Raw genomic sequence first — 57,671 nt, 5'->3', positions numbered from 1 at the left:
ATCATCTGAAAGACAAGGGCATTGATGTTGTCGAAACCGATTTGGGAGATAGGATTCTGCAGCTTAAAAAGACAGACAACAAGCCGGTCCATCCAACAGGCCCTGCTTCTCATTTGAACATATCCAACATCACAGACATTGTTAATGAATCCTTGGACGTGAATCTCAATCCCGAAGCAAGGGAAATCATGGAAACAGTCAGAAGTGATGTGCTAAAACGCCTTGAAAATGCTAATGTAGGTATAAGTGGAGCCAATGCTATATCATCTGAAGAGGGGTCCCTTGTAATGGTGCACAACGAGGGTAATATTTCGATAGTTTCACTAAAAGATTTGCATATAATTGTAGCTGGAATTGATAAAATAGTGCCTACCTTGGAAGACGCAATCTCCGTTGTGAAGCTGGAGACAATCTTTGCTACCGGAAGTTATGTCACATCATATATGAATGTTATTTCAGGTCCGTCAAAGACAGCGGACATAGAGAAGAAACTCCTGAAAAACATGTACGGAGCCGAAAAGGTTGTGGTGATTTTGCTTGATAACGGAAGAAGCGAAGCGACACCTGAATGCCTGTACTGCATTGGATGCGGAAACTGTGTGGTTCACTGTCCTGTATACAATGCCGTTGGAAACGAATTCGGATTTAACAATTATCTGGGCGGTCGCGGAGTTGCAATGTCAAAATTCATTGAAGATGATGAAACCTGCTATAATTCAGGCCTCTATATGTGTACCCTATGTGGTCTATGTACGTTAAATTGCCCTGTAGCCATTCCAACCAATGAAATCATTGAGAACATGAGAAAGTTATCTGCTGATGTAGGGTTCTATCCTAAGGCCCATGGCATAATCAAAAGCAATGTTTCAAAAAATAATTCACCATACTAATCTCATTTTTTTAAAAAAAACCAATACTATTATAAATAATAAAGAAGTAATATTATTATATTATAAAATTATATTTTATTGGAGGAAATTTATGCTTCTATTAATAAGTCCTATAAATCGTGAAGAAGCTCTTGAATCAATTAAAGGCGGAGCAGACATTGTTGATGTAAAAAATCCTAAAGAAGGTTCTTTAGGCGCTAATTTCCCATGGGTAATTAAAGAAATCAGAGAATTGACACCTGAAGACAAGCTGGTCAGTGCTACTTTAGGTGATGTGCCTTACAAACCGGGTACAGTTTCTTTAGCTGCAATGGGAGCTCATGTTTCTGGAGCAGATTATATTAAAGTTGGATTATACGGAACAAAAGATCATGATGAAGCTGTTGAAGTCATGAAAAATGTTGTAAAAACTGTAAAAGATGTAAGTGAAGATACAATTATTGTAGCGGCAGGATATGCAGATGCTCACCGTGTAGGTGCAGTCGGCCCTATGGAAATACCAAAGGTAGCTAAAGATGCAGGCTGTGATTTAGCAATGCTCGATACTGCTGTTAAAGATGGTCATACATTATTCGATTATTTGGATATTGACCAATTGAAAGAATTTGTAGAGGAAGCTCACGGCTATGGTTTATTAACCGCTCTTGCAGGATCTGTCAAAAAAGAACAACTTAAACCGTTACATGATATCGGTTGTGACGTTGTCGGTATCAGAGGAGCAGCCTGCATTGGTGGGGACAGAAACACTGGTAAGATACACCATACTGCTGTTGCTGAGCTTAAGGAATTATGTGATTCATTCTAATTAGGTGTAATTTATGTCATTTTCAAAAAAAGTTCAAGAAGCAAGAATGTCTTTCACTTTTGATGATTTTCTTTTAACTCCTAATGCAAGTTATGTTGAACCAAAGGATATTGATACACAAATTGAATTAGGAAAAGGAATTAAATTGAACATCCCAATCTTAAGTGCTGCTATGGATACTGTAACTGAAGCGAAACTCGCAATAGCAATGGCACAGGAAGGTGGTGTCGGTGTAATTCACAGAAACATCACACAGGAAAGGCAAGTTGAAGAAGTCAAGAAGGTTAAGAATGCTGAAGATTTAACCATTCGTGATGTTGTAACAATTTCTAAAGATTCCACTATTGCTGAAGTTCAAGCAAAAATGAGAGATGAACTAATCAGCGGTCTTCCGGTTGTTGAAGGTGATGAAATCATTGGAATTATCTCCAAAAGGGATATAAGACCAGTTTTAAAATCAGAACCAAATAAAACCGTAAAAGATATCATGACTTCAGATGTTGTAACTGTTGAAGAAGGAGTTTCAGCTGAAGAGGCATTGAATATCGCTTATGAAAATAAGGTTGAAAGACTTCCTGTAGTTCGTGACGGCAAATTAGTGGGAATCATCACAATTAAGGATATATTGAATCATGCACAATATCCAAAGGCAGCCCGTGACAAAAACGGAAACTTCCTTGTAGCTGCTGCTTGCGGACCGTTCGATTTGGACAGGGCAATGGCTCTCGACCAAGCAGGTGCAGATATCATTTCCATTGACTGTGCTCATGCTCATAACATGAATGTTGTCAAATTCACAGAAACAATCAAGGATAATATCGATGCTGAATTATGTGTAGGTAACATTGCAACCGCCCAAGCTGCTGAAGATTTAATTTCAATGGGTGTAGATGCACTTAAGGTAGGTATCGGTCCGGGTTCAATGTGTACTACCCGTATTGTAGCTGGTGTGGGAGTACCTCAATTGACTGCCATTTCCGATGTTGCTGATGTGGCTGCAGAATCAGGCGTTCCTGTTATTGCAGATGGTGGTATCAGATATTCCGGAGATGTTGCAAAAGCTATTGGTGCTGGTGCAGATGCAGTAATGCTCGGTAACTTGCTTGCTGCTTCCCTTGAAGCTCCTGGTGAAATTGTAGTTATGAACGGTAAGCAATATAAGAAATATCGTGGAATGGGATCCATGGGTGCAATGACCAGTGAATATGACGGTGGTGCAGACAGATACTTCCAAGGTCAAAAAAGTAAAATGAACCACACTAAATACGTTCCTGAAGGAATTGAAGGTGCTGTACCATACAAAGGAACAATAGCTGAAATCTTGTTCCAATTGGTAGGTGGATTGAAATCATCCATGGGATACTGTGGTGCTAAGGATATTGCTGCAATGAAAGAAAAAGCTAATTTCGTGAGAATCACAAGCAGTGGTATTAAAGAGTCCCACCCTCATGACTTATTAATTACTAATGAAAGCCCTAATTATTCACCTCCTGAATAGTGGGGTATTTTCAATATTATTTTGATGGGATTGCAGGTAAGCATAAAGATTTATAGGCAAATGGTTTTTCTCATCAAAATACTTATATTTTTATACTGAATTTGGTGTTTTTTCTTAAAATGACTAATTTTAAGCAAACCTTTAAATATTAGTATATTCAATATTATCATATTAGATAATTTTATGATTATTTTAGATAATCAAATTAATTTACATTTAATCAAATTTTATTATTACGGAGAGAATATAAATGGCAAGAACTAAAAAAGTAGGTATCACAGGTAGGTTCGGTGCAAGATACGGAAGAAAAGCAAAAAGATCTGTTAAAATCATTGAAGAAAACATGAAAAAGAATCATGTTTGTCCTAAATGTGATAGACCTTATGTAAAAAGAGAAGCTGCAGGAATTTGGAAATGCAGAAAATGTGGTGCAGTATTTACTGGTGGAGCATACGTTCCTCAAACTCCTATGGCAAAATCTGCAGCACGTAGTATCAGAGACATTAAAGTGGAGGAATAGGCATTGTATAGGTGTCCACGTTGTGGAGCAGAAGTAGACCATAAAAGCTACATGGAAAATAAATGTCCTAAATGTAGATATAGGATTTTATTTAAGAATGTTCCAGAAACAACTAGAGTTATAAAAGCAAGATAATTTTATCTGCTTTTACTATATTTTTTACTATTTTTGATTTTATATGTTGATTTCAACTTCTAGAAAACCTTCTCAAAAAACAAGGAAGTTCTGTAAGAATTTAGCCCACGCATTAGGTTCAACATCTGTAAACAGGGGTAAAATGAACATGCGTGAACTTCTTTTGAAGGCTTTGCAACTAGATGAATTTAACTTGGCGATTGTTAACGAGATTAAGGGAAATCCAAGTAAAATAACTTTTTATTCCAATAATGGTGAAGTTTTACTTGTAATCTTGATATCAGCATCAATTGAAAATGAAAGGCTCAACATTGCCCCTTCAAAATTAAGGATAGTTTCAGATATTGATGAACTCAATGTCTTAGGCGAAATATTGGACATTGAGCTGGCAGAAAATGCAGACTGCAACTACCTTCATATAACTGCTAGCGAAGATTTGGTAGCTAAAATCAACTTCATCAACAAATTTGGGGATAAGACAAATTTCCAAATCAATGTAAAAAAGGTCATAGAGGCTAATAATGATTGATGAAAGTCCTCTAGAGTCTGTTAAAAGTGATATATCTATTGAGTTTGAAGATGATTTGCAGGCTAAAATAATCTATGATTCCATTATTCTGGAATTCGATACCGCTCCCGACTACAGATCCACAATGACTATTGACTTGGATGGTTGCCGGATTTTAATCAATATTGACGCAGAGGATTCCACTTCCTTTAGGGCATCTGTAAACTCAGCCATCAAGTGGATCAAATTGGCATTAGAAATAAATAATTTGACAAATTAATATTTATACAATTAACTTAAAATAAAAAATAGGTGATATTATGGAGATTCCTGAAAATATTCAACAGCAATTAAATCAGTTTCAACAATTACAACAACAAGCTCAAGCTGTAACTATGCAAGTTCAAAATGTTGAAATTCAAATTCAAGAAACTGAAAAAGCATTAGAAGAACTTAAGAAAACCGATGAAAGTACTGAAGTTTTCAAACAAGCAGGCACTTTACTCATTAAAGTTGACTACAACGATGCTTTAGCTGAAATGGAAGACAAATTAGAAACTCTCGAGTTAAGAAAACAAACCATGACCCGTCAAGAAGAAAGAGTCATGAAAAAACTCGAAGAAATGCAAAACACTATCCAAGCAGCTATGCAAGGTATGGGCCAATAGGCTTAATACTTTCATTTCTTTTTTTAGATTTTTATGTCAAAGCTTAAGGAATTAACACAAGAAGATTTGTCTAAAATATCCGACGATTTTGGAGAAATCCTCGAACGTGAAGTATCAAAGACCATTTCCACCAAGGAATTGGAAGATTTAGATTTAGATATTGTTCTCAGCTATGAAGACAGCCAATTGGATGTTGACGTCGATGTTGGAGTTCTTTTTGATGAGCTTTCCGAAATCAGTCAAGATCAAATATCCAAAGCAATCGATGAAGCTTATTTGAAGTTTGATTCTTATATTGATGACAATTACAGAGTCTAATTATTTTTTTTCAATCTTTTGTTATTACTTTTTTTAAATATTTTATTAATTAAAGTAATACTTTTTTATAAAAAAGTATTTATACTATTAAGTTCAACTATTAAATAAGTTTGAAGTAAATTTATAGCTTAGCAATTATATTTAACTCATGCATATAACACTATCTTTCAAATTCCCTCCTCTTTTTTACTTCAAACTCTCTTACTTTATTTTTTTCAATTAAACTTTATCAAGCAAATTTTATTATTTTCACATATTTTAAGGAACCTAAAAAATCAGCAGTTTACTATTTATTAAATTTTATTCATTTTATGATAATATATATTAATTAATTTACAATACTGTTTAATTTTTATGAATATTTCTAAAAATTATTTATTCAAGTTTACTTTAATTTTTTTAAACTTTAGTAACATTTATATACTATGTCAATTAACTTATTAAGTAGAGGGTCATAACATATTTGGTTATACTCTATAAATTGATCATTATTTCTTTATACTCGGGAGGGGCTGAGAAACACATCAGCTCTTCCTACCTCCTGTGTTTTTTTTTTAAAATATTAATATTTGAATATTCTAATTATTATTATGATTAAGAAAATACCCGTTATTGATTTGAAACAGCATCAGGCTGTAAGCGGTAAATCAGGTATGAGGGACACATACCAACCTTTAAGGACTGTTTTTGCACCATCTTCCAATCCTGTTGAAATAGCTCAGGGATTAAAACTGAACGGCGCTACTGAAATGTACATTGCGGATTTGGATTTGATTGAATCCAACGGCCATAACATCAACGATATCAGGATGGTCAACACAATCTTGCCGGTAATCTTCGACGGTGGCGTAAAGAACTTCGAAGCATTTGAATTTTTCCTGGATTATGCCTATAAGGTAATCGTTCCCACTGAAACTCTAGAAAGCATAGAAGAGATGGAAAAAATCTTTGAAAAGTTTCCAAAAGAAAGAATAGTCATAAGCATAGATGTGAAAAACAATGAGCTGTTCACTAAAAATCTGGATTTGAGCCTTTCCGAATTTAAGGAAATTTTAAAGGAATTGGATCCGAATGAAATCATCCTTTTAGACATTTCAGGTGTTGGAACAGAAAAAGGTTACAACAGGTACCTGCTTGATGAATTCGAGGACATGAAAGATAAGCTGATTATCGCGGGTGGTTTAAATAAGGATTCTATTGGTGAGTTAGAATCATTAGGTATAAAAAAAGTGTTGATAGGAACTAGCCTACATTCTGGTGAAGTAAAATTATTAGAGTAATATTCTTAAAATCACATATGGGAATATGCATGCTATAACAAATAAAACCATACCTAAAGCTAATTTAGGTTTATTTTCCTCTAATGATCCAGATATTACCATTACTATTCCAAAAAATCCTATAATTACTGGAAGGATATGTGAAAATATAGTTGTTCCAATTATCGCCATTTCAAATCACTATTATAATTTATTAGTTTTTAAATTATTTAAATATAACTTAATTATACTTTAAATTTTGTATTCACTGATTTAAATAACTTTTTTATTATTTAAAAATTATAACTAATTTATATGAGAATCGACACGCATCATCATCACAAGAAGGCAGGTCAGAATTTGGCATTTGTCTTTTTCATGAATCTGGCATTTAATGTCATAGTAATCCTTGGAGGTTTGGCCACCAACAGTATGGCAATTCTTGCAGATTGCATTCATGACATGTCAGATACCATTTCAATAGCTTTTGCATGGTTTTTAGAAAGGATATCACAAAGGGATTCAACAGAAAACTATTCCTATGGATACCAAAGATTTTCTATTCTTGGTGCTGTCATAATATCTGTTTTTGTAATTTTTATGGCATTCGTTATACTTAGCGAAGCCATTCCACGTCTGTTCTCTCCGGAAGGTGTTGATGCTGGAGGAATGTTTTTCGTAGCCATTGTGGGCATAATCTTCAAGTCACTTTCCGTTTACAAGCTTCACAGGGGTGAAACCTTCAATGAAAAGGCCATCCTGTTCCATCAGCTGGGGGATGTCTTTGAATGGGTAGCAATCCTGATATTGAGTGTTATCCTGATGTTTTGGCAAGGCGCTTCATACCTAGATCCGTTCATTTCCATTGGTATCGCTATTTGGCTTATTTTCAATTTGGGAAGGAATCTGTATAAGTCCATCCAGGTTATCCTTCAAAAGACACCGGACAATTTTGACGTTGAGGAGTTTAAAAGTGCAATATCTTCAATTAATGGAGTAAAGGCAATTGATGATTTTCATGTCTGGTCACTGGATGGTATTGATTCTGTTTTGACCCTGAAAGTCGCAATTTATAATCAGAATATGCAGGCGGAAATTAAAAAAGAGATTTATAGTATATCATCCAAATACCATATTGTAGACATTACTATAGAATTCGACTGAATGCGGTATTATCATGACTCTTGTTGTTATCGGTCCTGTAACTAACGACCTGGTTGTTATTGGAAAGGAAAGTTCAAATAAGGTCGGTGGAGCGACTTATTTTCAATCATTTGTTTTTGAGGAGTTTTATGAGGATTACTTGGCCATAGTTAACTGTTCAAGTAGGGATTTGACAGATGAGTTTCCCGATTCTAATAAGGTTCGTGTAATTCTGAAGGATGAAACCCATTATTTTATCAACAATTATCCATTTGAGGATAATTTGAATGTCAGAACACAATTGAGCAATTTTGCAAACATTCCAATTCTCAAAAGCGATTTGGAAAACATCTTACCGGAAACCATTGATGCATTTATTATAAATCCTCTAAACAGGCATGATTTTCCAAAAGAAACAATTGATTACATAAAGTCATTCGAAGTTCCAATCTTCATGTCCGTCCAGGGATTTTTGAGAGTTCCAAAGGACAAAGTAAATGAAAATTACACTATAGGATTGGAAGGGTTTGATGAGTTAGCCTCTATTTTAGATGGTGTATCTTCAATATTTTTGGATGAGGCAGAAGCAATCATCATTGGTGATGACTTCAATGTAGAGATGGTAATTACTGATGGAAGTAATGGATCTAGAATCATTTCAAACATAGAACTCAAAATCGATGCTGTAAAATGTGATGAGTTATGTGATACTACAGGCTGCGGAGACACTTACATGGCGGCATATATCTCACAGAAATTATTCTCCAAATCCAGTGAAACTGCCGGCAACTTTGCATCTTTAATTGCAAGTCGAAAAATAGAAAGTTTCGGACCATATAATTATAACAAATAATTGAAACTTCTTATTTCTTTATATAACTTTTAAATTTAAGCTATTTTTGAATTTTAATAGAAATTAATTAAATTTACTTTATTTAGAAAACTTTATTAATATAATATATTATATTTATATATGTATTTTGAATTTTTTAAACACTACAAAGGGTCATCATGTTAAATAAATCATCAAATATAATTGAAAAGGAATTTAAAAACTTGCGTAAGGAGTTACTGGATTTAACTCTAAGAAATCAACTCCTTAACTTCAAATCAAGGGCAAAAACCATCACTATAGTAAATCAATCCCCTATAAATCTTTTTCAAACATTGGTCCTGCAAGAGCACAAGATGTATTTTGTAGCCAATAAAAAGGACAAGAAAGAGGATAAGTCTTCAGTATGGGACCACATTCCCTTCGATTTCTCCAAGTTTTCGGAAGGGGATAAGAAACTGGCTACAGATTTGACCCCAAAAGAGCTTCAAAAAAGATTATACTATATCAATAACCAGGCTAAGACAATGCTTCAGGAGCAGGGTTATAACATTTTGTACTTGGCTATAGGTTTTCTGCACTGGAAGGACAAGTCAAAGCCTCGCCAGGTTAACAAAGCTCCTTTGGTATTGATTCCGGTTTCAATGGAAAGGAAAAAGGTTGGAGAATCATTCAATCTAGAATGGACCGGAGAGGATATTCAAACAAACATTTCACTTAAGGCCAAATTGTTGGATGCGGGCATTGAACTTCCAGATTTTCATTTCAAAAGATATGGTGAAGTCATAGACCATTACATTGCAAGTGTCCGTCGTGCAGTCAGCAGAATGGATGGCTGGACTGTAAATAGTGATGTGGCTTTAGGTTTCTTCAGTTTTACAAAATTTGTAATGTACAACGATTTGAACCCTGATTCATGGGCAGAGAATGTTGATTTAACAAAAAATGAGCTGATACAAGCTATTTTCAATCCCGCTAAAAATGACCAGGAATCATTTAGGGAAGAGGACATTGATTCACGACTGGAATACCAGAACATGTATCAGGTTTTGGATGCGGACTCATCACAGATTGCAGCAATTCAGGATGTAAAGGCAGGACGCAATCTGGTTGTGGAAGGTCCTCCTGGAACCGGAAAGTCACAGACAATCGTGAATTTAATTGCAGAATTATTGGCTGAAGGAAAATCAGTCCTGTTCGTTTCAGAGAAAATGGCAGCTCTTGACGTTGTAAAAGATAGGCTGACAGCTGTAGGTTTAGGAAAATTCGTCCTGGAATTGCATTCCCACAAGACAAGACGTAAAAAGTTCCTGAAGGATCTGCAGAAGGCAACAAACGTAAGGGCTCAGGAACCGCTGAACATAGACCAGACTATCCGCAAACTCGAAACATTGCGTCGCCAATTGGATGACTATTCCCAGATTATTCATATGCCTGCATTTGCAGTGAACCTGTCTCCATTCCAATTGTATGGAATGAAGGAAGCTGCCGATGACCATTTCGCAAGAAAGAATCAGATTATGCCTCTGGTCAGATTCCAAAATCCTGAAAGCATCACTCTAAAAGATCTTGATGACACGAAAATGGCTCTTGAGAATTTGGCTGAACTTTACCAGACAATTTCAAAGGAAAACCCTTGGAGTAAATGTGCTCCAAAAAGTTTGCTTCCGGCAGACTTGAGGGAAATCGAGATGCTCATCAACGACACTCTACATGCCCTGGACAACTTTTTGGTTGAACGCGGAAGGGTTTATGACATTTATGGAATCAAAAAGCCGGATACATTGAATGAGTTCCAGAATTCACTTTCCGCATTTGAAATCATCAAGTCACAGAATGCTGAACTTATTGACGCATCAATAATCAAATCAGGGGCTTGGAATAATAACAATGATGATGCATTTAGATTGATTCAAGAACTTCAAAAGTATCAGAAATACTCTGTAATTTTAAATAAATTCAATCAAAGCATTTTTCAGGCAGATATTGATAGGTTAATATATGAGTTAAGGAACATTTCCAATAAAAAGTTCCGTTTCTTTAACAACAAGCAGCATATTGAACTTGTTGAAAGGTATTATGCAGTTCCTGTTCCGGGAAGCATTGATGAAATCATAAGGGATTTGCAGGAAGCAAAAGCAGTAATAAAAATCAGAAAGAATTTGGAAGCCAATGAGGAATTGGGTAGAAAATACTATGGGGCATATTGGCACTTGAATGCTGATGTCAATGATTTAAAAGAGATAGCTCGCTGGATGCATGAATTCACTGCTTTGGTTCGTGAAGGAACATTCTCTCAAAATACCATTGATTTAATGAGCAAGGATCTATTCGACATCAAACCTGAAAGGGACCTTGCAGAATACATAGACTCCGGAGAAAAATTCGTACAAGTTCTCACAAGGCTTAAGGACAAATTGAATCCAAGAAGCAAACTGATTTTCAAAAGGGAAACAGGTGACGTAAGCTTCGAAGCATGGCAAGAGCAGCTGTACAGCTGGAGAGGTCAGCTATCAAGCCTTCACTTATGGTCCCAATATCTGAATACAAAGAACGCTCTTCAAAGTTCAAATGCAAAAATGTTTGTTGATTCAATAGAAAAAAGGAACATCGACAAATATGATGTGGAAGCATTGGTTGAAGGAAACTTTGCAGATTCACTTTTAAACATATTATTTGTAGAAAATCGAGAACTGGCTACCTTTATTGGTGAATTGCATGAGAACAGAATCCGCGAATTCAAGGACTTGGATAAGAAAATACTTGTTCTAAACAGAAAAAGGATTTTCCATAAGCTCAACAGCAATATACCAAAGATATTCGGTGGAACCGAAAACCCTCAGGCGAAAATACTTGCTGGAGAATTTACAAGAAAAAGCGGACACATGCCTGTTAGAAAACTGTTAGAGAAAGCAGGAGGTATGATAAAACAGATTAAGCCTTGTTTTATGATGTCTCCACTGTCAATTGCACAATATCTTGACCCTACAAATGAAGAATTGCAGTTTGACGTTGTCATTTTCGACGAAGCAAGTCAAGTAAAACCTGAAGATGCACTTGGGGCATTCATGAGAGGTAAAACCGCTGTTGTAATGGGGGACACTCAACAATTGCCTCCTACTTCATTCTTTGATCAGATGTCAGATGCAGACAGTGATGAGGAGGAAGCTACTTCCCTTGACATGGAAAGTATTCTCCATTTATGCAAATTGTCATTCCCTGTAAAAATGCTCAAATGGCACTATCGTTCCCGCCATGAGTCCTTGATTACAGTTTCAAATAGGGAATTTTATGATGATGACTTACTTGTATATCCTTCACCTTCACATTCAGACCCTGAATTAGGTTTAAAATTCCATTACAATCCTAATACTGCATATGATAGAGGTTCATCTTCTGCAAACCCTCTCGAAGCGGAGGACGTTGTTGAAGAGATTTTTAATCACTTTGAAAAGTATGGCGATACAAAAAGTTTAGGTGTCGGTACATTCTCAGTTGCTCAAAAGAATGCAATTCTGGAAGCTTTGGAAGTGAAACGTAAAGAGCATCCTGAATATGAGCCATTGTTCTCAGAAAACAAGGAAGAAAGGTTCTTTGTTAAAAACCTTGAAACCATTCAGGGAGATGAAAGGGATGTTATCCTCATCAGTGTAGGATACGGTTACGACCAGGACAGAAAGATGTCACTTAACTTCGGTCCTTTAAACCAGGACGGTGGGGAAAGAAGGCTTAATGTATTGATTACACGTGCAAGAGAGAAATGTGTCGTATTTTCCAACTTCAAAGCATATGACATGCATTTGACAGCAAATCCACCATATGGGGTCAAAGCATTAAAAGAATTCCTAGCTTATGCTGAAAACCTGACTTTAGGAACTCAAATGGCTGAAGCACACACAAAAGAACCATTTGAAGATGCAATCGCCAGCTTTTTAGAGGAAAACGGTTATACTGTTGATAGACAAATCGGTTGTGCTGGATTTAGGGTGGACTTAGCTATTGTTGATGATGAAAATCCTGGAAAGTATATTTTAGGAATCACTACTGATGGAAAAATGTATTCCTCAAGCAAAGTGGCCCGTGACAGAGACAGGCTTCGTGAACAGGTATTGACAGGATTGGGCTGGAAGCTTTATCATTTATGGTCAACCGACTGGTATAGAAACAGGGATTTGGGTCGTAAGAAATTGCTAGAAAATGTTGAAAAATCCATTAGGATTTCCCGTGAGGAAGAAAAACGCAAATCCGAAAAGGCTAAAAAATTAGCAGAAAAAAGAAGATTAGAAGCTGAGAAAAAGGCTGAAGAATTACGTTTAGCAAAAGAAAGGGAAGAAGCAGAAAGAAAAGCCCAAGAAGCCGAAGAATCCGGTGAAAATATTGAAGTGGAAGATATTGGGTCATCTGTTTTCGTTGAAGTCGAAAAGGCCGATGATGATATTTTTGAAAAGCCTGTTGATGTTGGAACAATAGACCCTTCAGAATTATTTGATGATGTAGAAACTCCAAAAGGAACAATTAATCAGGACAATACATCCGATGCAAAGGATGAGTCTGAGTTTGTTGTGGTTGATTCTCCTGATGTTTCTGAGGATTCTGTTGTTGAGGATGAGTCTGAGTTTGTTGTGGTTGATTCTCCTGACGATTCTGTTGTTGGAAATAATTCTGAATTTGCCACAGCTGATGAGCCAAATGAAGATTCAAAACAATCTGAAACTGAAAGCGTTGAGGATGAATCATTTGCCGATAATGAGATTTGGGAGTCCGATGAAGGAGTTTCACCGGAAGATAATGCTGAAGTTTGGGAAAATGAAAAAGATTATTCTGACGAAAACGCTGAAGAAGAAAAATCAATTCCTGTAAAAGAAAGAATTAAATCAATCTTTAAACATGATTCTGAAGGCGGAATGAAAAGATCCATATTGGGGGACCTTAAGTTTGATAGCAATTTAGGTGAAAATTCAGGTTTAGAAAGTGAATTTGAAGATTCAATTGAAAAAGATATTAAAAAAGAAACTGATAATATTAAGGACTCCAAATCAGATTTAGAAGACAAGGTTGATTTGGGTTCTGATGATGATTATATTTATGTTGACCATAGTAACGATGAACCTGTAGTGGAGGATAATGAACCTAAGGTAACCTTCAACAAATCCGTAAAATACACAGAACCGATTGAAGAAGAACCGGTTAAAGAGGACAAATCCGTTGAAAGCGGACCTATCATCGATGAGGATATTAAAGAGGACAGTCCTGCTGAAAGTGAAACTACTTATGATAATAAGGTTGATTTGGGTTCTGATGATGATTATATTTATGTTGACCATAGTAATGATGAGCCTGTAGTTGAGGATGAGCCTGTTGTTGATGATAAGGTTGATTTGGGTTCTGATGATGATTATATTTATGTTGACCATAGTAATGATGAGCCTGTAGTTGAGGATGAGCCTGTTGTTGATGATAAGGTTGATTTGGGTTCTGATGATGATTATATTTATGTGGACCATAGCCAAGATGAGAAAACTGAAGAAGTTGAAGAACATGATGTGAAAGAACCGATTAGTGAAAGGTCTGGCAAAGACATTAAACACAACAGGAAACGCAGAGTCAGCTCTTTCATTTCAGATGTTCTTAATGCAGAATCTCAACTTGACCCTGAAGAGATTGAAGTGCTTCACGGTGAAATTATCGATGAGGACATGGAACGTTCATATAAGCCAGCTCCTAATGATGAAAATGTTGTAGAGGCTGAAATCATCAACGATGAGGAAGAACTGAATATATTTAACGATGAATTGCCTGATTTAAACAATGATATTCCATTTGATGATGAAAAAATCGATTTCAAAAACCTTGAAAGGCCAACACCTAAACCGGAATTCGAGGATGAAGAAGAACTTAACATTTTCACAGATGAGCTTCCGGATTTAAATGATGACATCAGAAAAGAAGCAACTAAAGTAGTTGACAATGCTGTAAGCGAATTCATGAACGATTTGTTTGTTGATGATGAAGCAGAACCTGAAAAAGAAATAAACATTCCGGATGTTGAGCCAACAGTTGAAAACGAAGTCGACATGGAAGGCAGTAAAGATTCTCAAATTGAAGAGGAAATCACTGAAGAGCATGCAGGTGATGGAGTAACCTATTACCAAGGTTCAAATGACGTTACAAGCAAGCTTAGGAAAAACAATTTCTACTATGACGATTCAAACAAGCCTCGTTCTGTAAGGGAGTCAATCAAAGGAATTAAAAATGACATGAAATACATCAACAAGTCATTAAAGGAAATTGAAAATCCTACTCAAATTGATTACGTGTCTGTAGTTGACAGGACTGAAGAATATGACCCTGCAGACTATCTGAACATGCCTAGTGATGATGATTCACAACTGATTATTGAAAGGGAAGAAAAGCTAACTTTCGCTGAACGGGAAGAAAAGAGAATCCATGATGAAATGTTGAAGGAGAAACTTGAAAAAGAGTTACGAAATGAAGAAGACGTCATTGTTCCTGTACATCAGCAATACAGAAGGGAAGAGCTAAAAGATCAGGTCCTTGAAGATATCATATCCTCTGCAAATGAAGATTATAAGGAAATTGAAAAGCAAAGATACAGAAGCAATAACACTTTGAAATCTTTTGATGACAAGAAACTTCCTGGCAAAAGGAAACTTGAAGACAGCATAATAGATTATGCTGAAGCCACTGATTTCGGTTTAAATTCTTCTGATGATTTATACAAAAGACCTCCAAGTGAAGTAGCAAAATCCATTGATGATATTGTGGATATTGAAGGTCCTATTCATGTTAATGAAGTGGTAAAAAGAATCAAAGACAGCTGCGGAATCAAAAGGGCAGGTGCTAATTTGAAAAAGACTGTCAATGCAGCTATAAATGAAGCGGAAAATCAAGGTTATATCATGAGAATAGGTGATTTCCTATATGACGCTTCAGACAATAATGTGGTTATCAGAAAAAGGGTCAAGCCGAATATTGATTTGATTTCCGATGAGGAGATTTCCAAAAGCATCGAACTGGTAGTGCTCCATAATCCGAATGTTACAACAAATCAGATTGCAAAAGAGACTTCACGTAACTTTGGTTTCAGGTCAACCTCCAAAAAGACTGCAGATAGGATAAATGGCGTTTTGGATTTGATGATAGCTAACAATAAAGTTAAAATAAACAATGATATTATTGAACTTAATTAGGGAGGTTTCAAATGTCTACAAAAGTCAAATCTCCCGATAATCTGCCTAACAAGCCCGGCGTTTACATTATGCGTGATGCATCAGACACCATTATCTACATAGGTAAAGCCAAAAGTCTTGTTAAAAGGGTAAAATCTTATTTTCGTGAAAAGTTGGACAGGCCAAAAACCCAAATTCTAATGAGTCATTTTGACAGTTTGGAGTATATCATTACCAATTCCGAAAAGGAAGCGCTTATTTTAGAGGCTAATCTGATTAAGAAGCACCGTCCAAGGTATAATGTGCAGCTTAAGGATGACAAAAGGTATCCGTATGTAAAAATCACATCCGAAAAGTTCCCAAGATTGGTCATTACAAGAAATGTTACTAAAAACGGAATATACTATGGTCCGTTTACTGATGCAGGTGCGGTAAAGCAGACTGTCAAATTCTTGAAATCACTGTTCAAAATAAGGACATGCCGCAATATGGATGGGCCTTGCCTCAATTCCCAGATAGACTTGTGCTATGCTCCTTGTGATGGAAGAATTTCACACGAGGAATACATGGAGATAATCAATAAAATCGATTTGTTCTTCCAGGGTAAGTATTCTACAATTGTAAAAAACCTCAAAAAGGAAATGGCTGATGCAGCTGCCAATGAGGAGTATGAAAAGGCAGCTGTCATAAGAGACCAGATTGCATCAATCGAAGAGATTATGGAAAAGCAGTTTGTCGAGCTCATGGATGACGATTTGGATCAGGACGTAATAGCTATTGCTCCAAGTGAAAATGAGGTTGTAGTAATCATTATGCCGATTAGAAACGGAAAAATCGTTGGAAGAGATGATTTCCTTATGAGCGGTTCCCAATACGATTCATCATCAGAGGTATTGTTTGCTTTTATTCAGCAGTATTATGGATATAACAGGCATATTCCTAAGCAGATTCTTTTGGATGAGGACATTGATGACAAGGAATTGCTTGAAGATTGGCTAAGTGATTTGAGGGGAAACAAAGTAAGCATTAAGGTTCCTCAAAAAGGAGTAAAATTGCGTCTTGTAAAAATGGCTCGCAAGAATGCCGAAATCATACAGCATCAAAAGAAGAAGATGGAGAATGCTTTGATAGAACTTAAAAAATATCTCAAGCTTGAGAAGATTCCTCATGTGATTGAAGGATATGATATAAGTAATATCTCAGGGAAGTTTGCGGTAGGTTCAAAAGTTTCCTTCAAGCATGGAAAGCCCAATAAGAAAATGTATAAACATTTCAAAATGGAAACTCCAGGTCCAAACGATTTTGCAATGATGGAGGAATTGTTGACCCGCAGATTGAAAATGGTAGGCGAAGATCCGGAACCTGACCTAATAGTGATTGATGGGGGTAAAGGACAGCTTGGTATGGCTTGCGGAGTATTGGAGGAATTGAATCTGACACATATTCCTATCATTGGCCTTGCAAAGGAGTTTGAAGAGATATATATTCCAAATTCCAAACGTCCGATTATTATTCCTAAAAATAACAAGGCACTCCACTTGCTTCAGCAGGTGCGTGATGAATCTCACAGATTTGCAATCACATATCATAGAAAATTGCGCAGCAGGAATATTTCAGCTTCTTCACTCGATGATATCCCTGGTGTAGGTAAAAAACGTAAGATTGCTCTTTTAAAGGAATTTGGAAGTATTGATAATATTAAGAAAGCTTCTGTAGAGGATTTAGCGAAAATAGACGGCATGAATCAAAAAACGGCTGAAAATGTCTATAATTATTATCATTAACTGCTAATCATTTATTATTAAATTTAACTGATTTTCCATTAAGTTTAAATATAAGAATTTTTAAAATGTTTCTATAAGTAATTAGAGTAAGGTTTAAATTATGGTTAAATGTCCTCGGTGTGGTTATGAAAATTCAGCCTCATCAACTTATTGTGATAATTGCGCCTATCTTCTAACTGACCAAAATGGAAACCGGCTTAATTCAAGAAAGTCTAAAGGTTGGAGATTAGGTGTCGCAAAAAAGATTATCATCGTAATGTTTATTATTGTTATTGCATTGTTATTGTTTTCTTTTATTTACAATACTACCCAGCCTGATAATGAAACATCATTGAATGTTATAACAGATGATGGAAACAATCATCATGTCGCTTCTTATCCATACACTGCTGTTGTTGAATATAACGGGTACTGGTATGGTAAAATGGGAGACCCTAATTATTTGGTTGAGCAGTCAGGCAGCGGCAGGGGGAAAATGCTTTTGGATTGTGCTGCATGGGAAAGAGTTCATATTGAAGCTCAAAAGCAGGATTCCAATGACGGTCCTTTAACAATAAAACTTTATAAAAATGATCAAGTTGTAGCTGAAAATTCAACTACTGCTGTTGGTGGAAGCGTATCTATAAATTATAATTATTAAAAAATATTATAATTTGTTTATTGCTTTTTCAAGCAGTTCGACAAGTTCGTCGGTTTTGTAGAGACGGATTTCCTGTTCTTCCTTGTCTTTGAAGATTTGGATGAATTTGATCATGTCATTACAAAGTTGGTCATATTGAATATTCAATGTGTTGAAGTTAGACAGTAGGCTAAATGCTTTCTGTTCATCTAATTTTGGGTTGTCATTTAAAATTCTTTCTATATTTGCAAAATGAGTTTCAATCATTAATTTTTCTTCTTCTAAACTGTTCATGTATTCCTTAATTTTATTTTCACTAGCCATTTCAATCACTTGTTTTAAATGTATAATAATTAAAATATAAATAGTTTCAGAAATAAAGAATTGTATAATATAAGGGGCATAAAGAATGATAAAAGTTGAAAACGTAAGTAAAGATTATGAATTAGATGACGGTACAAAGATTAAGGCATTGAAAGATGTTAGTTTTGAAGTTAAGGAAGGGGAGATATTAGGAATCATGGGAAAAAGCGGTTCCGGTAAAACCACACTTTTAAGAGCCTTAAGGGGTGTTGAACATATTGATGCGGGCAGCATAACTGTCGGTGACACCGGCGTTGATGCCAAGTCTTCCCAATATTATTACAACAAGCTCAAAAAGGTAACAGCAATCCATCTTCAAAGGTCCTTTGGATTATGGCCGGATACCGTGCGTGAAAATGTTTTAAGAAAATTGTATGCACGCAGATACTTTGATGAAGGAGACACCAATTTTGAAGTGGCTGAAAGTGAATTCGGTCAGGAAGCTGATGAAATTCTAGAGCTCGTTTCTTTAACCCACAAAGCAGGCCATTACGCATCTGTATTGAGTGGTGGTGAAAAGCAAAGACTTATCATGGCCCGTCAACTTGCAAAACAACCTCAAGCTTTACTTCTCGACGAACCTGCAACCATGGCATGCCCTAAAACAAAACAAGAAATATTGGATGCAGTCAAAAAGATCAATGAGGAATTGAACATCACCGTAATTCTTGTCTCTCACTTGCCAGATGTTCAAAAATATCTTGCAGATAGGGTAATTCTTCTTGAAGACGGTGAAATAGTTGATGAAGGTTCACCTGATGAGATATGTGACAAATTCATGGAGAATATGGAACCTATTGTGGATATTGAAAATGTTGCTACCGATGAAGATCTGATTGATGTGCGTGACGTTTACAAAAGATTCTACTTATTGACAGGCGGAGAAGTTTTACAGATTGAAGACATAAACTTCAAGGTCAAAGACCAGAATATTTTAAGTTTAATCGGTCCGAGTGGTGCTGGAAAAACAGTGCTCCTAAGAATGCTCGGCGGTCTTGACGACCCTGATGAAGGGGAAGTGCTCTATAAGGTCAATGATGAATGGCACGATATTGACATTCCGGGCATGGGACGTATGCAAACCAGATCCAAATTGGGGTTCATGCACCAGGAATTTGCATTAAGCCATTATGCCACTGTATTGAATCAATTGGCCGTACGTTTAGGTTATAAAAACGACAATATTGTAAAAGAAGCACAGGAAAGGGCAAAAAATATAGGCTTAAGCGATGAGCTATTGGATTCTTTCTACCTGCTGACAGATTTGCCTGAACATGAGGCAAAACATCGTCTTGAACAAATAGGTTTGGATTCAGAAATTCTCAATGATTTGTTCCCTAGATTCCCTGAAACCGCAACAAGGGAAGCTGTGGCAGATATATTTGAAAGCCTTGATTTGGATTTGGAAATCCTAAACAGAAGGTCATATGAATTGTCAGGTGGTCAAAAAGTCCGTGTAATGCTTGCATTGATTCTGGTTTCAAGACCAAAATTCCTGCTTCTTGATGAACCATTCGGTGATTTGGACCCGGTAACCTTAAGGACAGTTACAAATTCACTCAAAAAGATTTCCAAAAAATATGGAATTACAATAGTAATGGTTTCACACAATACAGATTTCATTAAGGAATTGAGTAACAGGGCACTCTTCATGGATGATGGAAAAATCATCGATGACAGCGAAGACCTTGATAAAATAGTCGACAATTTCATTGATTTCTGTCATGCTGACTATCTAAAAGGAGACAATTAAATGTTTGATGTCATAGCAGTCCCAATTGACGGATCAGAATATAGCTATAAGGCCGCTGATGTCGCAATTGAAATAGCTCAAAAGTTCTCATCCAAAATAGCTGCAGTCCATGTATTGGAGGAATTTTCATTCAGCAGCTATGATTCCGAAGAGGACACAGGTGATGCCATTCTGGCAAAGGTTACAAAAAAGGCGAATGATGTTGGAGTGGAAACCGTTGAACATCTGCTTACTGCAGACCCTTTAAGGGATATGAAATTCATAGTTGACCAAACCCGTGCGGATTTGGTTGTGATTCATGCTCATGGAGCAAACGATAAAAGATTCGTTTCATTTGAAGACAATGAAGTCTCAGACACTCAAATCGGTTCAGTTTCAGAAAGACTTTTAAGAACTTCTGACGTACCGGTATTGCTAGTTAAATAATTCCTATTTAACTTTTAATTTCTTTTTTTATTGATTAGATGGCTATTTTTAACTAAAATTTTAAATAGTATAAAAAACTTAGTATTCTTAACATAAACTGTTTAAGTAAAGGAGATATTTTATGATAGTTAAAGATTGGTGCTCATTCTGTGGAGAATGTGCTGGAGTTTGTCCAAGAAATTTGATACAAGTTAGAGAATACGCATTAGTATTCGACGATGATGAATGTAGAGATTGTGATACATGCATTAAAGCATGCCCAATTAACGCTTTAGAAAGAGAGGATTGATCATATGATAGAAACTGATGTAATAGTAGTTGGTTCTGGACCTGCTGGTTCCAGTGCAGCAAAACACGCTGCATTAGGCGGAGCAAAAGTTATTTTGATGGATAAAAAATCAGAAATCGGTTCCCCAAAAAGATGTGCTGAAGGTGTTTCAATTCAAGGTCTTGAAAAATTAGGAATCGAACCATCCCCACGTTGGGTTACCCAAGAAATTCAAGGAGTAAGGATTCAGACTCCTGATGGAACTGACGTATGGTTAACAAAAGATGAAGTTAAATTGCCTGAAGCAGGTTACATTTTAGAAAGAAAAGTATTCGATAAGCACATGGCAATGGATGCCGCAAGGGCAGGTGCCGAAATCAAAATCAAAACTTTAGTCACTGGAGTAGATAAAATAGATGACGGTTATATCGTTTACACTGAATGCATGGGCGAAAAGATTGATTACAAATGTAAAATCCTAATTGCTGCAGACGGTCCAGAAGGCCACGTTGCAAGATGGGCAGGATTAAGACCTGCTGCAAAACCTAAGGAAATGGAATCCGGTGTACAATATGAAATGTGTAACGTTGAATTCGAAAGACCTGGAGTAATTGAGTTTTACTTAGGTTCATGCGCTCCTGGAGGATATGTATGGATCTTCCCTAAAGGTGATGACATCGCTAATGTAGGTTTAGCAATTTTAGAGCATAAAGCGGAAAAAACAGCTAAAGAATACTTGGATGACTTTGTCGCAACATGCCCTTACTTAAAGAACGCTCAGGCTGTTGAATTGAATGTAGGGGGAGACCCTGTTGGTGGTATGACCAAAAAACTTTATGATGATAACATTATGGTTGTTGGAGATGCTGCAGGTCAAGTAAACCCATTGACCGGTGGAGGAATCATCTCAGGTATGACCGGAGGAATGTGTGCAGGTCAAGTAGCTGCTCAAGCTATTAAGGAAGACTGCTCCAAAAAGTTCCTAAAACAATATGATGAAATGGCTCATGAAGAACTTGACCATGAAATCAAAAGATATAAAAAGGTACAAGAATACTTGCTCACCTTATCTGATGAGGAACTTGACAGCATTGCTCACGCATTCCAAGGAGAAAGCTTTGATAAGATTTCAACCACTGAAATCGTTACTAAATTAATTAAAGTATCTCCAAAAGCTTTACTCAAATTAGGTAAATTCGTATAGGTGTTTAAATGATTCTAGTTACTGGAGGGGCAGGTTATATTGGTTCCCATACCAATAAGGCATTAAATAAGGCAGGTTATGAAACAGTTGTTGTGGATAACCTATGCAAAGGTTATGAAAACTTCGTTAAATGGGGTAATTTCGAAGAATATGACTTTGGAAGCGGTGATTTAAGGGAAGTTTTTGAAAAATATGACATTGACGGTGTCATTCACTTCGCTGCCTTCTCATCAGTAGCCGAATCAGTTGAACTTCCTCAAAAATATTTCAAGAATAACTACAAGAACACTCTTAACCTTTTAAAGATAATGAGGGAATTCGGTGTTGACAAGTTTATTCTTTCATCAACTGCCGCAGTATACGGAAATCCGGAAAAGATTCCAATTACAGAAGATCAAGATTTAAAACCAATCAATCCTTACGGACACTCCAAATTCATCACTGAAAAGGCACTTGAAAGGGAAGCCGAAAAAGGTGATTTCAATTTTGTATCTTTAAGATATTTCAATGCGGCAGGATGTGATTTTGACTGTGAGATTGGGGAATTGCACGACCCCGAAACTCACCTTATTCCATTAATACTGGATGCAGCTATCGGAAAGAGGGATAGCATTTCCATATTCGGAGACGATTACGACACTCCTGATGGAACTTGCATTCGTGATTACATTCATGTAAATGACTTGGCTGACGCTCACATCAAGGCATATGAATACTTATGCAAGGAAAACGAGTCAAACATTTTCAATTTGGGAAACGGCCAAGGATACTCAGTGCGTGAAGTAATTGACATGTGCAAAAAGGTCACCAAATGTGACTTTGAAGTTAAGATTGACAAGCGCCGTGAAGGCGATCCAGCTATTCTAGTGGCAGATTCAACCAAAATCAAGGAAAAATTAGGATGGGTTCCTCAATATAATCTGGAACAGATTGTTGAATCCGCCTGGAAATGGCATGAAAAAATGAATGGATTTTAGGTAATTTTCATGGAAAGCGAAACTCATGAATCAATAATTGACGTTCGTATAATTGTGCAGAGTTTGGATATTGCACAGATGGTTTCAAAAGCCGTCAGCAATGTTCAGCTTGAAAGGGATTATAATATTGTTGTTTCATCCATCATTCCTACAACCGAATTAAGCATTGTTAAAAAGGTTGCAAAAGGTGCCGACATCATACTTATCGGAAGCTATGGTCGTGATGAAAACTATAATATTCTTTACAATGAATTGAAGACTGATTTTAATAATGTGGGATTGTTTGATTATAACAACATGATTATTGAGGACGAATCAATAGATTTTGATTTAGCTCAAAAGGAAATCCTGAATTCAATAATTAGATCAACTTTATCTTATTCTTTAAACTTAATCAATATCCATACATTGGAAAACAAGCTAATGAAAGTGACTCACAACTACAACAATCTCCTTGATGACTACAATCAGGTCCTAAAGGAAAACGAGGTTTTTGAACGTGAAAACAAGGAGTTGCTTGAAGATATTGATGAAATAAAATCTGATTTTTCAGCGTTTAAATTGCGCTATGAGGACATTTACTCTCGTGATATTCTTGAGATTTTCAATTTGAATGATTTGTGGCTGGAACTTTTCCATCAGGATTTGAATGATGAGGAAAGGGTAGTAATCGCTACAAACAAGTTTAAGCCTGATGATATTCTGGTAGGGCAAGGTTATATCGCGGCCGAATCAAAGCAGAAAGCTGTCGAATGGCTCAACATTGTCAGAACCGCATTGATTTTTGTTGATGATAATGAAGACGATTTAAAAAGGGAATTGGATAGCGATAGCGAAACCAGGCCTCCTGAAGTAAGGGATGATTATGATATACCTAACACTTTTGAAAACTTTTGGGAATGAAACATTAATTATTTTATACTAGTTTAACAAATCTATAATTATACTATTTTGGGAGTTATCACATGCAAGGTGAAATGGAAGACAAGTGTGGTATTGTTGGATTTCATTGTGAAGATGAATCCAAGGATGTCGCATCATTAGTTTATTATAGTTTGTATGCTTTACAGCACAGAGGTCAAGAATCAGCAGGAATCGCTTCTTTTAATTCTGAAAAAGGCTTAAGTTTTCATTGCGGAATGGGTTTAATTACCGATGTCTTCAGTGATGAACAGCTTCATGCATTGTCCGGACACAATGCAATTGGCCATGTCAGATATTCAACTACCGGCCAGTCAAAACTGGAAAACTCACAGCCTTTCGTGATTGATTTCGGTGACGGATTCATTGCCATGGCTCATAATGGAGATATCGTTAACTCAGGTGAGTTAAAAAAGGAGCTTATTGATGAAGGATTCTATTTCAGGTCTGATTCTGATTCTGAAGTAATCTGTTACATGCTTAAAAAAGAGCATTATGATAATGGAAAGGATGTTTTGGCCGCCATTGAGGCGGTTTGCAAAAAACTTGTAGGATCATATGCATTAACAATTTTGATTGACGGTGAATTGTATGGTGTAAGAGACCCTATGGGAATCAAACCTCTTGCAGTTGCAGAAAAAGACGATGAATTTATTTTAGCTTCTGAAACTGTCGCTTTCGATGTTATAAATGCCAAATATATTAGGGATATCGTCCCTGGAGAAGTTGTTTACTTCAAAAACAATGAAATTAACTCCCATATGTTGGAAAGTGCAGGAAAATGCAAGCTTTCACATTGCATGTTCGAATATGTTTACTTTGCAAGACCTGACAGTACAATTGACGGCGTTAACGTTTATGAAACCAGAATGAACATTGGCCGCCAGTTACATAAGTTATATCCTATTGATGCTGATGTTGTTATTCCTGTTCCTGACTCTTCTATTCCTGCTGCAATCGGATACTCAAGAGCTTCCGGAATACCTTACGGTGAAGGTTTAATCAAGAACAGGTATGTCGGAAGGACATTCATCATGCCTACCCAAGAGGAAAGGGAACTTGCAGTAAGGCTTAAGTTAAATCCAATCAAAGAAGCCATCAAAGGCAAAAAGATTATTTTAATAGATGACAGTATAGTTCGAGGAACCACTTCCAAACAGCTATTGGATCTTGTTAAGGAAGCTGAACCTGCTGAAATCCACTTTTTGGTAGGTTGCCCTCCAGTAATTGCACCATGTTACTATGGAGTTGCAATGGCAACCAAAAAGGAATTGATTGCTGCTAATTACTCAACTGAAGAGATTAAAGATCAATTGGGCATTGATTCATTAGGTTACATCACATTGGATTCATTAGTGGAAGCTATCGGAATGCCTGAAGAGAATTTATGTTTAGGATGTGTGAATGAGAAATATCCTACTGAAATTCCGGAAGGGCTTGAAGCTGAAACCTATTACAAACCTTAGATATTATGGTTGAATTATTAGCTCCAGCGGGAAACTTTATTTCGCTTCGCGCCGTTTTGGAAAACGGTGCCGATGCAGTTTATTTTGGCCTTGAAGATTATAATATGAGGGCCAATGCTAAAAATTTTTCTTTGGATGATTTAAGCGAAGTTGCAAGCATTGCCAAGGAATATGGGGCTAAAACCTATTTGGGCACTAACATTATTTTAAATGAAAGGCTGGCATGTAAACTGGAGTCAAATCTGGAGAAAATATCCTCATCGGAAATCGATGGGCTCATTTTATCAGACATTGGACTGATTGAGGATACCGTTTCTCATGGTCTTGAGGCCCATATCAGTGTCCAGGAAAATGTTACTAATTCTTATACCCTCAAAACCCTTAAAAAGTTAGGTGCCAAAAGGGCAATACTTTCAAGGGAATTGTCATTGTCTGAAGTCACTGAAATTACAAGAAAATCTCCAATCGAAACTGAAATATTTGTTCATGGGGCAATTTGCATGGCTATTTCAGGCAGATGCTTCTTAAGCTATGGACTGTATGGCAGAAGTGCAAATTGCGGTGATTGTCTGCAGCCTTGCAGAAAAAACTGGACATTGACCTATGAGGAAGGTGAAGACAGTGTCGTTAATTTCTCGGATGTGGAGGATGAAAGGTTCGTCATTACAGGAAGTGACGACGGAAGTTATAGGACCAATTTCTTTTCACCGAAGGACATGTGCATGATTGAATACATTCCTGAACTTATGGAAAGCGGTGTTGCATCCTTTAAGATTGAAGGAAGGGCAAGAAGTGCCGATTATGGGGCAATGGTGACTGGAATTTACAGACAAGTTATTGATGATTACGTTAAAGACCCGTCAAACTATAAGGTTAGGGATGAATGGATGGATGAGCTGACAAGCGTATTCAATAGAGGTTTTGACACTAATTTTTACTTCAACACTCCGTTTGAAGTGAGTGAGGACAATCAATCAAAATATATCAAGAAAGACATTGGACAAGTTGTTAATTATTACAGTAAGGTTGGAGCGGCAGAAATCAGAATTTGGGATGATTTGAAAATAGGAGACAAGATTATCATTCAAGGCAAAACCACAGGTTCAATCACTCATATAATCGATTCCATGCAGATTGAGGGAAAACCTGTCACAAATGTTGAAAAGGGAGCCAATGTTGCAATAGCCATTCCAACAAAGGTTAGAGAAAATGATTTTGTTTACAAATTAGTCGAGAGGAATGCTGATGATTAAAAAAATAGCTATTTACGGAAAGGGCGGAATTGGAAAGAGTACTACAGTAGCTAACCTGTCTGCCGTTTGGGCAAGCGAAGATTTGAACTGCCTGGTCATAGGATGTGATCCAAAAGCTGATACTACACGTACATTATATGGGAAAAGGATTCCTACAGTTGTAAATACTTTAAGGGATAACAGAAATCCTGAAAAAGAGGATTTGGTTTTTGAAGGTTTTAAGGGAATATCATGTGTTGAAAGCGGAGGTCCTGAGCCTGGTGTCGGTTGTGCAGGAAGGGGTGTTATCGTGGCCATGAAGCGCCTTGAAAAACTGGACATTTTCAATGACGATTTGGATGTTGTTGTCTATGACGTTTTGGGTGATGTTGTCTGCGGAGGCTTTTCAGTACCATTGCGTGAAAAGTATGCCGATGAGGTAATAATAGTTACTTCAGGTGAGTACATGTCACTTTATGCTGCAAACAATATTGTCCGTGGTGTCAAGAAACTCAAGGGTAATTTGAGCGGCATAGTATGCAACTGCAGAAATGTTGATAATGAGGAAGAAATTGTCAACGACTTTGCCAAAAAGATTGGAACTCATGTAGTTGGTACTATTCATAGAAGTAATTTAATTCAAGATGCTGAATTAGATGCAAAAACCGTTGTAGAAAAATACCCTGAAAGTGATGAAGCACAAGAATACATGAAGTTAGCTAATAATATTATGACAAATGAAAATCTTTCCACTCCTGAGCCTATGAGTGATGAGGAATTTGAGGAATTTTTCAAAAGATACTTGTAGATATTATGTATTATTCGACTAAGTATGATTCACCTCTTGGTGAACTTTTCATTGTAAGCGATGGTGATGCAATTTTTAAAGTATCATTTACAAATAACAATGAAGACTGCACTGTAAACGATGACTTGCCTATTTTTAAAAAAGTCAAAAAATGGTTTGATGATTATTTCAATGGATTGAACCCAAAAATAGATTTCAAACTAAATCCTGAAGGAAGCGAGTTCAGGTTGGGAGTTTGGAATATACTTTCTGAGATTCCATATGGTCAATCGGTTACATATGGTGAAATCGCTTCAATGATTTCAGATAATATGGCTCCTCAGGCAGTCGGAGGGGCTGTGGGAGCAAATCCGATAGCCATTATCATCCCGTGCCATAGGGTTTTGGGGAAAAATGGAAAATTAACTGGTTATGCCGGCGGTTTGGATAGAAAAATCGAATTATTGAAAATAGAAGATATTAAGTTCAAAATGATTTAATCATATAGAATCATTTATGCTATGTTATTGCTCATTTTTTTCACAAGAAATTCAAGTTCCTTTTCAAAATTATTGGGTAATATTTATATTAAATGTAAACTAATATATAAATGTATCAAAAAAGTAATTGAAAGGGGTTTTATATATTTTAATTATTATGGGATTAATTAAAAAAATTAGTAGGAGATTTTTACTGTTTTTATAAGGCCAATTTTGAAGGGTTTCATACTCTTCAAGATAAACGTTTTGATTTACTTTATTTGATATGTTTGTAAAACACAAAATTGATAATGAGGTATACTTTGAGAAATGAAATTAAAAATGCTTTAGTTTTATTATTTATTGTAATTACCATGTTATTAATTGTCGGATCAGTAAATGCAGTAGATTCTAATCAAGAAATTACTGCAATCAATGATTCATTAGAAATTAATGAAGAATCTGTCATTATTTCTGATAACGAGATTTCCAATGAAATCGTTACAATAGATAATGATGATGGAAATGAAATTGAAGAGCAAAACTCAGAAATTGAAGTTTCACAATCAGATGATAAGTTAGGAAGTGCAGACGATTCCGATGTTCTTTCAAGAGCATTTTTCATTAATGTTGAAGTGGACACTCCAGTTGTGAAGGTTGGAGATTATGTCGTCTTTGATGTATATGTTCAAAATAATGATCAATGGAATACTTATTATGGTCAGTGGGGTTTTCTCCCAATAAATAATTGGTTTAATGAGTCTGAATTGAAATTTATAAATATTACTCCAACTGCATGGGCTATAAATTATCGTAATTTGACCCCTTCTGTCATGCATTATGGTGATGAAAATTCATCATATGTGCGTGCCGAATATGATGTATCATATGGCTGGCAACCTTGGAGTGATTTGCATTATAAAATTTATTTCGAGGCTTTAAAACCAGGTTACCATGAATTCCAAGCCCATATTTTTGATAATTGGGTTGAGTCCAGGGATATAGAACATGTTACGGTTGGTAATCCTGAATTAACCATAATCAAAACGCCTCATCAAACAGAATACTGCCTTGGTGATGATGTTTACTTTGACGTGTACATTGAAAATACAGGTTCACTGCCGCTAGAAGATACTTGTTGGTGGGATACATATGACCAATATCCTCCATTGATATGGATTGATGATTGGTATGATCCTGGATTGGTGTTTGTTGATATAACTTTTAATCCTGATAAAAATGGTACTGTCTGGGAAAAGAATTATGATTATGCCGATGAGTATGATGGTGCTTATGGCCATCAGCTATTAATCCGATATCTCACACAGGGTGATTGGAAACCGGGATACTCCCTTAATTTCACAACCCATTTCATAGCCAATAAAACTGGACAACTAAATAATAGTGCTCACGTTTTCTGGAAATGGAAAAGTTGGGGAGGTCCTGAAGTCCATGAACACATTGAAAGGTGGGGTAACAGCTCCGTTATTGTAGGAGTGCCTGAATTCACAATAGAAAAGGTTGCCTTGACCAAAGAGGTCAAAGTCGGTGAGGATGTAATATTCAATGTCACAGTGACAAATACTGGAGAAATTAACTTGACCGGAGTTTACATTCAGGACAACGAATATACAAATGGATTAGAATATTCTGATTATTCAGATAAAGCCGATTGGACATTCGACGGCACGGATAAATGGACTTATAATGGAAAACTTGCTCCAGGCGAATCAGTTAGCTTGTTACTCACATTCACTGCAACCAGTGCAGGTGTGAAAAACAACACTGCAGTTTGCGGAAATAACCTTACTAATGAAACTTTGAACAGTACTGATAATGTAACTGTAACTGAAAACGAAACAGAAAACGAAACAGATGATGATGTTCCTGAAGTTCCTGAGGAAACTCCTGAAGAGGATCCACAAGACCCTGTAGAAGTTCCTGAGGAAACTCCAAGAGAAGCTGAAGTTCAAAAAGAAACTTCAACTGTAGCTAAAACCGCTACTGGAAATCCGTTGTTTGTTCTGTTGATTAGTTTATTTGCATTAGGTTTCATTCCATTGAGAAAAATTAAATAAATAAATGTGATTCATTCACATTTTCTTTTTCTTTTTTTAAGTTAAATTTATTTAACAAGTTTGATAAATAGGATTACATGGATTTTGCATTGAATATTGTCATAGGTAACATCATATCCTTAATTGCAGGTGTTTTTATCATATTGAGCATGTGGGTTAATGATGAGAAGAAAGTATACTTCTATCAGTTCCTAAACGCTTTTATCCTAATGTTTTCATCAGTATTCTTCTTTTCCTGGACAGGCGTTACCACCATGGCCATTGCAGCCTCCAGAAATCTGATGGTATACAAGGATAGGTTGACTCGCAATTGGACAATATTTTTCATTTTCATTTCCATAGTCATAGGTTTGATTGTCAACACAATGGGATTTGTCGGTCTTTTGCCAATCATTGCAATCGTACAGATTACATTGTGCAATTTTTATCTCAAAACAATTAAGACAATCAAAACAAGCTTCATCGTAAACAGTTTGATATATGTCGTTTATTTCCTGGCAATTCTGGATTTCTCATCAGCAATAATCGAATCTTTTACCGCTCTGGTTGGATTGGTCTCATTGTATAGGCTAATCACTGGTGATGATTCGGAAAATTGAATTCTTTTTTTTGTGATAGCTATTGAAATAGTCAATCTTTAATATTTCATAACAACAAAAGTTAAACCATGAAAAAACTTGCAATCTTTGATTTTGACGGAACCCTATTCAATTCTATCGATGATGTGGTAATCTGCTTTAACAGGGCTTTAACGGATTATGGTTTGCCGACATTGACACGTGATGAATATATTCCTTGCTTGGGCGGAAACATTGATGAGATAGTTTCATTGGTGCTTGGTGAAAACAGCACTCCGGAAAATATTGAAAGTGTAAAGGAAACTTACCTGGATTATTACCTCTCTTCAAAAAAGGAAAATACGCTTCCTTTTCCGGATTCCAAAAAAACCCTTGAGAAATTGCAGGACAAAGGCATACTATTGGCAATAAATTCAAACAGATTGGATTATTCCCTGGAGTATTTCATTGGAAAATTCTTTTCGGATATTGATTTTGTAGATATTGAAGGCCACTCATATCCACACCCTTCAAAGCCAGATCCTTATGGAGTAAATAAGATTATTGAAAAGGCTGGTGTAGGTTTGGATGATGCGGTTTATATTGGAGACTCTTCAACAGATATCAGAACAGCTCAAAATTCAGGAATTGACTGTCTTATGGTTAAATGGGGCTATGGAAATCAGGATGACTATGAAAATGAGTATCCTGTATCAATCCTTTCAGATTTTTCTGAAATACTCGAATATTTCAAATGATTTTATCATATGGAGTGCCTATCTAAATAATTAAATATTTTTAATCGAATTTTCAAAGTAATTATTATGTTATTCGTTAATTATCCAAAATGTTCAACATGCCGAAAAGCCAAAAACTGGCTAGATGAGCAAAACATAGAATATGAATCAAGACATATAATTGAAGACAATCCTACCAGTGAAGAATTGCGTAAATGGTGGGAAATATCTGATTTGCCGCTTAAAAGATTTTTCAATACCAGTGGAATGAAATATAGGGAACTTAAACTCAAAGACAAGCTTCCAGACATGTCTGAAGATGAGCAATTGGATCTTTTATCCACTGATGGAATGCTAGTAAAAAGGCCGATTTTGGTCAATGAGGACATTGTTCTGGTTGGCTTTAAAGTCAAGGAATGGGAAGAAAAATTGTTATAATCTTTTTTGGATTTTAGAGTGAAAAATATTCTAGATGCTCTTTTTGAGTTTTTTTATGAATAACTTTAAAAAACAATAAAATCATATTATATTATGATTAAAAATTTTTAGGGGACAAAAATTGCTAGATATAAAATTATTCAGAGAAAATCCGGAAATTATCATAGACTCTGAAAAGAAGAGATTTAGAGATACTGAAAACGTTGAAAAAGTAATTGAATATGACACCTTATGGAGAGAAGGTGAGAAAAAACTCAATGCCTTAAGGTCTGAAAAGAATAAATTATCCAAATCATTTAAAAAAGCAAAAGAAGAAGGCAATTTGGAAGAAGTAATAGCAAGATCCAAAGAAGTAGCAAATGAAATTAAGGAATTAAGTGCTAAAAATGCCGAATACTTACAGATTAGAGATGATTACAGATACAAGGTAGGAAACATCATTGATGAGGATGTTCCGATTTCAGACACTGAAGATGACAATGTGGTCGTGAGAACCTATGGTGAAATTCCTGAACACGACTTCGAACTTTTAAATCACGTTGATTTGATTAAAAAAATAGACGGTGCAGATTTGGAAACCGCTGCAAGCATTGCAGGAGCTCGCTTTTACTACTTGAAAAGGGATATCCTACACTTGAACCTTGCTTTGATTCAATTTGCACTTTCCGAACTTGAAGCTGAAGGTTACATTCCAATGCAAACCCCATTTTTCGTGAAAGGGGAAGTTGCAGCTGAAACCTCTGAACTGGGCGAGTTTTATGAAACATTATACAAAGTGGAAAACGAGGACATGTATCTGATTGCAACAGCAGAGCAGACATTGGCTGCACTTCACAGGGATGAAATCATCGCTCCTGATGAGTTGCCTTTAAGATACTGTGCGCTTTCAACCTGTTTTAGAAAAGAGGCAGGTTCACACGGAAAGGATACATTAGGTATATTCAGAGTCCACCAGTTTGAAAAAATCGAACAGTTCATTTACTCAACTCCTGAAGATTCAAGAAACCAGCATGACCACCTGATGGAAGTAACTGAAAGAATCTATCAAAAGTTAGGCATTCCATATCAGATTATAGCTATCGTATCATCTGCATTGAACGACAATGCGGCCATCAAATACGACCTTGAAGCATGGTTCCCTGGTTCAGGTGCATTCAGGGAATTGGTTTCATGCACAAACTGTAAGGATTACCAGGCACGTAAAACCAAAACACGTGTGGGAAGGGCAGGTTCTGGAGATGCCCAAACATTGCATACCTTAAACAGTACAGCTATTGCAACTGAAAGGACAATTTGCTGCATTTTAGAAAATTATCAACAGGAAGACGGAAGCATTAAAGTTCCTGAAGTGTTAGTCCCTTACATGAATGGAAAAACCGTCATCGAAGCTAAAGAATAAAATTTTAATTGTGTGTATATTTACACACTTCCACTATTTTTTTTAAAATTTAAGAATTATTAGTCACCTATTTATCTAATACCACTCAATAATTATATAGATTAGGTGATGAAATGAAAACCATAGTGATTAATGCAAGCCCTAGGAAAAAATGGAATACTGCTGAGATAATGCAATCAGCACAGAAAGGAGCAGAATCAGCAGGAGCCGAAACAGAATATTTTAATTTATATGATTTGGTTTTTAAAGGTTGCAGAAGTTGTCTTGCCTGCAAACTAAAGGATAAGACTAAAGGAAAATGTTATTGGAGAGATGACCTGACACCTGTAATTGAAAAGATATTGGATTCCAATTGTCTTTTGATTGGCTCACCGATTTATTTCGGCCAGCCTACAAGCGAATTCAGGGCATTGCTTGAAAGACTGATATTTTGCGTAATGTCATATGATGACGGGTCAAGCTATTTTACAGGAAAAGTCAATGTGGGAATATTCTATACAATGAACGCTCCTTTGGAGTTTTATGAACAGTCCATGAAAGACAGCTTGGCAACTACAGAATACTTATTCTCATTTTTGAATGGTGAAATAGTTACATATCCAGTTTGCGATACAATACAGGTAAGTGATTATTCCAAATTTAACATGGCTGGATTTTCACAGGAATTGAAGGAAAAACAATGGATTTTGCAGTTTCCAAATGATTTGGAGAAGGCCTTTGAGTTAGGTGCCGAGTTAAGTAAATGATAATGCAGTCCTGCTTCATCAGTTGCAGGATATTTTTTTTCAATAATTTGAGTATACATTTTTCAAAAATGAATACAAACATTTATATACTACTTCATAGATATAATAGTGTATACAAAAAACACTTTTGTATACAAAAATTATGAAGTGATAAAATGCAAAACCAAGAAAATAAAAACCATCATAAAAGATTCGTATTCGGAAATGAAAGATTTGGGGGATCATACACCCCAGGGGAATTTGAATTCAATTTTCCGGATGACATGTCACGTGAAGATTTCGAAAGAATGTTCACATCAAGAATGAACGCATTGCACAAAAGGGGCAATGAGTTTGCAGAAGATTTTTTCGAAAAAGGACATAAGGTCAAGAAAGACAAATTGAAACCTTTAAGCATTCGTATAAAACCACACACTAAGGAATTTTACAAAAACCAGTCAATATTGACACCAAGGGAGGTGTTAGAGATGTATGAAAATTTCAACAACGGTTCAGAAGCGTTCATCAACTCTTTAATTGAAGATGAAAAGCAGCTTAAAAAGGAACTGGAAGATGTTCAGGAAAAATTGCACAACGCCATGCTGTTTAAAGAGAAACTGAGTGAACTGGAACCTATTAGTGATGTCCTGTCTGATGAAGACAAGTTGACTCAATTAATCAATAATTATGAAAATTCACAAATCAAAGCTATTGGCAATGAATCTGTAGCAGGCAAGGTAAAAAATGACATCATAAAAGATATTCAAATCTACAATACATTGGATGTCAGCGTTTACGATAGTCAGTATATTGTAATTACCGTTTACACCAATGCCCAGCCTATCGTATATTACTTTAAAAACGAATATTCAAAAGATGATATTTCACAGATTCTAGATTCCATAAAAGAGTTTTGTGAAGAAAAAGAAATTGGATTTAGATTATCCGACGAATCATATTTCGGAGAATAATCTCTTTTTTTTTAAAATTTGAAAAAAGTGGGGGTAGTTTTAATTTGATAAAATTAAAGCTACTCCTTCAATAATTAAAACGATTCCAATAATTATTGCAATATATACCGGTTGGTTAATTGAAAATGCAGCAAGTGCAATCGCGATTATACCCATAATCAATACGAGAATTGATGTAAAAGTGGATATTGACCCCATACGTGATATTAATCCGCTTATTCCAAATATAATCATGATAAATCCAACGATATAGAATTGAATTGCGATTAAGAAGGACAATGCATCAATATAGAATATGAACAGGAATCCGAAAATAATAGCTATAATCCCAATAATTATTGTGGTTTTGGAGTATAAATCAAACTCATTTCTCATGTTGTAACCCAAGTACACTGAAGAAATACCAAAGAACAGTAAGCTTAATCCCACGATTACTGATACAAGTCCAGATGAAAACATTGGGAATAAAATGAATATTAAACCGAGAACGATTGATAATATTCCAGCACCTTTATTTACTTCCATCATTTCACCTCCATTATTTAAAACTAATTTTATATATAAATAAAATACTATTTATTATTATGGTAGAATTTGAAGAAATAATCAATACAAGGCGAAGCATCAGAGAGTATCAGGATAAGGATGTTGAAGATGAAAAGATTTTAAAAATCCTAAAGGCAGGAATGCAAGCTCCCGGTTCAAGATTAGGAGCAGAACCTTGGGAATTCATCATAATCAAAAACAAGGAAACCTTAGCAAAAATTGGTGAAATCAAGCCTAGAGTTGCCAATGCTCCGGTAGCCATTTTACTGGTTGCAAACATTGAAAGGGCATTTTACAAAACAGTATGGCAACAGGACATGGGGGCGGCCTGTGAAAACATGCTGCTTGAAGCTGTCAACCTTGGATTGGGAGGTCTTTGGAATGGAGTGGCTCCTGAAGAGGAAAGAATGGCAAAAATCGGTGAGATTGTCGGAATAGATGACATCACTGATTTGAAGCCATATTCAATTGTCACATTGGGCTATCCTGCAGAAGGATGGGAAAACAAGTTCATGGACAAATTCGACGAAAGTAGGATCCATTATGAAAAGTACTAGAAATGACTTTGAAAGCATTATAGATAGGCATGATACCAATTCCCTTAAATGGGATTTGTTTGATGATGATTTGCCGATGTGGGTGGCGGACATGGACTTCAAGGTAGCTCCGGCCATTCAGGATGCAATCTTAAAAAGGGCCAAACATCCCGTATTCGGATATACGGTAGTTCCGGACGAGCTATTTGAAGCCTATATTAACTGGTGGAAATCAAGGTACAATCTTGAAATGTCAAGGGAGGACATGGCATATTCCATGGGAGTGATGCCTTCAATATCATCAATGATCAGATGTCTGAGTGATGAAAATGATGAGATACTGATTCAAACACCGGTCTATCACGTATTTTTCTATGTGATTGAAGACAATAACCGCAAGGTTATAGAAAACGTATTGATTTATGAAGATGGAGCCTATAAGATTGATTTCGATGATTTGGATGAAAAACTGTCGAAAGTCAAGATGATGATTCTCTGCAATCCTCACAATCCTGTCGGCAAGATATGGTCAAAAGAGGATTTGGACAGGATTATTGAATTGTGCAAAAAGAATGATGTCATCCTGGTTTCCGATGAAATTCATTGTGATTTAACAGATCCCGAACTGAAGTACAATCCATGTGCTGCAGATGACAACGTAATCAGATGCCTGTCCCCTTCAAAATCTTTCAATGTTGCAGGTTTTCAAAGCTCCATAGTCCATACAACAAACAGTGAACTTTTGGACAAGATAAAAGCTCAGATGCACATTGATAATTCGGATTCATGCAATGTCTTTGCGACATCTGCGGTGATTGCAGCTTATAATGGCTCTGAGGAATGGCTGGAAGAGCTTAAGCAGGTGCTGTATGAAAACAAGCAAGCGGTTAAAAAGTATCTTGATGAGGAACTGCCCATTGTAAAACTGGTGGAATGCGATGCCACATATCTTTTGTGGATAGACTGTTCCGCTTTAGGCGTTCATTCAGAGGTACTTTGCGAGTTTTTAAGAACAAATCAAGGGTTGTTTTTATCTCCAGGCCATCAGTTCGGTGAAAACGGCAAGAATTTCTTAAGAATGAACATCGCCTGTCCTCGGGAGTTATTGCTTGACGGATTGGCAAGATTAAAAGCAGGGATAATTGCTTTAAACAATATTCGCATATAAAAAATCCCTCATTTTTTCTATTTTTATTTTTCTATTTGGGTTTTAAATATTAATTTCTTCTTTTAATAATACTATTTCTTCAAAAATAAGGTGTAAAAACGATTGTTTTTTAATTTAGTGATGCAAGTAAGCACTTACATTCGAAAAACTTTATATACTCCCTTTAATATACTTAAGGGTTGAAAATGAAGTGTTTTGCTTCAGAAATGTTATGGGGGTATTATTATTATTAACAAAATTGCTTTCGCTTTATTCATCGTAATAATTTCTTTATTATGTGTAGGTTTTGTTGTTGCAAATTCCAATGAAATAGTAAATGATGGTGATGTTGACGTGTATGGTTCTAATCATGTAAAATTTGAATCCAGCTTATTAAATGGTCATGAAGATTCTGAATTAAGTAATTTGACTTTACATGATGGGGGCAGTGCTATGTCCAATAATATTAATTCCCATGTTGAAGGTCCATACAGTTATGTATTATAGTTAAATATCATCAGGACTGGGAATCTATAAAGTCCTGAACCAACCAGTCTGAAATACTAATGTCGGAGGGATATCTTATTATTTCCTCCTTCTTAAACCATTTCGCTTTGACGATCTCATCACCGTCCACCTTTATTTTTCCTGAATCATATTCTGCAGCGAATCCAAGCATAAGTGAGTTTGGAAACGGCCAGGATTGGCTTCTTTTATATTCCAGATTTTTAATATTAACACCAACTTCCTCAAGAACCTCACGGTGAACTGCCTCTTCGATGCTTTCGCCGGGTTCTACAAAGCCTGCAATAAGTGCATATCTGATTTCCTCATGATAGCTGTGTTTTGCCATTAGCAATTCATCGCCTTTTCTGATGGCCACGATAATTGCAGGAGCGATGCGCGGATAGTGGTTCTGTCCGCAGGAAGGACATTTTAGCATCATGTCCTTTTCATCTAATTGTGTTGGTGTTCCGCATTTTCCGCAGAACCTGTGTGATATGTACCAATCGTTAACCAAAACGGCTTTCCCGGCAATATGGTACAGGTCATGGTCAAATTCATAAACTTCAAACAGGGGATAATAGCTTTCATCGCTTTCAACATTAACAACAAAAGCTTTCTGGTCATTATATTTTCCGATATATAAACAAAAGTTAACATCAAATTCATCTAAGCTTTTAGGCAATTTCTTGTCGGAATCCAAATATAATTCCCTATTCTCATTGAAAATAAATATGTAATCATCTGCAGTTGGAGAAATTTTATCATCAAAATCGATTTCATAGTTTTCATAGATGGACTTTTCAATCATGTTATGTTTTTTATTTTTTATTTTTAATTAAATTATTCAAATTGTAACTTAAACTTTATATGAAAATAAATACTAATTTAATATAGGTGATATTAAATGGTATCAGAAAATATGGAAAAAGCTTTAAATGCACAATTAAACGCTGAAGTTTACTCTGGATATTTATATTTATCCATGGCAGCTTACTTTGAAGACGAAGATTTAGCAGGATTCGCTAACTGGATGAGAATACAAGCTGCTGAAGAACTGGAACATGGAATGAAATTCTACGATTATATCATTAGAAGAGGGGCTTCCGTAACTTTGACTGCAATCGAAGGACCACAAACCGAATGGGACGGCCCACTTGCAGCATTTGAACATGTTCTAGAACATGAAAAGAAAGTTTCAGGCCTTATTGATGATCTTGTTAATTTAGCTATTGAAGAAAAAGACCATGCAACCAACAACTTCTTACAATGGTTTGTTGAAGAACAAGTTGAAGAAGAGGAAAACGCAATGGAACTGGTCGCTAAAGCAAAATTAGCTGATGGCGATAACAGATTGATTTATGAATTGAACAAAGAATTAGGTGCACGTGCACCATCTGAAGACTAGATTCAATCTAGTCTAAACTTACTTTTTTTTAAGGTGTTTAAATGGATTATCCTGAAGGTCCGACGGATTTGGCTCAAGTCAACTCAAATGAATATGATGCTGAATTGGTAGGCATGAATGATTTAGGTACTGTACATCTGCATGGTCCTTTTGGAAATTTGGACTCCGAAGTCAAAATTGCCTATGTAATTGGTATGCATCCTCTTGAAAGCAAATCTCATAGGGCTTTGTTTGAGGAATTAACCCATAAAAATGATTTGAAATATTGCTATTGGCTATATAACATCAATGTTTTGGACAAGAACAGCGAGTCCGAAGGAAGGGATGAAGGCCAATTGTTAGCGCAGGAGTTTATCAGAGATGACATCATCAATAAAGGATACGACCTCTTTTTAGACATTCACTCCAACAGAGGTTCCAATGGCCCTGGAGATTATAGGATAACAAATTTTGTTTTTGCACCGGGCTTTGATGACGAATCCACAGTATATATGAACGAAATTATTGAAAAAATTGAAGAGATAGTATATTATGCTCCTGAATTCAGGTCAAGTCCGCCATACATAACAGAACCTACTGCCAAAGCGGGAATTCCAACATTGGTTTATGAGTGCTATTCATTTGAACCCTTCGACATAACCTGTGACTTGGCTTCAAAACTGATTAGTTCAGTTGAAGATTTAAAATTTTAGTTTATCTTTACTCAATTCTTTTTTTTGATTTTATGAAAAACTATATAATGCTTTATTAATATATTTATAAAAGAAAATATTTTATGGATGTGAAAAAATGATTATTAAAGCACCTTCAAGAATACATATGTCCCTTATTGACTTAAACGGGTCATATAGAAGAGTCGATGGTGGAATTGGTCTAGCATTAGCCGACCCACAATTTGTATTGGAAGTTGAGCAAATTGAAAGCGGAGTTGAGCTTGAATTTGCTGAAACCGTAACAGATGAAGAAGCTATTTTGGAATGTCAGGAAAAGATTCCTGATGCCGCTCAAAAAACAATTGAACATTTCAATATCGACGCGGGTTTCAAATTTATCGTACATCAAACTTATCCTCCACATTCCGGATTTGGAAGTGGAACACAGATTGCTGTTTCAACAGCTCATTTGATTACAGAAACAATGGGCATTGAAGTCGAAAGTCGTGAATTAAGTAGTATTGTAGGAAGAGGAGGGACCTCTGGAATCGGTACATACACTCACGATTTAGGAGGATTCATCTTGGATGGTGGACACAGCAAAGAAGAAAAACCTTTATTTTTACCTTCAGGTGCATCAAAAGCAAAACCTGCAACATTGATTGCAAGATACGATTTTCCTGAAGAATGGAAAATCCTGATTGCTATTCCTGAAATCGAAAAGCATGTGGAAGGTGATGATGAAGTGGATGTTTTCCAAACATACTGCCCTATTCCAAAAGAAGAGGTAGAACAGGTATCTCACTTGATTTTAATGAATCTTGTTCCGTTCATGCTTGAAAAGGATATCAAAAACTTCGGCTGGGCTGTAAGTGAACTTCAGAAAGTTGGTTTCAACAAGTTGGAGCATTCACTTGATGCGAGCTACTTGCCTACAATGAAAGCAATTGAAGATGCAGGTGCATACGGTGTTGGTATTTCTTCATTCGGACCTGTTCTCTATACAGTATTTGACGAATCAAATGAATTCATTGTAGAAAAGACCAAAGAGATAATTGGTGAAAACGGCACAGTGTTTGTCACCAAAGCACAAAATCATGGATTTGTTATTGAAAAATAACATTTTCCTTACTCTTTTTTTTTAAATTTGAGGAATTTTAATGGACACTTATACTTATTATACCGATGGTGCCGCAACGATGATAAATCAAAAGGGGAAATATCTTCGTGAAGCAGGTGGATGGGCATTCATTCAACTAAAAAATTCAAAAGAGGCATCTCATCAAGCGGGAGGATGTCCATTAACAACTAATAATGAAATGGAATTATATGCTATTTATGCGTCAATGAAGGATTTTTCAATAATTTCTGCTGCAGGCGATGAGCTGGTAATCTGTTCTGATTCTTCATATTGCATTGACATATTTACTAAATGGGCTAAAAATTGGCAAAAAAATGGTTGGAGACGTGGAAAAAACAAACCAATTCAAAATTTGGACATTATCAAAACCATTTGGAATTTAATGGCTGAAATTAATGATGAAGGCTGCAATATTGTGTTTAAAAAAGTTAAGGGCCATTCTCATGACAGATTAAACATTAAAGTTGATAAGCTTGCTGTAGAAGCTAAAAAAATTGCAAAAAGAACAGGCAAAACAGTAGGATATAACGGTCAAGGCGATAGGTTACTTGGCAGTAAAAAGAATTAGTTTTTTTTTTAAAAGGAAAGTTAGATGAATCTAACTTCCCAATTTCATAAATTCGTTTTTTAAGAAGATTATATTTCAAATCCACCGTCACATTTAATGATTTGACCGTCTAGGAAGGTACATTCATCACTTGCAAGGAATAATGCCAATTCAGCAATGTCTTGTCCTTCACCGCATCTTTTAACTGGGCATTGGTCAATCATGTTTTGCAATGCTGCAGGACCACCGATACTGTCTACCATAGCGGTGTGGATAAGGCCCGGTGCGATACCGTTACATCTGATTTCAGGACCTAATTCCCATGCCATGGATCTGGTTAATCCCATCATAGCGTGTTTACTGTCTACATATGCAGCGAATCCGTGGTGAGCTCCGAAGGATGCAACGGAGCAGGTGTTAACAATGGTTCCTTTTCCTTTTTCTTTCATAACAGGTGCAACAAGTTGTGTTAAAAGCAATGCTGAGGTGACATTGACATTGAACACTTTTGTCCATTCTTCGAGAGTTACATCCATTAATGGGGACATGGAAAGTACTCCTGCATTGTTGAATAGGATGTCGACTGTTCCATATTCATCCATAGCAGCATCGAATACTTTGTGAACTTCATCCAAGTTTGCCATATCTACGATTGCATAGATGGCTTCTCCACCAGCAGCTTTAATATCATCTACAACTGCTTTAGCCCTTTCTTCGTTTCTTCCGGTAATAACTACTTTAGCGCCTTCAGCTGCAAACAATTTTGCTGATTCTCTACCCATACCGGAGGTAGCTCCGGTTATAATTGCTACTTTTCCATCTAGTTTTCCCATTTATATCACCTTTTTTTTAAATACCATATGTAATGATATTTATACGAATAGTATATTTTGAAATATATTTAAATTTTTTTAAAATGAGTTTACATTTTTAATAAAATTAGCAATATGTAAAAAAATGTTGTATAAAAAAAGAATAAAGAAGTTATAATGTATAAACTTCTTTTGATGGAACGATTGTGATATCGTTATCGGTCAATACGGAAATTAACTTGTCGATATCATCTGCATGAAGTAACAGGATAGCTTTTTCCGCTTTGTCATGGCTGAATGCATAAAGATATTCCAAGTCGATTTCGTTGTCTTTAATGACTTTCAGGACAGATGTAAGGCCACCTGGGGTGTCGTTCATTTCAACGCCGATGATTTCAGTAAGCTTAACTAGGAAATTGTTTTCTTCCAAAGCTTCTTTTCCTTTTTCAGGATTGTCAACAACCAGTCTTAAGATACCGAATTCAGAAGTGTCTGCCATACACATGGCCCTGATATTGACGTCTGCATCAGACAAAACTTCCAACGGTTTGGATAAGCTGCCCATTCTGTTTTGTAAAAATATTGATAACTGTTTGATTTTCATTGTTTCACCTAATGTAAGTTTCTCTCATCAATCACCCTTTTTGCCTTTCCTTCGAATCTTGGCAAGGTTTTTGGTTCAACAAGTGTTACTTTGACGCGAATTCCGGTTTCATTTTCAATTGATTTGCCGATTTTTTCTTGAATGGCCATCATTTCCTTTACGCCATCAAAGAATATGTCCTGTGAAGCTTCCACTTTGACTTCAATTTCGTCGAGTGTTCCAGGTCTTGTAACTATTATCATGTAATGAGGCTCTACATCACCGATCTTAAGCAATGCCTTTTCGATTTGTGATGGGAAAATAGCTACTCCTTTTACTTTAATCATATCATCGGATCTGCCTGTGATTCTGCTCATTCTTGCATGTGTTCTTCCACAGCTGCATTTCTCATAGGTGAGTTTGGTCAAATCTTTTGTTCTGAATCTTATGACAGGCATTCCTTCCCTTTCAAGATTGGTTAAAACCAGTTCACCAGGGGTTTCTCCTCCCAGTACTTTACCGGTTTTCGGATCGATTATTTCAGGATAGTAGATGTCTTCTGCAATGTGCAGGCCGTTTTGTGCTTCACATTCAACACCGACGCCGGGACCCATGAGTTCGGTCAATCCGTAGATGTTGTATGCTTTTGTTCCGAAAATCTCTTCTACTCTTTGTCTGATTTCTTCGGTCCATCCTTCGGCTCCGAATCCGATTGCTTTGATTCCAAAGTCTTTTGGGTCAATTCCATCTTCAAGTGCAACTTCCCCTAAATGGATTCCGTAGGATGGGGTAAAAATCAATCCTGTAGCGCCGAAATCGCTCATGATTTCAATCTGTCTTCTGGTCTGTCCAGTTGAGATTGGGATGATTGCAGCACCGACTTTGTGACATCCGTAGTGGACTCCAAAACCGCCTGTGAACATTCCGTATCCATGGGTGTTTTGAAGGATGTCGTCTTCACCGATTCCCATCATGGTAAGTCCACGTGCAATGGTTTCAGCCCATGTATCCAAATCCTTTTCTGTATATCCTGATACTACAGGTTTTCCGGTAGTTCCGGATGATGAATGTAATTCTTTGATTTCCTTGATGTCTACTGCGAAAAGTCCAAACGGATAGCTTTCCCTTAAGTCATCCTTTGTAATGAATGGTAGCTTTTCAATATCCTTAAGAGTTTCAATATCTTCCGGAAAAACTTCCGCTTCACTATATCTTTTGTGATAGTAAGGTATCTTGTCGAATGCCCTTTTTACTGTTGCCTGAAGTTTCTTCAACTGCAATTCTTCAAGGTCTTGCCTTGGCATAGTTTCTATTTCTTCGTTCCAAAACATTTTTAGCCTCATTATTTTTTAATATAATTACTTTATATTTCACATACCTTAAAACTTACCCAAATATTTATGTGATAAAATTAAATAGAATATTGATGTAATTCTTTTTACATATCGTCAATAAAAAGTTTAAATATTATGTTAATTTAATATTTAATTGTAAATTATTAAATTCAGTTTGATTAAGGAGAATTTTAATATGGATATGATGAGTGTATTGTGGCAAGTTGGTATTTTTGCATCAGTTCTTGTTTTCGGTATTAAAATCGGATTGGCTTCCGGTTTGGCAAACCTGTCTAAAAAATTATTTGCAATAATCTGCATCGCTTACGGTGCCGGAATAATAGGCATTTCTTACATCGCTTCCTTTTTTGCTGATCAGCTTATTCAGGCGATTTATGGATACAATACCATATTTTATATAGTGATGGCTTCAATCATGATTATTGCAGGACTTTTTACCATAAGAGAATGGAAAATACATGACAAGAATACTTCAACTGCAACTTCACTGGCTATTATCGCTCCTTGCCCTTGCTGTTTCGGTTCAATTATTGCAAGCGTATTGATTGTGGCTCCAACAATAGGAGTCAGTTCACTTGACTTGAGCTGGTATGCGGCTGCAGCGCTTGTAGGTGTCATGATTGTAACTTATTTCGCATCCAATACAATCATTAAGTTTATCAATAAGCCGTATCCTATCGTATTGGGCAATTTCATGCTGTTGTTAGGTGCTTATTTCCTGCTTTCAGCTATCGTGATTCCGAATATAGCTGGTGTTTTGTCAAAAACTCAATCTCCGATTACCCTCGGTTCTCCTCAAGACCTGCTCATGATAATTCTTGCATTTGCAATATTGATTGTGGGCGGAATAGTTTTAAAAAGAGGGAGCAATATTTTAGAATAATTAGGTGAAAATCATGGCTTTAAATATTCCAGGTGGAGAATTTTTAACCGGCTCTCTTGATGTGATATCACAGAGTTTGACAATTCCAGTACTTGTCATTTTACTGATTATTGTAATAATTTCCATTATTTCATTGGGAGGGCTTATTGCCGAGTATACTTCAAGGAAAAAGGTTCCCGTTGGAGTTATCAGGGATTTGATTTATGATATCAATGCTGCGACTTCAACAGAAGATTTAATAAACAAGATAAAAAGTGCCAAAATTCCAAAATCTCAAAAAAAGGCACTGATAGAAATCGCTAATTCCAAATCTTTAGGAAAGGATTCCCGTGAAGCATTGGCTCGTAAGCTATTTGAATTTGAAGAAGAAAAAACATTTAAATCTTTACAGAAAACAGATATTATTACCCGTATCGGACCTACTTTAGGACTGATGGGTACTTTAATCCCGATGGGACCGGGGCTTGCGGCTTTGGGTGCCGGAGACATCAACACTCTTGCCAGTTCCTTGACTGTTGCGTTCAACACAACAATTGTAGGTATCGGTTCAGGTGCTTTATGTTATGTGATTGGAAAGATAAGGTCCGGATGGTATGACCGTTACTTGTCTGATTTGGATGCTTTGATTGATGCTGTTTTGGATTATATGAATAAATAGGGATAATATGGTAAGAAAACAAGGCAGACGCAGATCTAAAAGAGTCGAAGAAGATCCAATGGCTGGAACATCTAACCTTGTAGATGCAATGCTTGTTATTGCAGTCGGTTTTCTAGTGTTCGTTATCATCAGCTGGAACATGCAGGCTATGATTGACCCGGATCATACTATTCAGGAACAGATGGAACAGAAGACCACTACTGAAGTAGACCAGGGCCAGCAGTTGAATGAGACCCCGGACACTTCAAACAGTTCAGGCCAGGGCTATACGGAAATGGGTAAGGTCTATAAGGATCCCGCAACGGGCAAGCTGATAATGGTGGAAGGTTAACCCTTTCACACAAAAACTTTTTTTTTAAATACTTTTTTTAAACCGATTATTTTATAAACTTGTTTTACTAAATTAATACTTACGAATTTTTAATGGTGTTTAATTAAATGGAATTCTGTCCTGATTGCGGTAAGATGTTAATGCCAAAAGATGGTGTTATTAAATGTAGATGTGGCTATGAAAAGTCCCTTAGTGACGAGGATATTGAGGAACAGTATCACATGGAAGGTGAAACAAATCCCGAAGCCAAGGTCATCGTCACAGACAGGAACCATGTTGCCCTGCCAACCACCAGAATAACCTGTTATAAATGCGGAGGTACAAAGGGTTACTGGTGGACAGTGCAGACAAGATCAGCCGATGAGGCTCCGACCAATTTCATTCGCTGCGCCAAGTGCGGAAACACTTGGAGAAGATAATGTCATGCATGGGATTCCTAACAGCATAAAATATTATATTCAAACAAAATATTTTTATGTCTCATCATTTAATATAGAGTTACCCATTTAAGGTGATACTATGGCTCGCAAAACTTTTAACGAAAAATTACAAGACTCTAAAGACATGCCGAAAATAGTTGTTATAGAAGATGAAAAGTCCATTGAAAGATATGGCGGAAAGAACATGCTTATTGCACCGCCGATTGAGTACAATGAGATAATGTCCAGGATTCCCGAAGGCAAACTGATAACCGCAAAGGAAATCAGGCAGTACCTGGCTGAAAAATATGGAACTGATTTCACATGCCCCATGACTGCAGGAATATTCATCAGTCTCTCTGCACAGGCCAGCAACGAAAGGGATGAAGATAATATTCCGTTTTGAAGAACCCTGAAAACAGGCGGGGAGCTGAATCCAAAGTATCCTGGTGGAATCGAGTATTAAAAGGAAATGCTTGAAAGGGAAGGTCATGAAATTTTCACGAAAGGCCGAAAAAATATCAGGTATTTCGTAAAGGATTTTGAAAATAATTTATATGATTTACAATAAACTATTAAACAATGAAGACTCTCGAAAGAACATTGAAATCCGTGGCTGAAAATCCAAAATATATTTTTCGCTTAACAGTACAGGGTGTACTGGTGGGCATATTTGCAGGATTGATGGTTTGCCTATACCGTTTTTTACTTTATGGCTCAGAACATGTTTTAAGGGAGTATTTGAGTATAATACATGGAAACGTATTATACATATTTTTATTTTTCATTGCCCTTGCAATCATGGGGCTTATGGTTGATTGGCTAACCAAATGGGAAGTGGATTCTGCAGGAAGCGGAATACCTCAGGTATATGCCGAGATAAAGGGGCACATGGAAGCCAATTGGGCTAAAGTTCTTTTTTCAAAAATCGTTTCAGGTGTCCTGACAGCTCTAGGCGGATTGTCATTAGGTCCTGAAGGCCCGTCAGTACAGATTGGCGGTATGGCTGGAAAGGGCGTTGCCAAGCTATTCAAAGGATCCAAGACTGATGAGCTGAGACTGATTCTCGTCGGTTCTGCAGTCGGTATTACTGCGGCATTCAATGCGCCACTGGCTGGTGTGATATTCGTTTTGGAGGAAATCAATCATGGATTCGACAAGACACTTGTTTTCATAGCTCTAGTATCTGCCATCGTATCAGATTTCATATCCAAAGTAATATTCGGGCAATCCACAGCATTGACATTTCCTATAATTAACATTCCTTTGGGTTATTACTGGCTTTTAATCGTTTTAGGAATTTTAATAGGTCTTTTAGGATATGTCTATAATGTGGGAATGATAAAGTCAATCGATTTCGTTTCCAATCTGAAAATTCCGTCATGGCTTAAGTTCGTACTGGTGTTTTTGGTTTCCGGCGTTGTGGCACTTACAATTCCTGAAATCAGTGACGGTGGTCACTTCATGATGGACATGCTGGACATTGCAGTGCCTTCATTGGGCGTTCTGGTATTGCTTTTGGTATTGAAATACTTGTTTTCAATGTTTTCATTCTCATCAGGAGCACCTGGAGGAATATTTTTACCTATCCTTGTATTGGGCGCATATATCGGAGCAGTATTCGGGGCTGTTGTCGTTCCGGCATTCGGTTTCGAGCAGGTTTTGATTTACAAGTTTGTAGTGATTTCCATGGCGGGATTTTTCGCAGCTACAGTAAGGTCCCCGATTACTGGTGTCGTATTGATAGCTGAAATGTGCGGCTCAACTGAATCCCTGATAGCCATGATCATCGTTTCCCTGATAGCCTATGTGGTTCCGACACTTCTTGGAAACGAACCGATTTATGAGTCTTTATATGACAGGCTGCTTTTGGCCAAAAACAGGGAATTTGTCAAAAAGCCTTCCAAGCATGTATTAAGTGAATATGTCGTTCCATTGGATTGCAATTACATAAACTTCAAAATCAAGGACATTCCATTCCCGAAAAATGCAATTGTAGTATCAGTTATCAGAAACGGCAAGTACGTCATTCCGACTGAGGATTTCCACATTAAGTATTCGGACCAGATCAATATCTTGACAGATGTCAATGACTATCCTTATGTCCGGCAAGAAATTGAAGAGCTATTTGGTGGTTAAATGAGTTTAATTTTTAAAAGACATAGTGTGCGCAAGTTTACGGATGAAAAGGTTCCGGACGAACTGATTGAAAATCTGCTGAAGGCTGGAATGCAGGCGCCTTCATCATGCAATGCCCAGCCATGGGAATTTATCGTTGTAAGTAAAGAGGAGGACAAGAAGGCCATTTCTGAAATGCACAGGTTCGCAAAGCCTGCTGCCGGAGCATCCCATCTCATCATCACTCTTGGAAATCTCAATCAGGCAAAGGTTCACGGAATGATTGAACAGGATTTGGGGGCTTGCAATGAAAACATCCTTCTTCAGGCAACTCATGAGGGGCTTGGTGCCGTATGGCTAGGATTCCATCCAATCGAAGACAGAACATTAAGGTTAAAGGAGTTTTTGAATATTCCCGATTACTGCATTCCATTTTCGGTAATCTGTGTGGGATGGCCTGAAAGTGAGGGAAATGTAAAACTTAGATACGATGAGTCTAAGGTTCATTTTGACAGATTTTAATAGAATTTTTTAGGCAATTTTAAATATCAATAACAATAAAATTTTAATTAATAACTTAATTATTTAAGTTAATATTTATATGAGGTAAAACTATGGTAAGTGTAAATGTTGAAGCTAAAAAGACCGTAGACGTAATGATTGAAAAGGCAGACGAATTGAACATCGCTGTTTCAACTTTAGACAATGGCGCTACTGTCATTGACTGTGGTGTAAATGTAGATGGAAGTTTCAAGGCAGGAGAACTTTATACTAAAGTTTGTCTTGGTGGACTTGCAGATGTAGGAATCTCAATTCCTGGAGACTTATCTGAAAAATTCGCTCTTCCTTCTGTAAAAATCAAAACTGACTCACCTTCCATTTCAACCTTAGGTTCCCAAAAAGCAGGCTGGTCAGTATCAGTAGGCGACTTCTTTGCATTAGGTTCAGGACCTGCAAGAGCAATCGCTTTAAAACCTGCAGAAACCTATGAAGAAATCGGATATGAAGACAAGGATGCTGATTTAGCTATCTTGACTTTAGAAGCTGACGTATTGCCTGGTGAGGATGTTGCAGCATACATTGCTGAAGAATGTAACGTTGATACTAAAGATGTATACTTACTTGTAGCTCCTACTTCTTCTCTCGTTGGATCTATTCAAATCTCTGGTAGAGTAGTTGAAAACGGAACTTACAAAATGTTAGAATTCATTAAGTTTGATGTAACCAAAGTAAAACATGCTGCAGGTATTGCACCAATCGCACCTGTTGACCCAGACGGACTCAAGGCTATGGGTAAAACCAACGATGCAGTATTGTTCGGTGGAAGAACTTATTACTATGTCGAATCTGAAGAAGGAGATGACATTGCTAATGTAGCAGCTCAATTACCATCTTCCGCTGCTGACGGATATGGAAAACCATTCTTCGATGTATTCAAAGAAGCTGGATTTGACTTCTACCAAATCGACAAAGGAATGTTTGCTCCTGCTGAAGTAGTAATCAATGATTTGACTACCGGTAAAATTTATAAAGAAGGATTCGTTAACGCAGACTTGCTTAAAAAATCCTTTGGCGTAGATGAATAGATTTCATCTATTCTTTTTTCTTTTTTTCTAATCGTTTCACTATATTTAAATAACTCTAGTTTTAAAAGTATTATTAAGTAATTGAGGGTGAAAAAGCATGAGTTTAAAAGAAATATTTTCTGATTCAATTAGATATCCATTTTCTGATGTTTCTAAATTTGTAATCATAGGTATTTTGGCACTTATTGCAGGCATGTCAGGCATTCTAACAAATTATGAAATAAATGGAGCCATAATGGCTATTGCCGGTGTGGTGTCATTCATCGCAGCATTGGTTGTTAGCGGATATGGCGTCAGCGTCATAAAGGCGGGAATCGACAAATCCGCCGACGTTCCGGGAATCGATTTTACAGACAGCATCCTGAATGGTGTAAAGGTAATAATAATCAATTTCATTTACTTCATAATCCCGCTGGTCATTGTCGCTATTTTGTTTGGACTGTCCGCAATGGGACTTTTGGTTGACGAGCAGGTCTTTTTAGGCTTGGGAGTGACCGTAATAATCGTTGGAATCATATTATACATAATATTTTCTATCATGAATTATGTTGCCATAGCACGTTTTGCAAATACCGGCGAATTTTCCGACGCAATAGCTCTTAAGGAAGTATTTGGGGATGTCAAAAGAATTGGAATATTCAAAATCATCGGTTTTGTAATTGTCCTGTTTATCCTGATGCTGGTTATTCTTGCAGTATTGATAATAATCGGATTGATTCCATATGTAGGTTTAGTAATTTCCTCATTTGTAGGTGGAGCATATCTGATTTTCCTAAATAATAGGGCTTTAGGTTTATTGTACAGCGATTCCTAAATAAACCTACTTTTTTTATTTTTTATTGCTTTTTTTCAATTAATTTTAAATAGTATTACTTTTATAAATAAGTAAAGACTCGATTAATAGAGTTTTTTTTAAATTTAAAGGTGAATTATTATGGAAATCTTAGATATTATTAAGGAAGCGTTTGTCTTCCCATCCCAAAACTTAGAAAAGCTTGCAATTTATATTGTAATTACTTTTGTTCTCGGAATTCTTGTGGCTGGAGGACTCTTTTCAGCATTATGGGGCGTCAATGATTCAGCTATTGGATTAATTCTTGGAGCAATCTTGTTCATTGCTGCTATAGCTGTCGGATTAATAATTTCCGGTTATCAATTAAGCATATTGAAATCCGGTATCGACCAAACCCCTGAAGCTCCTTCATTTGAATGGGCAAAAGATCTTGTAAACGGTATCAAGCTATTGATTGTAAACATTGTTTACTTCATCATTCCTGCAATCATCGTATTGATCATCGGTTTAATCACCAATGTTCCAGGAAACATAGCTCAATTCGCTCAGGAAGCTGCTGTAGCTCCTGCAAACGCAACTGCTGTTGCTAACTCTACAGGACTTGCTGTTTCAGCTGTTTCTGAAAGCACTATGGCTGCATTTACATCTTCTTTAGCCATTACAGCTATTGTTGCCGTTATCGTATTCATTATCTTTGCATTCCTTGCAACCATGGGTCAATCAAGATTAGCAAACACCGGCGACTTACGCGAAGGTATCAACATACCTGAAGCATTCAAGGACCTTTCCAGAATAGGCATAGGCAAAGTTGTTGCTGTAATCATTTTAGCGATGGTTGTAGTTGCAGTAATCAACGGTATCTTAAGTTACTTATACGGACAAGTTCCACAACTGTCCATCCTTTCAGTTATAGTAACTCCATACTTAGCGTTCTTTACTCAAAGAGCTACTGGATTGTTATATTCCGATATAGCTTAAGTTTTTAAGCTATTCTCTTTTTCTTTTTTTTTAACATATTTATTTTACATGAAAAATAATTTAAAAAAATTTTTAAATGATAATCGTCAATATACTATTATTGGAGATGTTAAAATGACAGATTTAAAAGGTACAAAAACTGAAGCAAACTTACAAGCAGCTTTTGCTGGTGAGTCCCAAGCACACACTAAATACCAATATTTTGCAGCTAAAGCAAAAGAAGAAGGATATGTTCAAATCCACGATATTTTCATGGAAACTTCCAAAAACGAAAGAGAACACGCTAAAATTTGGTACAAAATTTTACACGATGAAGAAATTCCAGACACTATCGAAAATCTAAATGCAGCAGCAGACGGTGAAAACGAAGAATGGACTTCCATGTACAAAGAATTCGCAGAAACCGCTCGTGAAGAAGGATTTGCAAAAATCGCATTCTTATTTGAAAAAGTAGGCGAAATCGAAAAAGAACATGAAGGAAGATACAGAACCTTACTTGCAAATGTGGAAGCAGAATCTGTATTCAAAAAAGAAGAAGAAATTGAATGGAAATGTGAAAACTGTGGATTCATCTTTAAAGGACCACAAGCACCTGAAATGTGTCCTGTATGTGGATTCCCTAAAGCACACTTCGAAGAAAGAGCTCAAAATTATAAATAATTTTACTCTTTTTACTTTTTTTATTTTTAAAATACTAAAATTTTATATACCTTGTCAATAAATATTTTTTTTTACGGAGTTGATTTAAATGGTAGATTTAAAAGGAACCAAAACTGAAGAAAACTTAAAAGCAGCACTTGCTGGTGAATCCCAAGCACGTGTAAAATATGAATGGTACGCTTCTCAAGCTAAAAAAGACGGATATGTCCAAATCAAAGACATTTTCCAAGAATCATCCGACAATGAAAAGGAACATGCAAAAGTATGGTTCAAGATCTTACACGGAGGCAAAGTACCTGACACCTTAACCAACTTGGCAGATGCAGCAGCAGGCGAACACGAAGAATGGACTGAAATTTACAAAGGATTCGCTGAAACCGCACGCGAAGAAGGTTTCGATGAAATAGCTGATTTGTTTGAAGCTACTGCATCCATCGAAAAAGAGCATGAAGAAAGATACAATGCTTTAGCTGAAAACATCAAAGCTGGAAAAGTCTTCAAAAAAGATGAAGAAATCGCATGGAAATGTAATAACTGTGGATACATCCACTACGGCGCTGAAGCTCCTGAAGTTTGCCCAATGTGTGATCACCCACAAGCACACTTCAGAAAAAAAGATATTAGTTACATCTAAATCTTTTTTATTTTCTTTTTTTTTTAGCAAATATTTAATTCCTTAAATTTACAAATACTATCTTAAAGGAGATAGTATAGCATCGCTATTTTTTTAAGATTGCATACTATCTTAAATCTGGAAAGGTGATAACATGTGTACTGCAAGTAATTATATACAGATTGCCATTATTTTGGCCGTAATTTTGATTATGAGATTTCATATAATGAACGAGTTACAGTCACTCCTAGAAACTATAAATTCGAATTCAGAAAAATCGATCCAATCGAATCCCACTATGCAATCATCGGTGTTGCTGCGGGAATAGATTCATATCCTTTGTACTATGACGCATGCAATGAAAAAGGTCTGGCGATAGCCGGATTGAATTTTGCAGGCAATGCCGTATATAGGGAATATGAGGAGGATATGGTTAACATAACTCCTTTTGAGTTAATTCCTTATCTTTTGGGAAAAGCTGCATCAGTAAGTGAAGCTCGTGATTTGTTGAGTGAAATAAATTTGGTAAATATCAATTTTGCAGATGAATTGCCGTTGTCTCCCCTTCATTGGATGATTTCCGACAATTCAGGCGAGGCCATTGTTGTCGAGCCTTTGGAAGACGGCCTTAAGATACATGAAAATCCTGTCGGGGTCTTGACCAATAATCCTCCATTCGACAAGCAATTGTTTTACCTGAACAATTACAGAAGCCTGTCCAATAAAAATCCTCAAAACACTTTCGGTGGCGATTTTGATTTGGATGAGTATTCAAGGGGTATGGGAGGTATAGGTCTTCCAGGTGATTTGTCTTCAGCTTCAAGATTTGCAAAAGTGGCATTCACCAGAGCCAATTCATATTCCGGAAGCGATGAAGAAAACAGTGTAAGCCAATTTTTCCATATTCTTGCATCAGTAGAACAGCAAAACGGCTGCACATTCATTTCAGACCCTAATCTCTTTGAATATACAATCTACACTTCCTGCTATAACACAAATAAGGGGATTTTGTATTACAGGACATATAATAACTCCCAAATAACAGCTGTAGATTTGAATAATGAGGATTTGGATTCAAGCGATTTGATTAACTATAATTTGATTAATGAGCAAAAAATAAATTTCATTAATTAAATTCTATTTTTTTCTTTTTTTAGCCAATTATTTATATTAGAACTTTAATAAATACTAATATTATATTAATTAAATGATTAATTTCAGTATTTGGAGGCAAAAATTTTGAAGAATGTAAAGTTCATTGCATTGTTTTCTATATTATGTTTGCTGATTGTAATTCCTGCAACCTTTGCGGGCGATAATGATACTGCAATCTTGGCCAGTGATGCAATCCAAGAGGATGATGCAATCGCTGTAAACAGCTCTGCTGGTGACAATCTGGCTGATGAGTATTATTTTGATGCAAATGCTGAAAACGATGCAGGAAATGGGTCTTATGATAATCCCTATAAGGAATTAACATCCACACGCGTTAATGATAATTCCATAATACATCTTTCCAATGGGGAATATGAATGGGATCCCTTCAAAGGAGTATCCAATGTAAGCATTATAGGCCAGAGTGCTGAAAATACAATCATCCGAGGTGGTGATGGTCCGGGTCTTAGAGTATCTGAAAGATTACTTCTTCAAAATGTCACTTTAGTTGATTTTACCATAAGCGTGAATACAGGGACTCAAGTCAACATTACAAATGCGGTCTTTAAGGATTCGTTTAGTGGTAGTGGCGGTGCATTAAATATAATGGCCAATTCAACTGTTTCAATTGACAATTGTACCTTTTCTAATAACTCAGCAAATGAGGGAGGTTCAATTTACGCTAAAAATGCTTTTTTAATCATCAGTAATTCCAGATTTATAAAATCTACTGCTCGTGAAGATGCTGGCGGAGCTATTTATCTGTTGAAATCCAGCTTAAATGCAAGTAATATTGAAATAGTCAACTCAAGCGCTACTTTTGGAGCGGCAATAACTGCTCTTAAATCAAACTTAACAATAAACAATCTCACAGCAAAACTCAATAATGCCAAATATAACGGTGGAGCTATTTATTCCATGTATGGTAATGTCATTATTGGGAATTCTTCATTTTTAAATAATTCCGCTAAAAACGGGGCAGCACTGTTTTTAACTAATCTTGACAACGCTACATTATGTAATATTTCATTTACTGATAATATGGCTTCAGGCACTGCTGCAGCCTATGTGATTATGGACAATATCACATTGGTGAACATAACATTCATGGGCAATCAGGCGTTGTTTGACAATGATTATTATCAGACCTCTATGCCTGATTTAAACATTGGAAACGGAAATTATACTCTGATAACATATGACCGTCCATCCAATGGAACTCTGCCTTCAAGCTATGACTTAAGGCTATTGAATCATGTCACTCCAGTCAAAAATCAGGGAAGCGGAGGAAACTGCTGGGCATTTGCCGCAATTGCAGCTCTTGAATCCTGTATTTTAAAGGCAACAGGTCAGGAATATGATCTTTCTGAAGAAAACGTGAAGAACTTGATGGCATTATACTCTGACTACGGCTGGAAAATGGAAACCAACACCGGAGGATACGATAAGATGGGTGTAGGTTATTTGACCGGCTGGCTAGGTCCTGTTTATGACGTTGATGATGTTTACAGTGGCCAATCATTACTGTCCGGAGTCATGGATAGTATCGTTCACGTTCAAAATATAATATGTTTACAGAGAAGCAGCTACACTGACAATGATGAAATCAAAAGGGCAATCATGGATTATGGTGCAGTATCAACATCCATTTATTGGTCAGGCTCTTATGCAAAAGGAAAAAACTATTATTACAATGGAGATACAGGAGCAAATCATGCGGTAGCCATTGTCGGATGGGATGACAATTATTCAAGAACAAACTTCAGGACCACTCCTCAAGGTGACGGAGCATGGATTATCAAAAACAGCTGGGGAACTTCCAGCGGAGATAAGGGATACTATTACGTTTCTTACTATGATACGAAATTCGCTCCTTTAAATAATCCTGAAAAGACATTCACATTCATACTCAATGATACAATAAAATTTGACAAAAACTATCAGTATGATATTCCTGGAAAGACTGATTACTTCCTAAACTCTTCAAGCACTGTCTGGTATAAGAACAAATTCATTTCAACAGGCAATGAATATCTTGCTGCAGTATCCACATACTTTGAAAAAAATACCAATTGGGATTTATCCATTTATGTTAATAACGTCTTAAGGCATACACAAAGCGGCGTTGCACATTCCGGATATTCCACAATCGATTTGAATAACATGATCTCTCTGAGAATCGGTGACGTCTTTGAAGTAGTATTTAAAATCACAGTTGACGGCGAGGCGGCTTTCCCGATTTCAGAGGCGGTATCCCTGAATCATAAAATGTATAGTGAAAACATTTCATTTTTAAGCTATGATGGAGAAAATTGGGTGGATTTATACAATTTGACTTGGAATTACTCCACTCACAAATATAATTCACAAGTTGCATGCATCAAGGCATTTACAATACTGAATCCGGTAGGCACCAGTATCAGCATCAATTGCACTTTCTATAATAATCCTTCAGTCATTACAGCTAAGGTATTGAATCAATATGGAAATGTTGTTCGTTTCGGCAACATAACATTTGAGGTTGATGGTGATTTTGTTTCTGTTCCAATTGTAAATGGAATTGCAACTTTGAATTATTCAGTTCCTACTTCAGGATATATTCCGATTAGAGCCTATTATTCAAATAATGGTTATGTCAGCTCAAATGCCACAATTGAAAAAATTGATATGGAATTAGATATAGTTAAAAACATTGTGGATGCAGTAATCAATGTTAATCTATCAAAAAATATTAACGATACAATATATATTAAATTAAACAATGATTCAGCTATTTCTGTTCCAGTAATTAACGGATTTGGAAGTTTGAATTTAACTGATTTGTATCGTGGAAACTACAGCGTTTTGGCATTCTGCAATTCCTGTGAATATTACTATGAAAATGCATCTACTTCATTCACTATAGACTACTTAAAGACTTTCATTAAGGCAGAAAATGTTGTATATTATTATAATGGTACAATTAGCTATTCAATCAAGCTGGTGGATAAGTTAAACCAGACAATTCAAAACAAAAGCATCATCTTTTCTGTTAATGGCATGAACATGACAGCTACAACTAATGAAAGAGGAATAGCTTGCGTTAGCTTGAATTTGAATCCTGGAAATTATACAATAGACATTATATCAAATAATGAATCAATATGTCTCATGTCAAATGCAACAAAAACAATCAGTGTTCTTTCCACCATTATATTGTGTTTGGATACCAAATTCACTCTAAACTCAAAATATGAGGCCACTTTGCTTGATTGTATGGGAAATCCTCTATCCAATGTTAATGTATCAATTATCA

The 57,671-nt window shown here is 36.3% G+C and carries 59 protein-coding genes and 1 pseudogene (1 of these 60 running past the window's edge); 53 read left to right on the top strand and 7 right to left on the bottom strand.

Annotated elements, in window-relative coordinates:
• From Q0W25_RS02830 to Q0W25_RS02785, 10 genes are all read left to right on the top strand, one after another.
• A protein-coding gene (locus tag Q0W25_RS02830) for an LUD domain-containing protein (RefSeq protein ID WP_298518661.1) crosses the window boundary here: on the top strand, positions 1 to 890 show its 3' portion. The gene continues 313 nt to the left of window position 1, outside the view; the window shows 890 of its 1,203 coding nt (coding positions 314-1,203); its start codon lies off the left edge, out of view; it ends in the stop codon at positions 888 to 890.
• A gap of 91 nt (positions 891 to 981) precedes the next feature.
• Positions 982 to 1,695 (top strand): (5-formylfuran-3-yl)methyl phosphate synthase, encoded by a 714-nt coding sequence (locus Q0W25_RS02825; protein WP_297825602.1) that lies wholly within the window; start codon positions 982 to 984, stop codon positions 1,693 to 1,695.
• Between the two features lie 13 nt (positions 1,696 to 1,708).
• Entirely contained in the window at positions 1,709 to 3,193 is a 1,485-nt protein-coding gene (gene guaB / locus Q0W25_RS02820) for an IMP dehydrogenase (RefSeq protein ID WP_298518659.1), read from the top strand.
• A gap of 250 nt (positions 3,194 to 3,443) precedes the next feature.
• Positions 3,444 to 3,713, top strand: coding sequence for a 50S ribosomal protein L37Ae (gene rpl37A, locus Q0W25_RS02815; RefSeq protein WP_297825608.1), 270 nt, complete (start codon positions 3,444 to 3,446; stop codon positions 3,711 to 3,713).
• 3 nt (positions 3,714 to 3,716) lie between these two features.
• Entirely contained in the window at positions 3,717 to 3,848 is a 132-nt protein-coding gene (locus Q0W25_RS02810; protein WP_292608962.1) for a DNA-directed RNA polymerase subunit P, read from the top strand.
• Positions 3,849 to 3,891: 43 nt separating this feature from the next.
• Entirely contained in the window at positions 3,892 to 4,377 is a 486-nt protein-coding gene (locus tag Q0W25_RS02805; RefSeq protein WP_298518654.1) for a Brix domain-containing protein, read from the top strand.
• Positions 4,370 to 4,636: a KEOPS complex subunit Pcc1 gene (locus tag Q0W25_RS02800; RefSeq protein ID WP_298518651.1), complete on the top strand. Its 267-nt coding sequence runs from the start codon at positions 4,370 to 4,372 to the stop codon at positions 4,634 to 4,636. The genes Q0W25_RS02805 and Q0W25_RS02800 overlap by 8 nt, the downstream gene beginning before the upstream one ends.
• Positions 4,637 to 4,676: 40 nt before the next feature.
• Positions 4,677 to 5,024: a prefoldin subunit beta gene (locus tag Q0W25_RS02795; RefSeq protein WP_297825618.1), complete on the top strand. Its 348-nt coding sequence runs from the start codon at positions 4,677 to 4,679 to the stop codon at positions 5,022 to 5,024.
• Between the two features lie 33 nt (positions 5,025 to 5,057).
• Positions 5,058 to 5,342, top strand: a complete 285-nt coding sequence (locus tag Q0W25_RS02790) for a DUF3194 domain-containing protein (RefSeq protein ID WP_297825621.1) — start codon at positions 5,058 to 5,060, stop codon at positions 5,340 to 5,342.
• A 590-nt stretch (positions 5,343 to 5,932) separates the two neighbouring features.
• Positions 5,933 to 6,622: a HisA/HisF family protein gene (locus Q0W25_RS02785; RefSeq protein ID WP_297825623.1), complete on the top strand. Its 690-nt coding sequence runs from the start codon at positions 5,933 to 5,935 to the stop codon at positions 6,620 to 6,622.
• Here Q0W25_RS02785 and Q0W25_RS02780 read toward each other — a convergent pair.
• A complete protein-coding gene (locus Q0W25_RS02780; protein ID WP_298518646.1) occupies positions 6,614 to 6,793 on the bottom strand; it encodes a hypothetical protein in 180 nt (59 codons plus the stop codon). The genes Q0W25_RS02785 and Q0W25_RS02780 overlap by 9 nt on opposite strands.
• A 123-nt stretch (positions 6,794 to 6,916) precedes the next feature.
• Between Q0W25_RS02780 and Q0W25_RS02775 the strand changes: the two genes are divergently transcribed.
• The 5 genes from Q0W25_RS02775 to Q0W25_RS02755 all read left to right on the top strand — a co-directional run bounded on the left by Q0W25_RS02775 (position 6,917) and on the right by Q0W25_RS02755 (position 18,190).
• On the top strand, positions 6,917 to 7,765 hold the full coding sequence (locus Q0W25_RS02775) for a cation diffusion facilitator family transporter (protein WP_298518643.1): 849 nt from the start codon (positions 6,917 to 6,919) through the stop codon (positions 7,763 to 7,765).
• Positions 7,766 to 7,778: 13 nt separating this feature from the next.
• Entirely contained in the window at positions 7,779 to 8,597 is an 819-nt protein-coding gene (locus Q0W25_RS02770; RefSeq protein ID WP_298518641.1) for a PfkB family carbohydrate kinase, read from the top strand.
• A gap of 158 nt (positions 8,598 to 8,755) precedes the next feature.
• The gene (locus Q0W25_RS02765; RefSeq protein WP_298518638.1) at positions 8,756 to 15,787 is read left to right on the top strand and encodes a DUF3320 domain-containing protein; all 7,032 of its coding nucleotides are present in this window, start codon (positions 8,756 to 8,758) and stop codon (positions 15,785 to 15,787) included.
• Positions 15,788 to 15,798: 11 nt separating this feature from the next.
• A complete protein-coding gene (uvrC, locus tag Q0W25_RS02760; RefSeq protein WP_298518635.1) occupies positions 15,799 to 17,550 on the top strand; it encodes an excinuclease ABC subunit UvrC in 1,752 nt (583 codons plus the stop codon).
• Between the two features lie 100 nt (positions 17,551 to 17,650).
• Positions 17,651 to 18,190 (top strand): zinc ribbon domain-containing protein, encoded by a 540-nt coding sequence (locus Q0W25_RS02755; protein WP_298518632.1) that lies wholly within the window; start codon positions 17,651 to 17,653, stop codon positions 18,188 to 18,190.
• Between the two features lie 6 nt (positions 18,191 to 18,196).
• Here the strand turns inward: Q0W25_RS02755 and Q0W25_RS02750 are convergent, their stop codons facing one another.
• Complete coding sequence (locus Q0W25_RS02750) at positions 18,197 to 18,493, bottom strand: hypothetical protein (protein ID WP_298518629.1); 297 nt, start codon at positions 18,491 to 18,493, stop codon at positions 18,197 to 18,199.
• A gap of 85 nt (positions 18,494 to 18,578) precedes the next feature.
• On the opposite strand from Q0W25_RS02750, the gene Q0W25_RS02745 reads away from it, so the two are divergent.
• From Q0W25_RS02745 to Q0W25_RS02665, 17 genes are all read left to right on the top strand, one after another.
• Complete coding sequence (locus Q0W25_RS02745; RefSeq protein ID WP_298518626.1) at positions 18,579 to 20,285, top strand: ATP-binding cassette domain-containing protein; 1,707 nt, start codon at positions 18,579 to 18,581, stop codon at positions 20,283 to 20,285.
• Positions 20,286 to 20,711, top strand: a complete 426-nt coding sequence (locus Q0W25_RS02740) for a universal stress protein (protein ID WP_297825655.1) — start codon at positions 20,286 to 20,288, stop codon at positions 20,709 to 20,711.
• A 121-nt stretch (positions 20,712 to 20,832) separates the two neighbouring features.
• Entirely contained in the window at positions 20,833 to 21,000 is a 168-nt protein-coding gene (locus Q0W25_RS02735; protein ID WP_297825657.1) for a 4Fe-4S binding protein, read from the top strand.
• A gap of 4 nt (positions 21,001 to 21,004) precedes the next feature.
• A complete protein-coding gene (locus Q0W25_RS02730) occupies positions 21,005 to 22,183 on the top strand; it encodes an NAD(P)/FAD-dependent oxidoreductase (RefSeq protein WP_297825659.1) in 1,179 nt (392 codons plus the stop codon).
• A gap of 8 nt (positions 22,184 to 22,191) precedes the next feature.
• Positions 22,192 to 23,160: a UDP-glucose 4-epimerase GalE gene (galE, locus tag Q0W25_RS02725; RefSeq protein ID WP_298518621.1), complete on the top strand. Its 969-nt coding sequence runs from the start codon at positions 22,192 to 22,194 to the stop codon at positions 23,158 to 23,160.
• A 9-nt stretch (positions 23,161 to 23,169) separates the two neighbouring features.
• Positions 23,170 to 24,063, top strand: coding sequence for a hypothetical protein (locus Q0W25_RS02720; protein WP_297825663.1), 894 nt, complete (start codon positions 23,170 to 23,172; stop codon positions 24,061 to 24,063).
• 62 nt (positions 24,064 to 24,125) lie between these two features.
• Positions 24,126 to 25,547 (top strand): amidophosphoribosyltransferase, encoded by a 1,422-nt coding sequence (gene purF / locus Q0W25_RS02715; protein WP_298518618.1) that lies wholly within the window; start codon positions 24,126 to 24,128, stop codon positions 25,545 to 25,547.
• Positions 25,548 to 25,552: 5 nt separating this feature from the next.
• Positions 25,553 to 26,800, top strand: coding sequence for a U32 family peptidase (locus tag Q0W25_RS02710; protein ID WP_298518615.1), 1,248 nt, complete (start codon positions 25,553 to 25,555; stop codon positions 26,798 to 26,800).
• Positions 26,793 to 27,587 (top strand): Ni-sirohydrochlorin a,c-diamide reductive cyclase ATP-dependent reductase subunit, encoded by a 795-nt coding sequence (gene cfbC / locus Q0W25_RS02705; protein WP_298518613.1) that lies wholly within the window; start codon positions 26,793 to 26,795, stop codon positions 27,585 to 27,587. Before Q0W25_RS02710 ends, cfbC begins: the two co-directional genes overlap by 8 nt.
• Before the next feature lie 5 nt (positions 27,588 to 27,592).
• Positions 27,593 to 28,066, top strand: a complete 474-nt coding sequence (locus tag Q0W25_RS02700; RefSeq protein WP_298518610.1) for a methylated-DNA--[protein]-cysteine S-methyltransferase — start codon at positions 27,593 to 27,595, stop codon at positions 28,064 to 28,066.
• 302 nt (positions 28,067 to 28,368) lie between these two features.
• The gene (locus Q0W25_RS02695) at positions 28,369 to 30,123 is read left to right on the top strand and encodes a DUF11 domain-containing protein (protein WP_298518607.1); all 1,755 of its coding nucleotides are present in this window, start codon (positions 28,369 to 28,371) and stop codon (positions 30,121 to 30,123) included.
• A 77-nt stretch (positions 30,124 to 30,200) separates the two neighbouring features.
• Complete coding sequence (locus Q0W25_RS02690) at positions 30,201 to 30,722, top strand: YgjV family protein (RefSeq protein WP_298518604.1); 522 nt, start codon at positions 30,201 to 30,203, stop codon at positions 30,720 to 30,722.
• A gap of 68 nt (positions 30,723 to 30,790) precedes the next feature.
• Positions 30,791 to 31,438 (top strand): HAD family hydrolase, encoded by a 648-nt coding sequence (locus tag Q0W25_RS02685; protein WP_298518601.1) that lies wholly within the window; start codon positions 30,791 to 30,793, stop codon positions 31,436 to 31,438.
• A 66-nt stretch (positions 31,439 to 31,504) separates the two neighbouring features.
• Positions 31,505 to 31,855: an arsenate reductase family protein gene (locus Q0W25_RS02680; protein WP_298518598.1), complete on the top strand. Its 351-nt coding sequence runs from the start codon at positions 31,505 to 31,507 to the stop codon at positions 31,853 to 31,855.
• Between the two features lie 121 nt (positions 31,856 to 31,976).
• Positions 31,977 to 33,254 carry a serine--tRNA ligase gene (serS, locus tag Q0W25_RS02675; RefSeq protein WP_297825687.1) on the top strand — a complete coding sequence of 426 codons (1,278 nt, stop codon included), beginning with the start codon at positions 31,977 to 31,979 and terminating at the stop codon, positions 33,252 to 33,254.
• A 113-nt stretch (positions 33,255 to 33,367) separates the two neighbouring features.
• The gene (locus Q0W25_RS02670) at positions 33,368 to 34,000 is read left to right on the top strand and encodes a flavodoxin family protein (RefSeq protein WP_298518595.1); all 633 of its coding nucleotides are present in this window, start codon (positions 33,368 to 33,370) and stop codon (positions 33,998 to 34,000) included.
• A 155-nt stretch (positions 34,001 to 34,155) separates the two neighbouring features.
• Positions 34,156 to 34,950 carry a hypothetical protein gene (locus Q0W25_RS02665; RefSeq protein WP_298518591.1) on the top strand — a complete coding sequence of 265 codons (795 nt, stop codon included), beginning with the start codon at positions 34,156 to 34,158 and terminating at the stop codon, positions 34,948 to 34,950.
• A gap of 39 nt (positions 34,951 to 34,989) precedes the next feature.
• On the opposite strand, the gene Q0W25_RS02660 is transcribed toward Q0W25_RS02665, so the two are convergent.
• Positions 34,990 to 35,478, bottom strand: a complete 489-nt coding sequence (locus Q0W25_RS02660; protein ID WP_298518588.1) for a DUF308 domain-containing protein — start codon at positions 35,476 to 35,478, stop codon at positions 34,990 to 34,992.
• Positions 35,479 to 35,534: 56 nt separating this feature from the next.
• Between Q0W25_RS02660 and Q0W25_RS02655 the strand changes: the two genes are divergently transcribed.
• The 3 genes from Q0W25_RS02655 (at position 35,535) to Q0W25_RS02645 (ending at position 37,686) form a co-directional block, all read left to right on the top strand.
• Positions 35,535 to 36,053 (top strand): nitroreductase family protein, encoded by a 519-nt coding sequence (locus tag Q0W25_RS02655; RefSeq protein ID WP_297825699.1) that lies wholly within the window; start codon positions 35,535 to 35,537, stop codon positions 36,051 to 36,053.
• Positions 36,040 to 37,200: a MalY/PatB family protein gene (locus Q0W25_RS02650; protein WP_298518585.1), complete on the top strand. Its 1,161-nt coding sequence runs from the start codon at positions 36,040 to 36,042 to the stop codon at positions 37,198 to 37,200. The genes Q0W25_RS02655 and Q0W25_RS02650 overlap by 14 nt, the downstream gene beginning before the upstream one ends.
• Before the next feature lie 195 nt (positions 37,201 to 37,395).
• On the top strand, positions 37,396 to 37,686 hold the full coding sequence (locus tag Q0W25_RS02645) for a hypothetical protein (RefSeq protein ID WP_298518582.1): 291 nt from the start codon (positions 37,396 to 37,398) through the stop codon (positions 37,684 to 37,686).
• A gap of 10 nt (positions 37,687 to 37,696) precedes the next feature.
• Here the strand turns inward: Q0W25_RS02645 and nudC are convergent, their stop codons facing one another.
• A complete protein-coding gene (gene nudC / locus Q0W25_RS02640; protein WP_298518578.1) occupies positions 37,697 to 38,494 on the bottom strand; it encodes an NAD(+) diphosphatase in 798 nt (265 codons plus the stop codon).
• 96 nt (positions 38,495 to 38,590) lie between these two features.
• Between nudC and Q0W25_RS02635 the strand changes: the two genes are divergently transcribed.
• The 4 genes from Q0W25_RS02635 to Q0W25_RS02620 all read left to right on the top strand — a co-directional run bounded on the left by Q0W25_RS02635 (position 38,591) and on the right by Q0W25_RS02620 (position 41,453).
• Positions 38,591 to 39,091 (top strand): ferritin, encoded by a 501-nt coding sequence (locus tag Q0W25_RS02635; RefSeq protein ID WP_297825711.1) that lies wholly within the window; start codon positions 38,591 to 38,593, stop codon positions 39,089 to 39,091.
• Positions 39,092 to 39,132: 41 nt separating this feature from the next.
• Positions 39,133 to 39,783, top strand: coding sequence for an adhesin (locus Q0W25_RS02630; RefSeq protein WP_297825713.1), 651 nt, complete (start codon positions 39,133 to 39,135; stop codon positions 39,781 to 39,783).
• 97 nt (positions 39,784 to 39,880) lie between these two features.
• Positions 39,881 to 40,864 carry a beta-ribofuranosylaminobenzene 5'-phosphate synthase gene (locus Q0W25_RS02625; RefSeq protein ID WP_297825716.1) on the top strand — a complete coding sequence of 328 codons (984 nt, stop codon included), beginning with the start codon at positions 39,881 to 39,883 and terminating at the stop codon, positions 40,862 to 40,864.
• 40 nt (positions 40,865 to 40,904) lie between these two features.
• A complete protein-coding gene (locus Q0W25_RS02620) occupies positions 40,905 to 41,453 on the top strand; it encodes a ribonuclease H (protein ID WP_298518573.1) in 549 nt (182 codons plus the stop codon).
• Positions 41,454 to 41,521: 68 nt separating this feature from the next.
• Here Q0W25_RS02620 and Q0W25_RS02615 read toward each other — a convergent pair whose 3' ends face one another.
• The 3 genes from Q0W25_RS02615 to Q0W25_RS02605 all read right to left on the bottom strand — a co-directional run bounded on the left by Q0W25_RS02615 (position 41,522) and on the right by Q0W25_RS02605 (position 44,158).
• Positions 41,522 to 42,265: an SDR family NAD(P)-dependent oxidoreductase gene (locus tag Q0W25_RS02615; protein ID WP_297825722.1), complete on the bottom strand. Its 744-nt coding sequence runs from the start codon at positions 42,263 to 42,265 to the stop codon at positions 41,522 to 41,524.
• Positions 42,266 to 42,416: 151 nt separating this feature from the next.
• On the bottom strand, positions 42,417 to 42,848 hold the full coding sequence (locus tag Q0W25_RS02610) for an acetolactate synthase (RefSeq protein WP_297825725.1): 432 nt from the start codon (positions 42,846 to 42,848) through the stop codon (positions 42,417 to 42,419).
• 8 nt (positions 42,849 to 42,856) lie between these two features.
• Positions 42,857 to 44,158 (bottom strand): phenylacetate--CoA ligase family protein, encoded by a 1,302-nt coding sequence (locus Q0W25_RS02605; RefSeq protein WP_298518569.1) that lies wholly within the window; start codon positions 44,156 to 44,158, stop codon positions 42,857 to 42,859.
• Positions 44,159 to 44,357: 199 nt separating this feature from the next.
• On the opposite strand from Q0W25_RS02605, the gene Q0W25_RS02600 reads away from it, so the two are divergent.
• From Q0W25_RS02600 to Q0W25_RS02535, 14 genes and pseudogenes are all read left to right on the top strand, one after another.
• Positions 44,358 to 45,065 carry a DUF2162 domain-containing protein gene (locus Q0W25_RS02600; RefSeq protein WP_298518566.1) on the top strand — a complete coding sequence of 236 codons (708 nt, stop codon included), beginning with the start codon at positions 44,358 to 44,360 and terminating at the stop codon, positions 45,063 to 45,065.
• 13 nt (positions 45,066 to 45,078) lie between these two features.
• Positions 45,079 to 45,723: a MotA/TolQ/ExbB proton channel family protein gene (locus tag Q0W25_RS02595; RefSeq protein WP_298518563.1), complete on the top strand. Its 645-nt coding sequence runs from the start codon at positions 45,079 to 45,081 to the stop codon at positions 45,721 to 45,723.
• 7 nt (positions 45,724 to 45,730) lie between these two features.
• Positions 45,731 to 46,054, top strand: coding sequence for a DUF2149 domain-containing protein (locus Q0W25_RS02590; protein ID WP_297825736.1), 324 nt, complete (start codon positions 45,731 to 45,733; stop codon positions 46,052 to 46,054).
• Between the two features lie 107 nt (positions 46,055 to 46,161).
• Entirely contained in the window at positions 46,162 to 46,473 is a 312-nt protein-coding gene (locus Q0W25_RS02585; RefSeq protein ID WP_297825739.1) for a transcription factor S, read from the top strand.
• A gap of 100 nt (positions 46,474 to 46,573) precedes the next feature.
• Complete coding sequence (locus Q0W25_RS02580; protein ID WP_298518559.1) at positions 46,574 to 46,879, top strand: hypothetical protein; 306 nt, start codon at positions 46,574 to 46,576, stop codon at positions 46,877 to 46,879.
• A 176-nt stretch (positions 46,880 to 47,055) separates the two neighbouring features.
• The gene (locus Q0W25_RS02575; RefSeq protein WP_298518556.1) at positions 47,056 to 48,612 is read left to right on the top strand and encodes a ClC family H(+)/Cl(-) exchange transporter; all 1,557 of its coding nucleotides are present in this window, start codon (positions 47,056 to 47,058) and stop codon (positions 48,610 to 48,612) included.
• Complete coding sequence (locus Q0W25_RS02570) at positions 48,613 to 49,113, top strand: nitroreductase family protein (protein WP_298518553.1); 501 nt, start codon at positions 48,613 to 48,615, stop codon at positions 49,111 to 49,113.
• A 92-nt stretch (positions 49,114 to 49,205) separates the two neighbouring features.
• Complete coding sequence (mch, locus tag Q0W25_RS02565; protein WP_298518550.1) at positions 49,206 to 50,177, top strand: methenyltetrahydromethanopterin cyclohydrolase; 972 nt, start codon at positions 49,206 to 49,208, stop codon at positions 50,175 to 50,177.
• 97 nt (positions 50,178 to 50,274) lie between these two features.
• Positions 50,275 to 50,991 (top strand): DUF4013 domain-containing protein, encoded by a 717-nt coding sequence (locus Q0W25_RS02560; RefSeq protein ID WP_298518548.1) that lies wholly within the window; start codon positions 50,275 to 50,277, stop codon positions 50,989 to 50,991.
• A 120-nt stretch (positions 50,992 to 51,111) separates the two neighbouring features.
• Positions 51,112 to 51,948 carry a DUF4013 domain-containing protein gene (locus Q0W25_RS02555; protein ID WP_298518545.1) on the top strand — a complete coding sequence of 279 codons (837 nt, stop codon included), beginning with the start codon at positions 51,112 to 51,114 and terminating at the stop codon, positions 51,946 to 51,948.
• A gap of 114 nt (positions 51,949 to 52,062) precedes the next feature.
• Positions 52,063 to 52,608 (top strand): rubrerythrin, encoded by a 546-nt coding sequence (rbr, locus tag Q0W25_RS02550; RefSeq protein ID WP_298518542.1) that lies wholly within the window; start codon positions 52,063 to 52,065, stop codon positions 52,606 to 52,608.
• 88 nt (positions 52,609 to 52,696) lie between these two features.
• Positions 52,697 to 53,242, top strand: coding sequence for a rubrerythrin (gene rbr / locus Q0W25_RS02545; protein WP_298518541.1), 546 nt, complete (start codon positions 52,697 to 52,699; stop codon positions 53,240 to 53,242).
• Between the two features lie 133 nt (positions 53,243 to 53,375).
• Positions 53,376 to 54,355, top strand: a pseudogene (bsh, locus tag Q0W25_RS02540) (choloylglycine hydrolase).
• A 105-nt stretch (positions 54,356 to 54,460) separates the two neighbouring features.
• The coding region (locus Q0W25_RS02535) for a C1 family peptidase (protein WP_298518538.1) at positions 54,461 to 57,671 on the top strand (3,211 nt) is incomplete at its 3' end.

Source organism: uncultured Methanobrevibacter sp. (assembly GCF_947166415.1).
In the GTDB taxonomy this organism is placed as follows: Archaea; Methanobacteriota; Methanobacteria; order Methanobacteriales; family Methanobacteriaceae; genus Methanocatella.
The sequence above is the reverse complement of the archived record's forward strand: the minus strand, read 5'-3'. Positions and strand labels throughout refer to the sequence as shown.

Excerpts from the sequence above, each read along its gene's own strand:
- uvrC (WP_298518635.1), top strand. The coding sequence starts at position 15,799 with ATGTCTACAAAAGTCAAATCTCCCGATAATCTGCCTAACAAGCCCGGC.
- Q0W25_RS02625 (WP_297825716.1), top strand. The coding sequence starts at position 39,881 with ATGATTATTAAAGCACCTTCAAGAATACATATGTCCCTTATTGACTTA.
- Q0W25_RS02605 (WP_298518569.1), bottom strand. The coding sequence starts at position 44,158 with ATGTTTTGGAACGAAGAAATAGAAACTATGCCAAGGCAAGACCTTGAA.
- Q0W25_RS02655 (WP_297825699.1), top strand. The coding sequence starts at position 35,535 with ATGGTAGAATTTGAAGAAATAATCAATACAAGGCGAAGCATCAGAGAG.
- rpl37A (WP_297825608.1), top strand. The coding sequence starts at position 3,444 with ATGGCAAGAACTAAAAAAGTAGGTATCACAGGTAGGTTCGGTGCAAGA.
- Q0W25_RS02775 (WP_298518643.1), top strand. The coding sequence starts at position 6,917 with ATGAGAATCGACACGCATCATCATCACAAGAAGGCAGGTCAGAATTTG.
- nudC (WP_298518578.1), bottom strand. The coding sequence starts at position 38,494 with ATGATTGAAAAGTCCATCTATGAAAACTATGAAATCGATTTTGATGAT.
- Q0W25_RS02560 (WP_298518548.1), top strand. The coding sequence starts at position 50,275 with ATGAGTTTAAAAGAAATATTTTCTGATTCAATTAGATATCCATTTTCT.
- cfbC (WP_298518613.1), top strand. The coding sequence starts at position 26,793 with ATGATTAAAAAAATAGCTATTTACGGAAAGGGCGGAATTGGAAAGAGT.
- Q0W25_RS02690 (WP_298518604.1), top strand. The coding sequence starts at position 30,201 with ATGGATTTTGCATTGAATATTGTCATAGGTAACATCATATCCTTAATT.
- Q0W25_RS02650 (WP_298518585.1), top strand. The coding sequence starts at position 36,040 with ATGAAAAGTACTAGAAATGACTTTGAAAGCATTATAGATAGGCATGAT.
- Q0W25_RS02600 (WP_298518566.1), top strand. The coding sequence starts at position 44,358 with ATGGATATGATGAGTGTATTGTGGCAAGTTGGTATTTTTGCATCAGTT.
- Q0W25_RS02665 (WP_298518591.1), top strand. The coding sequence starts at position 34,156 with ATGCAAAACCAAGAAAATAAAAACCATCATAAAAGATTCGTATTCGGA.
- Q0W25_RS02595 (WP_298518563.1), top strand. The coding sequence starts at position 45,079 with ATGGCTTTAAATATTCCAGGTGGAGAATTTTTAACCGGCTCTCTTGAT.
- rbr (WP_298518542.1), top strand. The coding sequence starts at position 52,063 with ATGACAGATTTAAAAGGTACAAAAACTGAAGCAAACTTACAAGCAGCT.
- Q0W25_RS02790 (WP_297825621.1), top strand. The coding sequence starts at position 5,058 with ATGTCAAAGCTTAAGGAATTAACACAAGAAGATTTGTCTAAAATATCC.
- Q0W25_RS02765 (WP_298518638.1), top strand. The coding sequence starts at position 8,756 with ATGTTAAATAAATCATCAAATATAATTGAAAAGGAATTTAAAAACTTG.
- Q0W25_RS02750 (WP_298518629.1), bottom strand. The coding sequence starts at position 18,493 with ATGGCTAGTGAAAATAAAATTAAGGAATACATGAACAGTTTAGAAGAA.
- Q0W25_RS02615 (WP_297825722.1), bottom strand. The coding sequence starts at position 42,265 with ATGGGAAAACTAGATGGAAAAGTAGCAATTATAACCGGAGCTACCTCC.
- Q0W25_RS02585 (WP_297825739.1), top strand. The coding sequence starts at position 46,162 with ATGGAATTCTGTCCTGATTGCGGTAAGATGTTAATGCCAAAAGATGGT.
- Q0W25_RS02620 (WP_298518573.1), top strand. The coding sequence starts at position 40,905 with ATGGACACTTATACTTATTATACCGATGGTGCCGCAACGATGATAAAT.
- Q0W25_RS02710 (WP_298518615.1), top strand. The coding sequence starts at position 25,553 with ATGGTTGAATTATTAGCTCCAGCGGGAAACTTTATTTCGCTTCGCGCC.
- Q0W25_RS02580 (WP_298518559.1), top strand. The coding sequence starts at position 46,574 with ATGGCTCGCAAAACTTTTAACGAAAAATTACAAGACTCTAAAGACATG.
- Q0W25_RS02745 (WP_298518626.1), top strand. The coding sequence starts at position 18,579 with ATGATAAAAGTTGAAAACGTAAGTAAAGATTATGAATTAGATGACGGT.
- Q0W25_RS02730 (WP_297825659.1), top strand. The coding sequence starts at position 21,005 with ATGATAGAAACTGATGTAATAGTAGTTGGTTCTGGACCTGCTGGTTCC.
- guaB (WP_298518659.1), top strand. The coding sequence starts at position 1,709 with ATGTCATTTTCAAAAAAAGTTCAAGAAGCAAGAATGTCTTTCACTTTT.
- Q0W25_RS02825 (WP_297825602.1), top strand. The coding sequence starts at position 982 with ATGCTTCTATTAATAAGTCCTATAAATCGTGAAGAAGCTCTTGAATCA.
- galE (WP_298518621.1), top strand. The coding sequence starts at position 22,192 with ATGATTCTAGTTACTGGAGGGGCAGGTTATATTGGTTCCCATACCAAT.
- Q0W25_RS02610 (WP_297825725.1), bottom strand. The coding sequence starts at position 42,848 with ATGAAAATCAAACAGTTATCAATATTTTTACAAAACAGAATGGGCAGC.
- rbr (WP_298518541.1), top strand. The coding sequence starts at position 52,697 with ATGGTAGATTTAAAAGGAACCAAAACTGAAGAAAACTTAAAAGCAGCA.
- Q0W25_RS02570 (WP_298518553.1), top strand. The coding sequence starts at position 48,613 with ATGAGTTTAATTTTTAAAAGACATAGTGTGCGCAAGTTTACGGATGAA.
- Q0W25_RS02700 (WP_298518610.1), top strand. The coding sequence starts at position 27,593 with ATGTATTATTCGACTAAGTATGATTCACCTCTTGGTGAACTTTTCATT.
- Q0W25_RS02590 (WP_297825736.1), top strand. The coding sequence starts at position 45,731 with ATGGTAAGAAAACAAGGCAGACGCAGATCTAAAAGAGTCGAAGAAGAT.
- Q0W25_RS02575 (WP_298518556.1), top strand. The coding sequence starts at position 47,056 with ATGAAGACTCTCGAAAGAACATTGAAATCCGTGGCTGAAAATCCAAAA.
- Q0W25_RS02720 (WP_297825663.1), top strand. The coding sequence starts at position 23,170 with ATGGAAAGCGAAACTCATGAATCAATAATTGACGTTCGTATAATTGTG.
- Q0W25_RS02555 (WP_298518545.1), top strand. The coding sequence starts at position 51,112 with ATGGAAATCTTAGATATTATTAAGGAAGCGTTTGTCTTCCCATCCCAA.
- Q0W25_RS02770 (WP_298518641.1), top strand. The coding sequence starts at position 7,779 with ATGACTCTTGTTGTTATCGGTCCTGTAACTAACGACCTGGTTGTTATT.
- Q0W25_RS02630 (WP_297825713.1), top strand. The coding sequence starts at position 39,133 with ATGGATTATCCTGAAGGTCCGACGGATTTGGCTCAAGTCAACTCAAAT.
- Q0W25_RS02785 (WP_297825623.1), top strand. The coding sequence starts at position 5,933 with ATGATTAAGAAAATACCCGTTATTGATTTGAAACAGCATCAGGCTGTA.
- Q0W25_RS02685 (WP_298518601.1), top strand. The coding sequence starts at position 30,791 with ATGAAAAAACTTGCAATCTTTGATTTTGACGGAACCCTATTCAATTCT.
- Q0W25_RS02780 (WP_298518646.1), bottom strand. The coding sequence starts at position 6,793 with ATGGCGATAATTGGAACAACTATATTTTCACATATCCTTCCAGTAATT.
- Q0W25_RS02800 (WP_298518651.1), top strand. The coding sequence starts at position 4,370 with ATGATTGATGAAAGTCCTCTAGAGTCTGTTAAAAGTGATATATCTATT.
- Q0W25_RS02795 (WP_297825618.1), top strand. The coding sequence starts at position 4,677 with ATGGAGATTCCTGAAAATATTCAACAGCAATTAAATCAGTTTCAACAA.
- Q0W25_RS02660 (WP_298518588.1), bottom strand. The coding sequence starts at position 35,478 with ATGATGGAAGTAAATAAAGGTGCTGGAATATTATCAATCGTTCTCGGT.
- Q0W25_RS02670 (WP_298518595.1), top strand. The coding sequence starts at position 33,368 with ATGAAAACCATAGTGATTAATGCAAGCCCTAGGAAAAAATGGAATACT.
- purF (WP_298518618.1), top strand. The coding sequence starts at position 24,126 with ATGCAAGGTGAAATGGAAGACAAGTGTGGTATTGTTGGATTTCATTGT.
- Q0W25_RS02805 (WP_298518654.1), top strand. The coding sequence starts at position 3,892 with ATGTTGATTTCAACTTCTAGAAAACCTTCTCAAAAAACAAGGAAGTTC.
- Q0W25_RS02735 (WP_297825657.1), top strand. The coding sequence starts at position 20,833 with ATGATAGTTAAAGATTGGTGCTCATTCTGTGGAGAATGTGCTGGAGTT.
- Q0W25_RS02755 (WP_298518632.1), top strand. The coding sequence starts at position 17,651 with ATGGTTAAATGTCCTCGGTGTGGTTATGAAAATTCAGCCTCATCAACT.
- Q0W25_RS02680 (WP_298518598.1), top strand. The coding sequence starts at position 31,505 with ATGTTATTCGTTAATTATCCAAAATGTTCAACATGCCGAAAAGCCAAA.
- mch (WP_298518550.1), top strand. The coding sequence starts at position 49,206 with ATGGTAAGTGTAAATGTTGAAGCTAAAAAGACCGTAGACGTAATGATT.
- Q0W25_RS02740 (WP_297825655.1), top strand. The coding sequence starts at position 20,286 with ATGTTTGATGTCATAGCAGTCCCAATTGACGGATCAGAATATAGCTAT.
- Q0W25_RS02635 (WP_297825711.1), top strand. The coding sequence starts at position 38,591 with ATGGTATCAGAAAATATGGAAAAAGCTTTAAATGCACAATTAAACGCT.